Genomic DNA, 57671 nt, shown 5'->3' with positions numbered 1-57671 from the left:
TCTCGAAACTGATCGATGCCATGGGCGGCATCCGCGTCAAGGCCGGCGGCTGGGTGCCCATCAGTGGAAACCTCTTGCCAGGAAGCGACACGAGGCATGTGAAGCCGCAGGGATGGATCCCGGCCGGGGAACAGAAGCTCAACGGATTCCAGGCCCAGTGGTACAGCCGATCCCGTGAGAACGTGGACGACTACGCACGCATCCAGCGTCAGCAATGCGTACAGCAGGCCATGCTCAAGCAATTGGACCCGGGCACGCTGCTGTCGAAATTCGAGGGCATCGCGAATGCCGGCACCAAAGTTGTCGAATCGAACATTTCCTCTGCGCAGCTGGGCAGCTTCGTGGATCTTGCCATCAAGTCCAAGAGCCAACCCGTCTCCCGCTTGACTATCGGTCCGCCTGATTTCGACGCGACGTTTTCCACCACGCCTGACTTCAACGTGATCCACGATCGCGTGCAGCAATTACTCAAGCCCCAGGCCTCCCCGAAAGCGGCGGATACGGTGCTGGGCACCCGGCCGGCAACCGGCGTCGGGCTTCAAGCGGGCGGCCAGCAGGCTCCCGGGGTCCCGGCGGAGGCACAGCCTTCCCCCGCGGATTTCATGCCCGTCACTACCCGCCCAGACGGCCAGCCAATCACGGCGGAGTATCTCGATTCCCTCTATGATGCTCAGAACTACGCCATGCTGGATCAGCTTCTGGCCAGCAACGGGCAATGCAGACCGTTGTAGGCTGGCAAGCGCCCGAATGACCGACTTGCCCGAACGAACCGCTCCGTAATGACAAGGATCCCCTGCCGTGTACCAGCTTGAGAACGTCCTGCGACCGTATGCTTGGGGATCGACGACGGCGATCTCCACTCTGCTGGGAAGGCCCGCCTCGGGTGGCCCCGAGGCCGAGTTGTGGATCGGAGCGCACCCGGACTCGCCATCAATGGCCACGCGCCCCGATGGATCCTCCGTTGCGTTGGACGCCCTGATCAGCGGGGATCCCGCCCATTTCCTGGGCGAATCCAGCGTGGCCGAATTTGGTCCCCGCTTGCCGTTCCTCACCAAGCTTCTTGCGGCAGACAAGCCACTGTCCCTGCAAGTCCACCCAGGCCTGCAGCAAGCCCGGGAAGGCTTCGCGAAGGAAAACGCCGCCGGCGTGGCTGCGGACGCACCCGAGCGCAACTATCGGGACGACAACCACAAGCCCGAGATGATCTTCGCGCTGACCCCGTTCGAGGCCCTCTGCGGTTTCCGTCCCGCCGCCGATTCGCAGCGCGTCTTCGAGCACCTCGCGACCCTCCTGGACCTGGCCGCCGTCGACGTTCCGGCGGTCGTCACAGGGGTCATCGCCGACCTGTCCGGTTCCGATGAGTCCGCGGCCCTCAAGGCTGCGTTCACCCGGCTGATTACCGGCGGGGACGCCGTCTCCGCGGCCACCGAGCAGGCGGTCTCCGTCTTGAAGTCCGGCGCGCCGATGGGTCAGCACACGGCCGAGCTTTCTACTTTGGTGGGCATCAACAGTGAATTCCCGGGCGATCCCGGGGTCCTGATTTCCTTGCTACTGAATCTTGTCTTCCTGTCACCGGGCGAATCCGTGTATTTGCCGGGCGGAAACGTCCACGCCTATCTGAAGGGCCTCGGCGTGGAAGTGATGGCGGCCTCGGACAATGTGCTCCGCGGCGGCCTCACGCCCAAGCACATAGACGTTCCCGAACTCCTGAAGACCATCGAGTTCGCTTCCCTGGGCGTACCGCGCATCGAGCCTCGGACCTCCGGATTTGGCCAGGATCTCTATGTGCCGCCGTTCCGGGAATTCCAACTCCAGCGCATCGAGTTGGCTCCCGGAGCGGAACCGGTGCCGATGGCGCAAGCCGGTCCCGCCGTCGTCGTAGTCGTCTCCGGTTCCGTCGTACTCGACTCCCCCAAGAGCGAACTCGCTGTGACGCGGGGCGGAAGCGCGTTCATCCCGGCATCCGAAGAGCCCGTCATGGTGCACCCGGTCGCCGGGGCAACGGGAACCAGCGTTGCCTTCGCCGTCACGACGGGCTTGGGGAACTAAAAGGTGGAGTACTTCCTGCAGACGCCCGCCTGGGCGTCTTTCCAGCGTTCCCTCGGCCGTACCGTCCACGAGGAGTCCGGACCGGGGTGGCGTTTCCTCGCCGTGGAGGAGAAGAACCCCGCCGGCAAGGTGATCTACACGCCGTACGGACCCGTGGCCGATTCGGTGGAGGCCTTCGACGCGGCTGTGGCGGCGCTCGTGGACATCGCCCGCCGCAGCCGGGCCGTGTTTGTCCGGATGGAACCGGTCACCGCCGGGTTCGAAGCCGCCGACGCCGGTGCAATACTGCGGGCACGCGGGCTACAGCCCGCACCGTCCAACCAGCAGCCGGAACTGAGCTGGATTGTGGACTTGGACGGCGATTTCAAGGACGTCCTTGCGGGCATGAAACCCACCAACCGGAACCTCTACCGGAACATCCACAAGAAGGGTGTCACCTTCCGTTCTTCGCAGGATCCCGAAGAGATCTCGGTGCTGCTCAACTTCCTGCACATGACCGCGGCACGCAACGGGTTCAAGCCCCAAAGCGACGACTACCTGAGCTCGGTGGCCCGCTCGCTCATGCCTGCCGGTGCCGGCACCCTGTTCATCGCCGAACTCGAAGGCGAGCCCATTGCCGCCGCCCTGGCGTACGACTCAGCCGACACGCGTACCTACGCCCATGCGGCGCTCGACGACACCCACCGCAAGCTCAGCGCCGGCATCCCGCTGCTCGTGACGCTCATGGCCGATGCCAAGGACAAAGGACTCAAGCACGTCGACCTGTGGGGCGTGGCCCCGGACGACGAACCCGATCACAAATGGGCAGGATTCACGGCCTTCAAGAAGTCCTTCGGCGGCCGCGAAATCGCCTACCCCGGCACGTGGGACCTACCCGTCAACAAATTCCGTTACGGCGCATACCAACTCGCCCGGAAGCTGCGCGAAAAGCTCCGCTAACTCTCTTTCTGCGCGCCAACCTTCCCCCCAACTCACCCATGCGCGAACTGGCAGCAGATGCCCTCAAAATCCGATTTTGCGGGCATTTGCTGCCAAATCGCGGCCGGTAAACAGAGCCCGTCGAACCTTGTCCACTACTTCCGGCCGGGGCCCGAGCAGATCTTCGTGCTGGACCCTGACTTCGCGCCAACCCAGCCGTTCCGTCAACGCCTGGCGCTTGATGTCCCTTTGGTATTGCTCAACTTCCGCGTGATGCCGTCCGTCGTATTGAAGGGCGATCCGTTCCTTCACGTAGGCGGCATCGGGCCATACAGCGGGAGCGCCCCACTCGTTGAAGATCACGTGGTTCAGAATGGGTTCAGGCAAGCCTGCATGCAGCAATATGAGGCGCATTTGCGTTTCCTGGGGTGAATCCGCCCCGACTCGAACCAGGTCGAGGGCCAGCCTGGCCTTGCGGACGCCACGCATGCCTGGATGCGCTGCCACCATGGCTTTCAAATCGTCGACGGTTGCCAGCGCCTTGCGCGGCCTGGGATGGTCTTCGCCATGTTCGACGACGATCGAGTCCCCCGCCGCGACGATGTCGTCGATACTCATCATTTGGGCCAAGTCCAGCCACGTCCGCGCGAGCGAGGTGAGCCGGACGCCGTCGAGCCCTATCACCTCACCCGGTTTGAACGTCAGTTGGTGCCCAACAACATTGCGCCTCCGCGGTTTCCACTTCTCGCCCGAGCGGGCAAGGTGGATCCGCCAGTCAGCTTCAAGAGCTACGGACAAACTGATGCAGTGGATCCGTGCCGCGGAGCCATGGCTCAGGCAGCATTCGGGGTCGAGCTCGGTGTAGCCCAGCAAGTGCTCCGCCACCGTCCCCGTACTGTGCAGCGGCAAGCGCAGTCCCCGTGACAACGTGACAATGCCGTCGCGGCGCAGTTGCTTCTGGCTCAATCCGAGGGTCTCGGCGGCCGACGCCGGAAAGGAACCGTTTGGAAGCTGCGGGGGCATCGGTGTCCGGGACATGCCCAATTCTTGCCCGGCTTCGAGTCCTAAATTGAGTTATCCACAGGACGGGTTCACGGGTTAACGCGAACTGGCAGCAAATGCCTCCAAAATTCGATCTAGAGGGCATTTGCTGCCAGTTCGCGCAAAGCGGAGGGTGGGTCCTACTTGCGGGCGTAGCCCTCCCACTTGCTGGCCTGGTGCTCGCCTTCGACGAAACGGATGGTGCCGGACTTGGACCTCATCACGATCGACTGGGTCAGGACCTTGTCCTTGGAGTAGCGCACGCCCTTGAGGAGGTCGCCGTCGGTGATACCGGTGGCTGCGAAGTAGCAGTTATCGCTCGTCACAAGATCGTTCGTGGAGAGGACTCGCTCGAGGTCGTGGCCGGCGTCGATGGCTTTCTGCTTCTCGTCGTCGCTGGTGGGCCACAGGCGGCCTTGGATGACACCGCCGAGGGACTTGATGGCACACGCGGCAACGATGCCCTCAGGGGTGCCGCCGATGCCCATCAGGGCGTCGACGCCGGTGCCGGAACGTGCAGCGGCAATGGCGCCTGCGACGTCGCCGTCCATGATGAACTTGGTCCGGGCGCCGGCTTCGCGGATTTCCTCCACCAACGGGCGGTGACGGTCGCGGTCCAGGATCATGACGTTGAGCTGGTTGACCTTGACGCCCTTGGCCTTGGCGATCAGGTGCAGGTTCTGCTTCACCGGCAGACGCAGGTCCACCATGTCAGCGGCCTCAGGACCCGTAACCAGCTTCTCCATGTAGAACACTGCGGAGGGATCGAACATGGTGCCGCGTTCGGCCACTGCCAGTACGGCGAGGGCGTTGTTGATCCCCAGGGCAGTCAGGCGGGTTCCATCGATGGGGTCGACGGCGACGTCGCACTCCGGTCCGGTGCCGTCGCCGACGTGCTCGCCGTTGAAGAGCATGGGCGCTTCGTCCTTTTCACCCTCACCAATGACAACGACGCCGTTGAAATGGACGGTGTGGAGGAAGGAGCGCATGGCGTCAACGGCGGCGCCGTCGGCCTTGTTCTTGTCGCCGAACCCAACCCAGTGGCCGCCGGCAATGGCGGCAGCTTCGGTAACCCGGACAAGTTCGAGTGCCAGGTTGCGGTCCGGCTCATCGGTCCCGACGGCGAGCGCCGGCGAAATCGTGGAATACTTCTGGGACATTGGCGCTGGAGACACGTGAACCTCTTCTTCGATGATGCGATTCGTGGGACCAGGAACGGCCACGCTTGGCAGCCTGAATGATTCCTCTACAAGAGATCATAGTCGGGGCCGGGCAGCCCGGTCATGGGATGACCGTCTCTCGGAACGCCCCTTGCGTTGACCGCCCGATGTGTATTAGCCGCTTGGATAAGGGACTATTGAAGCGTGAGTGAAACGCAAGACAAAGCAACTGCCGCTTTCCCCTCGGATCATGGCGACACTGGCGCGGCTGGCACCGACGACGCCGGTCAACCGGCGTTCAAGCCCGTCATCGCGGCGAAAGCAGCCAAACGAGCCAACGCCTCGGTGATCGGCATGCTCATCGCGTTGCTCCTCTGCGTGGTGGCATTCCTGCCGATCGTGCTCATGAACCCGGCACCGAAGAGCAGCGGCTACCGGCCCAACGTCAATGTGGCCGCAAGCGCCGCCAACGCCAAAGATGTGGCGGGTTTCACACCTGTAGCACCCGATACCGGCGACACATTTAGTCCAAACTATGCCCGCTGGGTATCCGGGACCGGCGACGGCGTACCCACGTGGGAGGTCGGCTACCTCACTCCCAAGCAAGCGTTCATCGGAATTGTCCAGACCCGCAAGGCCAATCCCACCTGGATTTTCCAGCAAACTGGCAGCGCTCCGGTCACCGGCACACGCAACGCAGGTGGCCACGACTGGGAGCTCCATGACACGGCCAAGGGCAACCGCAGCATGGTCCTGAACTACCGCGGCACCACGATCATCCTGAGCGGTTCCGCAGGACTGGACGAGTTCTCCACCCTGGCCACAGCCGTGGTGAAGGCATTGGACCGGGCTCCGGCAGCTTCCCCGGACGCGAGCACGAAGCCGGGCGACACAGTTTCGCAGCCTGCCACCGCTAAGCCGTAAAGTAGCGCCGTGGCTACCTACCTGACTCCTGCTCTTGCATGGCGCCGTCTGCGCGAAGGAAACGAACGCTTTGTCGCCGGGGAGTCCCTGCACCCCAACCAGGACGCTTCCCGCCGGAACTCCCTCGTCGAGGACCAACATCCATTTGCCGTGATCTTCGGTTGCTCGGATTCCCGCCTGGCCGCGGAGATCATCTTCGACCTCGGCCTGGGCGATGCCTTCGTGGTACGCACGGCCGGACAGGTGATCGACGACGCCGTCCTCGGTTCCCTCGAGTACAGCATCACCGAACTTCATGTCCCGCTCATCGTGATCCTTGGCCACGACAGCTGCGGCGCCGTGACAGCCACCAAGAGCGCGGTGGAGACCGGTGAGATGCCTGCTGGCTTCATCCGTTCCCTGGTGGAGCGCATCACGCCGTCCGTCCTCACCGCGATGCGCAACGAGCAGACGGACGTCAACGAGATGGTGGTGGAGCACGTCAAGCAGACAGCACGCCGTCTGGCGGACAGTTCCCGTGTGATTTCCGCCGCGATCGACGACGGCCGGGCCGCCGTCGTCGGGCTTTCCTACAAACTGGACGAAGGCCGTGCGGCGCTGGTTTCCGGGATCGGCAAGCTCTAAACCGAAGTCCGGGACCGCCCGGAAGGGACGGCAACCGCTGGCCGTAGCTTTGCACCGCCGGTTTTCGGTCAAGCGGCCGCTCGCCATAAGCTAGCCCCATGACTTCCACTCAAGAATCCAACGCGGCCGAGTTCCGTATTGAACATGACACGATGGGCGAAGTTCGCGTCCCCGTGAACGCACTGTACCGCGCCCAGACGCAGCGCGCCGTGGAGAACTTCCCGATCTCCGGCAAGACGCTTGAGCGCGCACACATCGAGGCCCTGGCCCGCGTCAAGAAAGCCGCCGCCCTGGCAAACGCAGAACTGGGAGTGCTCGACGGCGAGCTCGCCGAGGCCATTGCCAATGCTGCCGATGAGGTTGCCGCCGGAAAGTACGACGGCGACTTCCCGATCGACGTCTTCCAGACCGGCTCGGGCACGTCTTCCAACATGAACACCAACGAGGTCATCGCAGAGCTGGCAACGCGCGCCCTCGCCTCCGCCGGGAGCGACAAAGTTGTCCACCCGAACGACCACGTCAACGCTTCCCAGTCCTCCAACGACGTCTTCCCGACATCCGTCCACGTCGCAGCAACGTCGGCCCTGATCAACGATTTGATCCCGGCCCTCGAATACCTGGCTGCTTCCCTGGACCGCAAGGCTGCGGAGTTCAAGGACGTCGTCAAGTCGGGCCGTACGCACCTCATGGATGCCACCCCGGTGACCTTGGGCCAGGAGTTCGGTGGCTATGCCGCGCAGGTCCGTTACGGCATCGAGCGCATCAACGCCGCACTCCCCCGGGTTGCCGAGGTCCCCCTGGGCGGCACCGCCGTCGGCACCGGCATCAACACCCCCGAAGGCTTCCCGGAGCGCGTCATCGAACTCCTTGCCGCGGACACTGGCCTGCCGCTGACCGAGGCGCGCGACCACTTCGAAGCACAGGCCAACCGCGACGGCCTCATCGAGGGTTCCAGCCAGCTGCGCAACATCGCGATCTCCTTCATGAAGATCAACAACGACCTCCGCTGGATGGGTTCCGGCCCCAACACCGGCCTCGGCGAAATCTCCATCCCGGACCTGCAGCCTGGCTCTTCGATCATGCCGGGCAAGGTCAACCCCGTCATCTGCGAAGCCTCGATCATGGTCTGCGCCCAGGTGATCGGCAACGACACCGCCATCGCCTGGTCCGGAACCAACGGCGCTTTCGAGCTCAACGTCGGCATCCCGGTCATGGCCGCCAACCTCCTGGAATCCATCCGGCTCCTGGCCAACACCAGCCGCGTCATGGCCGACAAGATGATCGACGGCATCACCGCCAACGTGGAGCGCGCCCGCTTCCTGGCCGAGGCTTCTCCGTCCATCGTGACGCCGCTGAACAAGTTCATCGGTTACGAAGCAGCGGCAAAGATCGCCAAGAAAGCCGTTGCCGAAGGCCTCACCATCCGCGAGGCCGTAGTCTCCCTCGGTTACCTCGAGCGCGGCGAACTGACGGAAGAGCAGCTCGACAAGGCCCTCGACGTCACCACCATGACCCGCCCGGCCCACAAGGCCTAGCCTCCACTTAGTTCAACAGCAGCGCCCGACGGCGGCCGGCACCTTCCCCACGGAAGGTGCTGGCCGCCGTCGTCGTTTCCGGAACAGTACGACGCGCAAACGGGCCTGCGACACGCAACAGGCTGACACACAGGGAATTCTGGTGTCGAGAATCCGTTTGCGTGTCCTCAGCCAACATCAGCATTTCTTGCACTTTCTTCTTAAGAGTGCAAAACTTTACTTTGTGGAAAATAGTGCAACTAAAGACGGCGGACTCCGGGAGCGCAAGCGGGCGCAGACCCGCGCCGCGATCTCCGCCGTCGCACGGTCCCTGACCGCCCGGCGCGGCCTCAACGGTTTCACCGTCGAGGAAGCCTGCGAACAAGCCGGAATATCGCGCCGGACGTTCTTCAACTACTTCCATACGAAGGAAGACGCGGTGATCGGCTCGTTCTCCGACGAACTTCCGGAAGATGCGTTGGCCGCCTTCAACCGCAACCCCGCCCCCTCCGCGGGCTCCATCTCCGACTCGCTGCTGTCCGCCCTGCTCCAGTTCACTCTGGCGGTCCTCGAGCGGTCCACCATCAACCCGTCCGAAATCCGCCAGCTCATCGCTGCCGTCACGGCCGAGCCCCAACTCCTGGGCCGGTTGACACGCGAAGGCGAAGTACGCGAGCGCCAGTTCGCCGAACTCATCGCCGCACGCGAAGGCCTCACAGCGGACCACCCCGAGATCATCATGGCCGCCGCAGTCTTCGGGGCAGTCACCAAGAAGACCAGCCAACAGTTCTTTTCGGAGGAAAACACCCGGCCTTACCGCGAACTGCTGGATCAGAACCTCAACGCGGCACGCGTGCTCTTCGCCCAACCGCTGGACACCAACCCCGTCGAACCCCAGAAGGACCAATTGTGAGTACCACGCTCAAGACCAAAGCGGCCGCACCGCTGCTCTTGACCCAGAGAAGGATCTGGATCATTTTCTCGGCGTTGATCGCCGGAATGCTGCTCTCCAGCCTGGACCAGACCATTGTGTCCACGGCCATGCCCACCATCGTCGGCAAGCTCGGCGGCGTGGAGAATCAGGCCTGGATCACCACCGCCTACCTGTTGGCCACCACCATCGTCATGCCGATCTACGGCAAGTTCGGTGACATCCTGGGCCGGCGGAACCTCTTCCTGATCGCCATCGGCTTGTTCACGGCTGCCTCCATCGGCTGTGCCTTCGCCACGGATTTCTGGGGCTTCGTGATCTTCCGTGCCATCCAGGGCTTGGGCGGCGGCGGTCTGATGATCCTGTCCCAGGCCATCATCGCCGATATCGTGCCGGCAAAGGAACGCGGCAAGTACATGGGTCCCCTGGGCGCGATCTTCGGCCTCTCCGCCGTTGCCGGTCCGCTCCTGGGCGGCTTCTTCGTGGACCATCTGACCTGGGAATGGGCCTTTTACATCAACATCCCCGTCGGCATCGCGGCGTTCACCATCGCCTGGTTCACGCTCACCCTGCCGAACAAGAGGGCCGAAAAGCGCATCGATATCCTGGGCGTGCTGCTGCTATCCGCCGCGACGGCCTGCCTGATCTTCTTCACCGACTTCGGCGGCAAGAAGGACCAGGGCTGGGACTCCCCGCTCACCTGGGCCTTCGGCGCCGGCATGGTGCTTGCTGCTTTCCTCTTCGTCCTCGTGGAGCGCAAGGCAGAAGACCCCATCATTCCGCTGAGCCTGTTCAAGAACCGGATTTTCATGAACGCAACGGCCATCGGCTTCACCTTGGGGCTCGGCATGTTCGCCGCCATCGCCTTCGTGCCGACGTTCCTGCAGATGTCCTCCGGCACCTCCGCCGCGGTCTCCGGTCTACTCATGCTGCCGATGATGGTGGGACTCATGGGTACCTCGATCTATTCCGGTATCCGCATCTCGAAAACCGGCAAATACAAGATGTTCCCGATCCTCGGAGCCAGCCTCACCATCATTGCCATGCTGTGGCTCACTACGCTCACCGCGGCAACTCCGATCTGGGTCATCTGCATCCAGCTGTTCATCTTCGGCGCTGGCCTGGGCTTGATCATGCAGGTCATCGTCCTGGTGGTGCAGAATGCGGTTCCAGCGGAACAGATCGGAACGGCCACGAGCACCAACAACTACTTCCGCGAAGTCGGGGCTTCGTTGGGCGTGGCTGTCTTCGGCTCAATCTTCACGACGAGGCTGGCTGAGTCCCTCACCAAGGCATTCACGGGGGCCGGCGCTTCCGCCGCACAGGCTGCGCAGTCCACCAGCAAGCTCGATCCCCAGACGCTGGCCCAACTGCCTGCTCAGATCAAGGACGCCATCATCAACGCCTATGCCGATTCGCTGGCACCGGTGTTCTGGTACCTGATCCCGTTCATCGCCGTCGCGCTCTTGCTCGCCATCACGCTCAAGCAAATCACGCTCTCCGATACCGCCGGAATGGTGGCCCGGGGCGAGGCCGTCGGGGGCGAGGAGGCAGAACGCCTTGAAGCCGAACGCCTCGGTGCGTCTGCAGAGGGATCTGCCGACGCTTCGGCTGAGGGGACCGTCGACAGCGTGGCGGACAACGACGGCGAGCTCGCCAGGCGCTGAAGCCAGGACATGCCCGGCTTTGGCTCGGACCAGTGGACATATGGGGAATATGCCCAGTGCTCGAATGCAAGGCTGGGCATGTCCACTTGGGCCGCCCGGCTGGCTGAGCCGCTGTCGGGCGCCGGGGCGCCGCAATCTTTGGGGGTTGCGGCGCCCCTGTGTCGTCTGGCTTAGGCTGGAACAATGAGTCCAGAGCCCGATGAATCAGCGAACATCAACCCGGCGGTCCGCTGGGGCCTGGGGGCCGTGCTTTTCGGCCTTCTGGCCGTCTCAATGGCCTTCGCCCGGGGAGAATGGTGGACCGTTGCCGGCGCCATTCTTTGCGGTGCGGCCGCATGTATCTTCGGCGCCCGGGCGATCCTCGCGGCTCGTCAATCGCGCTGATACGCGACGGCGGTGCCCGGTTCCAGCGCAAGCCGGATGGTTTCGCGGTGCCCGGCACTGATCTCAGGCAACTCGTCGAGGGCAAACCAGCCGACCGCGATTGATTCGTCGTCGTTGACGCGGGCGTCTCCGGATACGTAGCGGCATTTGAAGGCGATATCCAGGAAGTCGCAGACGTCCCCGTTGGGATAGGTGACCGGGCCGATCACCCCTACCGCCAGGATCCGCTCTGTTTCCGCCACAACGGCGGTCTCTTCGAAGATCTCCCGGATCAATCCGGGGGCAGGGTGCTCCCCTGGCTCGAGCATTCCCGTGATCAAGGTCCAACGGCGGTTATCCGCCCGTTGGCACAGAAGGACCCGGTTCTCGTCGTCCAACACCACGCCGCGCACGCCAGGCAGCCACAGCGGGTCGTTGCCGATCTTCTCGCGGATTTGCAGGATGAATTCCGGGACCGCCACTGCCTTAGCCCGCCTTCGTTGGAACAGTTAACACCAGCAAGAGCATTGCCTCCGCTTCCGGATCGGATCCGCCAGTAGGGCGAGTATCCCACCGGGGACGCCCGAATGACAGCAGCCGGGACTGTTCGGGCGGGTGCCTTCGCGCCGCCTGGGAGGCCGTCCTTAGGCGGGCAGGGCGAGCATCGCGGCCGCGGCACCGGCCAGCATGAAGGGCCCGAAAGGTATGGCTGATTTGAGCGTCCCGCGACGGGCCGCCAGGACTCCAAGACTCCACAGGCCGCCGAAGAGGAACGCCGCAAACGTTCCCGCGAAGACGTGCGCCCAGCCGAGATAGCCAAGGTACAGGCCCAGAACTCCGGCCAGTTTGACGTCGCCGAAGCCCATCCCCGGCGGATACACCAAACGCAGGACGAAGTAGAAAAGCCACAGCGCCACTCCCCCGGCCACGATTCCCAAGGCGGGAACCCCGAGGAAGGAAGCGCCGCCGTCGGGCACGTTCCCTGCCGCGCCGGAAAGGTTCCCGCCCGAAAGAGCGAAGGCGATCGCTGCGCCGAGCAACAACACTCCGGCGATGGCGTAGGAGGGGAACACGATCCGGTTGGGCAGCAGGTGGTGGCGGACGTCGATGACTGTGAGGCGGGCAGCCATGATCGCAAAGTACACGCATGCTGCGAGTAGCAGCCAGAAGGCCGGGAAACTGGTCCCCCATAATTCGCCAAGTCGTCGGATCACCCTCGGATGCTATCGGGTTTCTGAAACGCGCGCCGGTCGCACACCCTTAGACTGTGGATATGGGGCGCTACAGTGCAGAAATCCAAGGCAGTCCGGACGCCGACATGTCCTCCATCTTCCGAAACCTCTGCCGTTCCTCCCCGTGGAAATGGACCAGCCTGAGGTTCGAATACCTGGAGCTGCCGGGCAACGCAGGAGACACTGTGCGCGCCTGGCTGCGCCGGCCGGGAGCGCTTCGACTCGAAACCCTGGATGGCACACTTCTGCACAGCACCACTGGCATTAACGACTCCCGCGATGGGTTATACCTTGGTTCCAAGCGCAAATCTTGGCTCTTGCCGGCCCATTTGGTGACCCCAGTGTACGACTCCGGAGGTTTGGTCCGCCGGCGCCCCGAGGCGGCGTACGGTGAGCCGTCCTTCGGCAATGGACGGCTGGCTGCCGCCTTGGACCCCGTGGAACTCGCGGGAAACGCGCCGGTTCCCATGGAATTTCCCGAATCAAACCGCGTGGCCCTCGGTCCTATCCGGGAAGTCGACCACGAGGGACGTCCGGCACTGGAAACCATCGCGACGCCGGGACACAGTTACGTGGCGTCGGATGCGGCCAAGCCCCTCTGTTTTCCCGGACGCACGCTCTTGCGGGTGGACTCAGGAACGGGCGTGTGCGTTTCGAGTCAATCGCTCGACGGCGACACAACCAGTCAGGGGCATTGGATGCGGATCCTGGGGGTGGACGAATACATGCTGGACGATCTGTTCCTCGCCGAATCGATGAACCTCACGGATGTCAGGAAGCACATCAGCTGGGACATCGGCCCCCGCGCCTGAGAGAGGTCGCCGGGGATGGTCGCGCCTAAGGCGTCGGCAGGAACGCTCGCTCACCTATGTCGTCAAAATCCCGGACCCTCGCTCACATCATTTGCGCGTTGGAAACCCTATGAGTGAGCGAGCGGCGAAAACGCGACAAAAGTGATCGAGCGTCCGCCGGAACGCCGACGTATCTGAGCGAGCGCCCGCCGAAAACGCGACAAAAGTGATCGAGCGTCGGTGACAGACGCACACGCACGGATGGCATAGAGCCGTGGCTGGGCGAACCCGGCCACGGCCCTATGCGCGACGGTGGAGCCTAGATTTCCGCCCCTTCAAGCAGTTCCGTCACGAGGGCAGCGATCGGCGAGCGCTCGGAGCGGGTCAGGGTGATGTGGCCGAACAGCGGGTGGCCCTTGAGGGTCTCGACGACGGCGGCAACGCCGTCGTGCCGACCGACGCGCAAGTTGTCCCGCTGGGCGACGTCGTGGGTCAGGACGATCTTGGAGTTCTGGCCGATACGGCTCATCACGGTAAGGAGCACGTTCTTTTCAAGCGACTGGGCCTCGTCCACGATTACGAAGGCGTCGTGGAGTGAGCGTCCGCGGATATGGGTCAGCGGCATGACCTCGAGCATGCCCCGGTCCATGACTTCTTCCACGACTTCCTGGCTGACGAGTGCACCGAGGGTGTCGAAGACCGCCTGCGCCCAGGGGTTCATCTTCTCTGCCTCGGAACCAGGCAGGTAACCAAGTTCCTGCCCGCCAACCGCGTACAGCGGTCGGAAAACGATCACTTTGCGGTGTTCCCTGCGTTCCAGGACTGCCTCGAGTCCGGCACACAAGGCGAGGGCTGACTTTCCAGTGCCTGCCCGGCCGCCGATCGAGACGATTCCGACGCTGGGGTCCATGAGCAGATCAATGGCAAGCCGTTGCTCCGCTGAACGGCCGTGCAGTCCGAAGACATCACGGTCACCCTTGACCAGGCGTACCTGCTTGTCCGCGCCAACACGTCCCAAGGCCGAGCCCCGGTTCGAGAGCAGCACCAGGCCGGTGTTGACCGGCAGTTCGGCCGCGGCCGGAATGAAGACCGGTTCGTGGCCGTAGAGGGTGGTGATTTCGTCCTCGCTGGCCTCGATCTCTGCCATGCCGGTCCAGCCGGAGTCCTTGACGAGTTCGTTGCGGTATTCGTCCGCGAACAGCCCCATGGCAGAGGCCTTGACGCGCATGGGGAGGTCTTTGGAGACAACCGTGACGTTGTGGCCTTCGTTGGCGAGATTTTTCGCGACGGCCAGAATACGGCTGTCGTTGTCCGCGCCCCGGAATCCTGCAGGCAGGACTTCGGTGGAGACGTGGTTCATCTCGACTCGCAGTGTGCCGCCGTCGGATCCGATCGGGATGGGTTGATTCAACCCGCCATGCTCAATGCGCAGGTCGTCCAGGAGCCTGAGCGCTTTGCGGGCGAAGTAGCCCAACTCGGGATCGTGGCGTTTGCCCTCCAATTCGGTGATGACCACGATCGGGACAATGACTTCGTGCTCCGCGAAGCGCAACAGGGCGTGCGGATCGGAAAGCAATACGGAAGTGTCAATCACATAGCTTCGGCCAGTCAGGGTGTCGGGCTTCGCAGCCCGACCGTTTTTGGCCCGCTTGGTGCGAGAGGTAGCTGAACTTTCCCCGTCGGAAACGACTACGGGCAGTTGCTCAGAAATAGCCACATCGACTCCAGCCCCGGGCGAACCCGGCTTATTCGTGAGGCGGCTCGGCCGGAAGGCCGGGCGCGGCCCCCCCACGTAACTGGTGCGATGATTCGCTCCATCTACTGGCCTCCCCGATCAGCAGGCGGTTTGCCTACTGATGGGATTAACGTATTCCTGTGCCATTACATTTCCGGTGAGCGCAAACGGCGATTCGTGTAGACAAAATGTGAACTTCCCGTAAACGGGAGCTCACGGGCAAGACGCTGCGTCAAGAACCGAAGCGGCGCTGGCGGCCCGCATAGTCCCGCAGGGCCCGAAGGAAATCGATCTTGCGGAACGCAGGCCAGAGTGCCTCGCAAAAGTAGAACTCACTGTAGGCGCTTTGCCACATGAGGAAGCCGGACAAGCGCTGCTCACCTGATGTGCGGATCACCAGATCGGGGTCGGGCTGGCCTCGCGTGTAGAGGAACCGTGAGATGTCGTCCACTGATAGTTCATCGGCCAGCTCGCCTATATCGCGACCATGCGCGACCGCATCGTGCAGCAGTTCCCGGACGGCGTCGACGATCTCGCGCCGCCCGCCGTACCCGACGGCCACGTTAACGTGCAGCCGCTCGCGGATCGGAGTGCGGGCCGTGAGCTTGTTGAGCCGCTCGGCGAGATAGTCCGGCAGGAGCTCGGGGGCACCCATGGCGTGGACTGAGATGTCGGCGTCCTCGTCCAGTCGATCCAGGGTGTTGGCGATGATGCCCATCAATAGTTCGAGCTCTTCGCCGGAGCGGCTCATGTTGTCCGTCGATAGCATGTACAACGTGACGACTTTGACTCCAAGTTCCTGGCACCACCCCAGGAACTCGTGGATCTTGTCCGCCCCTGCTTGGTGGCCTTCGCTGGTGGGCGCGTTGAATTGTCGCGCCCAGCGGCGATTGCCATCCACCATCACGCCGATGTGCCGGGGAATCTTGTCCTGCTCGAGCGATCGGAGCAGCTTGCGCTCGTAGAAGCCGTAGAGGAAGCCGGGCCACTCCATCCGGACACTCACCTGACTTCCTTTGAACGGCAACTGAAAGCGACACGACGACGACGGCGGCTGGCCGGGCGGCCGCCCTCAGTCAAACAACCATCACCACCTCCGGGGCGCGGCCGAAGGTGCACCACCAAGGCTACCTTCCCAAGCTAGGCCACCGGCACACCGGGGTCTTGAAACTCGATTGAACAACTCATTACTCGGCAGTAACTTTTCAGGACGCGGGTTACGCTTAAACGATGTCGGAGCTGCTCACAATCAAGCCAAGGTGGCGCGGCTGGATACATGCTGTGGCCACGCCGTTCGCCGTCGCGGCAGGGATCGCCCTGGTCACGCTGGCACCTACGGCAGACCGGAAGATCGCTTCGGCCATCTACGCTTTCACGGGCGTACTGCTCTTCGGCGTGTCCGCGGTCTACCATCGCGGCGACTGGGAGCCGAAGACCAGAATGGTCCTCAAGCGACTAGACCACACCAACATCATGTTGGTAATCGCAGGCAGCTATACGCCTTTGGCGTGGTCGCTGCTGGAGCGCCCCAAGGCGGTGCTCCTGCTGTGGGTCATTTGGTCCGGGGCGCTGCTAGGAGTGTTGTTCCGGGTCCTCTGGACTGGCGCTCCCCGTTGGCTCTACGTGCCCATCTACGTGGCACTAGGCTGTGGCGCGTTGTTCTATTTGCCTGAGTTTTTCGCGGCAAATGCCCCGGCCGCGGTCCTGATCTGCGTGGGCGGAGCCCTTTACATCGCCGGCGCGGTTTTCTACGGAATCAAGAAGCCAAACTTCAGCCCCAAGAACTTCGGCTTCCATGAACTCTTCCACGCCCTCACGGTGCTGGCGTTCGCGGCGCATTTTGCCGCCATCATGATCGCGGTGCGCAGCTAGCTGTACCGCCCAGGGCGCCCCGAAACCAGTCAGTTCTCCGTCATCGCCACAAGACGCTGCTCGAGTTCCTCGACCAAGCCAAGCGGCAAGTCACAGACCATCCCCCGGCATAGGTACACCTGGGGCGAGCCGTCCGCAGTGGCCGTTCGGGCCTCCAGCAGTGGCACCTCCGGTTCCATGACCCCGATCTCCGGCAGCGCGCCGTCGTCGGCTCCTTCTTTGACGGGCCCCTCTTCTTCGGATTCCTCGCCCTGCACGGCCACCACCATCCCGGGGCTCGGAGAGGCCAGCAGGGCACGGTGGAGTTCCCGTTGGATCGGACCAGCGGGGCCGGATACGGCGGCCTCTATGGGGCCGGCCACGGCCGCTTGGGCGGTCGCAAGCAGCCAGCCCGCCACCCTCGGTGCCCGGCCCGCTATCGGAGGCAGGAGGGACAGGATGTTGCTTGCCATGACCCTGTGCTCGTGGGAACCCGAATACGCAGCGTAGCTCAGCAGCACCCCGGCAAAGGCAGCCGCCCCGCTGGGCGCCGCATTGTCGAAGGGGTCCAACCCCGGGTGCTGCCCCTGTGCGTTGAAGACCTGGGCCGACTCTCCCACGGAATCCGACAACCTGCCGTCCACCACGAAGCGGGCGCAGGCTCCGCGAATCAATTCCTCCGCGAACCCGTACCAGCGCCGGTGGCCGGTCACCGCGTAGAGAGCCAGGAAGCCTTCGGCGCAAAACGCATAATCTTCCAAGAGGCCGCTGATCCCTCGCGCAACGCCATCGTGCGAGACCCTGATCAGCACCTGCGCACCGGAACTAGGCGCACCGGGTTTGGACGCACCGGGCCCGGTCGCCGGGCGCCAATGCACCCGCACCAAGTACGCGGCCACGCTTTCCGCCGCAGCGATCAGTTCCGGTCTGTCCAGGACGGCGCCGGCTTCGGCGAGCGCTGCGATGGCCAGGCCGTTCCAGCCTGCCACTACTTTGTCGTCCCGGGCCGGCTGGGGGCGCGCGGAGCGTGCGGCACGCAGGTCGGGCCGGACGCGGTTCCACAACCGCGATTCCGCCCCGGTCAGTTGGCGCCCGGGATGCAACGGAGAGCCAAGCGCCGAGACCGTGCCCGATGCCCCGATATTCATCAGCCTTGCCACGGCCGCGGCGTCCCCTGGACCCAGCACGGCGTCGAGGCTTTCAGGAGTCCACAGGTAGGACGCCCCTTCGTGATGCACTCCGTCCACCACGGTATCGGCGTCAAGCGAGGACGCGAGCCCGTCCGGCGCTGTGGAATCCCCCATGCCGAGCGAATCCAGCATCCAGTCCGCCGCCCGCGAAGCTACCAGCGCCGCCTCGCCTGCCGGCAGGACCCAGTCGCCGCGCAGCCTGACCCAATGGACGTAGGCGCGCAGAAGCTGGGCATTGTCATAGAGCATTTTCTCGAAATGCGGCACGGACCAATCGGCGGTCACCGAGTACCGGGCGAAGCCGCCGTCGAGCTGGTCGCACAGAGCGGAACGCGCCATCGCGGCGAGCGTACGCCCAGCCATGTCCCGGGCGGCGTCGGACGTGTCAGACGGCACCGCAGCGTGCCGGATCAAGAACTCAAGAACCGCCGACGGCGGGAACTTGGGAGCGCCGCCGAAGCCGCCGCCGTCGGGGTCCTCCGAACGGGCGAGAACGCGCACTGCTTCCGACAGCATGCTTCTGTCGATGACTTCAGGTGGCCGATCGAGGGACACTGCTGTGGCGAGTTGGGCATCGGCCATGCCGGCGGCGAGCCCGCGGGCATTCTGCTCGACGGCGTCGCGGCGTTCCAGCCACGCCTCGTGGACCGCCTCAAGCACCTGCCGGAAGGACGGCCGCCCAGGCTGGGGGGACGGCGGGAAATAGGTGCCCGCATGGAAGGCCAAACCCTCGGGTGTCAGGAAGACGGACATCGGCCAACCGCCCTCGCCGCTGATCGCTTGGGTGGCTGCCATATAGATCGAATCCACGTCCGGGCGTTCCTCGCGGTCCACCTTGATGGCCACGAAGTGGGCGTTCAGGTAGTCCGCGGTGTCCTGGTCTTCGAAGGACTCGTGGGCCATGACGTGGCACCAATGGCACGCGGCATAGCCAATGGAAAGAAAGACGGGAACATCCCGGGCGGCCGCGAAGGCAAAGGCCTCGTCGCCAAAGGGCCGCCAGTGCACGGGATTGTGCGCGTGTTGGCGCAGATAAGCGGACGGTTCGGAGCCGAGGGCATTGGATGCCCCCGGCCATTCCCGGGTGATGCCCGGGTCAGCGGGCTCCGGAGCCGGCATCGCCGTCGGAATCTTCCGCGCTCGGCTTGCCCGAGACGACGCCGCCGTCGGCGCTTCCGTCATTGGCGGCCAGCTGGGCTTCTTCAACCTGGGCACGGTAGCGGACCCGACGGATCCGGCGGACCATGTCCACGATCAGGAAGGTCGTAAGCACCACGATGAAGGCAGTCAGGACGAAGCCCCAGGTTCCAGGCGTCACCTGGTCTTCCGACAGGCCAGGGCGCAGCGACGGGGTCGGGGTAGGCGACGGAGTCGTGGCCAGGGCGATGAGAAAGTAGTGCACGGTTCAAACCTTCTATGGGAGTTTCCAGCCGGTTGGCGACTTCTACGCGTGATAGAAATCGCCGGCGATCCTATCTTAGCCCCGCGAACAGGTCCTTTTCCGGCAGTTCGGCCGGGATCCTGGAGTCGACCAACGTGTAGTCTTCCCACGGCCAGGCCCTGCGCTGCATCTCCGGGGAGACAGCGAAAAAGAAGCCGAGCGGATCGACCTGGGTCCGGTGCGCCCGGAGGGCATCGTCACGGGCTTCGAAATAGTCCCCGCAATCCACCTGCGTGGTGGTCTGGTGGATAGGCCTCGGCGGAGTATGGCCTTCCGCATCGGCTTCGAGCCAGGCAGCCAATCGCTCCGCGTAGGGCGATTGCAGGCCGGCCTCTTCGAGGGCGAAATGCAAGGCACGGAAACGGTCAGGGCTGAAGGCGCGATCGTAATACAGCTTGCTGGGCTCCCAGCTTTCGCCTGTCCCTGGGTAGCGCGTCGGGTCTCCGGCAGCGTGGAAGGCTTCGACGGCAACCTTGTGGGCCATGATGTGGTCCGGATGGGGGTAGCCCCCGTTTTCGTCGTAGCTCACCACGACGTGCGGCTTGAAATCACGGACCAGCCGGACCAGCGGTGCCGCTGCCCGCTCCAGAGGCTGAAGCGCGAAGCAGCCCTCAGGCAGGGCCGGCAAGGGGTCGCCCTCGGGCAGCCCGGAATCCACGAAACCCAACCACCGCTGTTTGATTCCCAGAACGGCGGCCGCCTTGTTCATTTCAAGCCGACGCGCGCCCGCCATATCCCGCTTCGGGTGCGGAGCGGACTCCATGGCAGGATTCTGGATGTCGCCCCGAGAACCGTCAGTGCACGTGGCCACCATGACCTCGACGCCGGAAGCCGCGTACATCGCCATGGTTGCCGCGCCCTTGCTTGACTCGTCGTCCGGATGCGCGTGGACGGCGAGCAGCCGGAGCTGCGTGTCGGGGCTGCTGGATGTGCTCATCCGGTACGGTTCCTCTTTCCGGGTAATGCTCTTCTGGGGCTTGCTGATGGCTGGTTGCTGCTCAGGCGTTTCCGCTGTGTGCAGCGAGGTGCCGGAAGCCCACTAAACTAGGTGGGTGACTTCGGAGGACCCATCGGGCACGGCGCTGCCGGCAACTACCAGCCTAGCCAATCGCTACGGCAGCCAAAAGCACGCCTTCGGCGGGAAAACCAAACGCAACATCGTGATCGCCGCACTCATCCTCGGTATCGGGTTCCTGGCATGGGTCACCACGTCTTCCTCGCAATCGTCAGTGTCCTACAAGGACCTCGGCTACAGCGCCACCGACGCCACTCAGTCCGAGGTCGATTTCCAGGTCACCAAGAACCCTGATGCCACGGCAAAATGCGCCGTCAAGGCCATGGACTCCAAGTTCGCGGTGGTCGGCTGGAAAGTCGTTCAAATCGGTCCGAATGCCCCCAAAGACGGCGCCGACGGCGGCCAGACAACTGTCCAAAGGACTATCCTGCACACCGAGTCCGCGGCCGTGTCTGCCGTCGTGGACAACTGCTGGATTGTGGACGCCGGCAAATAACAGAGGTGTGACCCGCGACTCAGCGAGCTTGGGTTTGTCCACAGGATTGACTACACTAGATCAATACCTTAACCCCGCTGAGTTGGTTGCTGAGTTCCACGAGTGGCCTGCACCGGCGGGGTCTTTGCTTGTCAGATCCATAAGGAGAAGTCCGTGTCGACCACCAACAGCGCGCCTGCAGCTTGGCTTACCCAGGACGCATTTGACCGCTTGAAGGCAGAGCTGGACCACCTTTCCGGCCCTGGCCGTGCGGAGATCGTACAGAAGATCGAAGCCGCCCGTCAGGAAGGCGACCTCAAGGAAAACGGCGGCTACCACGCCGCCAAGGAAGAGCAGGGCAAGATCGAGGCCCGCATCCGCCAGCTGACCGTGCTCCTGCGCGACGCCCAGGTCGGCGAAGCTCCGGCCGATGACGGAATCGTCGAGCCCGGCATGCTCGTCGTCGCACGCATCGCCGGTGACGAAGAAACCTTCCTGCTCGGATCCCGTGAAATCGCCGGCGATTCCGATCTCAACGTCTTCAGCGAAAAGTCTCCGCTGGGCGTGGCGATCATGGGCCACAAGGAGGGCGACAAGATCAGCTACGTCGCCCCCAACGGCAAGGAAATCCCGGTGGAGATTGTTTCCGCCAAGCCGTTCGCTGGCTAACAGTCCTGCAAAGAACGACGCCGGCCCTCGCCTCGCGGGAGGGCCGGCGTCGTTGTTTCCCCCCCAACTGACTCGCAGTTGTTGTCGTTAACACGCCTCTTAACGACACCTAATGCGAGTCAGTTGGGCTGCTGCGAGTCAGTTGGGCTGCGCCAGGGCACGCGGGCGCGGGCGCAGCAGTACCGCGGCCACCACTCCCCCGATGGCCCCGCCGAGGTGCGCTTGCCACGAGACGAAACCCATCATGGTGGGCAGCACGCCGAACAAGATGCTGCCATAGGCCAGGAATAACACCACGGAGAGCAGGATCTGCCACCAGCTGCGGTTGAAGAATCCGCGCACCAGGAGGAAGGCGAAAAGCCCGAAGACCAGTCCCGAGGCGCCCACGGTCACGCCTCCCCCGCCGATCAGCCACACCGCGAGGCCTGAACCCAGCCAGCTGAACGCCAATGCCGTGAGGAACACCCGGAGACCGGAGAGAAACACTAGGAAACCGAAGATGACCAGCGGCAGCGCATTGGACAGGAGGTGGCCGAAGTTGGCGTGGAGCAGGGGAAACGTCAGGATGTCGAAAACCCCGTCGATGTTCCGCGGACGCAGCCCGAACGTGCTGTTGAGGCTATGCGACATCAACGCGTTGACCACCTCGATCACCGCCAACAGCACCACGAAGCCACCCATGAACAGCAACCCGCCCCGGGCTCGAGTGGCCAGGGAGTCCTTTGCCGGTGTCGGCCCGTCTCCGTTGGTGTAGAGCGCCATGATTAGCTGCCCGTCAGTGCACCACGATCGGGTGGAAGCCTTCGGCCCGAAGGGCAGCGAGGACCTGTTCGCTGTGCTCGTGGCCTTTGGTTTCCAAGTTGACGGTGATGGAGACGTCGCCCATGCTGATCGCGCCGCCCACCCGTGTGTGGTCCAAGCCGGTCACGTTGGCATCGTTCTCGGCGATGATACGGGCGATCGTGGCCAAGGAACCCGGCCGGTCATCCAGCATCATCCGGACGGTCATGTAGCGTCCGGCCGCCGAGAGGCCGCGCTGGATCACCTTGAGCATCAGCATGGGGTCGATGTTGCCGCCGGAGAGGATGACTGCAGTGGTTCCCGGGTTTTCGATCTTGCCATCCATGAGCGCAGCGACGCCCACCGCGCCGGCCGGCTCAACCACCATCTTGGCCCGCTCCAGCAGGAAGATGAGTGCCCGCGCCAAGGAGTCCTCGCTGACGGTGACGACGTCGTCCACGAGTTCGCGGATGATGCTGAACGGCAGCTGGCCAGGGCGTCCGACGGCGATGCCGTCCGCCATGGTGGAAACCTTCTTGAGCGGCACCAAGGCATCGGCAGCCAGCGACGGCGGGTAGGCGGCGGCATTCTCAGCCTGCACGCCGATGATCCGGATTTCCCGGCCCAGCTCCTTGGCCCTTGCCTTGACGGCCACTGCCACACCGGCGAGCAGGCCGCCGCCGCCCACTCCCATGAGGATGGTGTCGACGTTGGGGACCTGGTCCAGGATTTCGAGCCCGACTGTGCCTTGGCCAGCCACGACATCAACGTTGTCGAACGGGTGGACGAAGACGGCGCCGGTCTCATTCGCGTAGCGCTGCGCTTCGGCGAGGGCCTCGTCCACGTTGTGTCCGTGGAGGACCACTTCGGCTCCATGGCTGCGGGTCGCGGCGAGCTTCGGAAGCGCGACGCCGAGCGGCATGTAGATGCGCGCCTTGATTCCCAGGCTTTTCGCCGCAACCGCAACTCCTTGAGCGTGGTTGCCTGCCGAAGCCGCGACGACGCCGCGCTTTTTTTCCTCGGGAGACAGACGGGCCATCCGAACGTAAGCTCCGCGGACCTTGAAGGAACCAGCCCGTTGGAGGTTCTCGCATTTGAAGAAGACCTCGCCGCCTACCATCGCTCCCAGAGCCCGCGAGGACTCGATGGGCGTCTTGGTAATAATGCCCTCGAGCAGCTCCCGCGCCTTAAGGACATCGTCCAGCGTGACGGGCAGTGTATCGAGGGTATTCACGGGTTATTCTCCTTTGTTGGGGTGGTCTGCGGCATCCTTGGGGGATGTCCGTTCCGCAGCCGCGTTCTGGCTGGCGGCACCTTTGCCGCTCTTGGACCGCGCGCCGGTCATAGCTGCGGGAAGGTGGATTTCCTTGATGGTGGGATCCCCATCGGAGTCCCGTGTTGCGGTCCCCGCGCCAGCGTACGCCGTCGTCAGTCCTTCATCATGTTCCCACGTCCGGGCGGCAATATAGCGAATCGCCGTATTTGCTACGGCAAGGAGTGGAACGGCAAAGAGCGCTCCCGGGATTCCAGCAAGGTAGGAACCAGCGGCGACAGACAGGATCACGGCTACCGGGTGCAGGGATACGGCCTTGCCCATGACAAGCGGCTGGAGGATGTGGCTTTCGAGCTGCTGCACCAAAAGCACGATGCCCAGCATGATGAGGGCGTTGACCGGGCCGTTGGCCACCAGGGCCAGAAGCACTGCGATGGCTCCCGTCACGAGCGCGCCCACCACGGGGATGAATGAGCCGATGAACACCAGGACAGCCAGGGGCAAGGCGAGGGGAACCTGGATGATCGCAGCACCGACGCCGATGCCGAAGGCGTCCACGAACGCCACGAACATCTGGATACGCACGTAACTGACCATGGACGACCAACCGCGCCGGCCCGCGCCGTCGGCGGCCGCACGGGCGGTCCGGGGCAGGAGCCCGACGATGAACCGCCAGATCCTGGATCCCTCCAGAAGGAAAAAGATGAGGATGAAGAGGGCAAGGACCATGCCTGCGGCAAAATGTCCGGCGGTGCTGCCAAACGACAGGGCCCCGCTGAGAATACTGCTGCTGTTGTTCTGCAGGGCCGAAGTGGCGTCCTGGATGTACTTGTCGATCTGGTCCGCGGTCAGATGCAGCGGCCCTTCGGCAAGCCAGGTCTGTATTTGCTGGATGCCGGCGAGCGCTTCCTGCCACAGCTCGCCGAATCCCTCGGCCAGTTGCCTGCCCACCAGGGCCAAGGCACCCGCAATGACTCCAAGGAACCCCACTACCGTGATGGCGACAGCCGCACCTTGCGGCATCTTGAGCTTCCTGAGCCACGCGGTGACGGGGTAGAGCAAGCCCGAAAGAAGGGAGGCGACCATGAGCGGGATGATCAGGAAACTGACCTTCCCCAACAACCAGATCAGGGCCCCCGCGACCAACATGATCAGTCCCACCCGCCATGCCCAGGCGGCGGCAATCCGGACCCCGTAGGGGATGTCCTGTGCGATGTGGCGCTCCGAGAGCGGTCTGAGCCCAGCTGAAACGGGGGCAGTTCCTGGCGTGGCGTCCTGTGCTGGCGTCATGCCCCCATAATTCCCCAGGGCGTGCCGGATGGGAAACCCAACTACAGCGCGCCCACAATTCCCCACTTCATGGTGAAGGCCTCCCCTGGTTCAAGCCAACGGAGGCCCTCACCGGAGTTGAAGGCGTTCGCCGGACCCGTCATGGGTTCGATCGCCACCGCTTTCGAACGCCCGGGAAAGGTATCAGTGACGAAAACATGGACGTACGCGCAGTTCTCGTCCTGTTCCAAGGTGACGCTCCGCCCGTCAGGCGCTGACAGCGTGTGGCGGGCAACGCCGCCGTCGAACTCCAGGTCCTTGAACGCGACATCGATATCCAGGCTACCCACAGTCCTGCCGCCACCGAGATCAAAATCACGGTCGACCGGCGCCGAGCTGCGCGGGATGAGCCGTTGGTCAGCAACGAGCCGCGTACCCGCGTGAACCGTCAGCACCGTTTCTTCCGGGGGAACGTCTCCAACACGCAGATAAGGGTGCGCCCCCAGCACGAACGGTGCGGGAGCCGCCGAATCATTGATGAGCGTTTGGGATACCCTCAGCGCGAGCCCGGCATCAATCCCGTACCGGACCTGGTGGCGGGCCAGGAACGGGTAGCCGTGCTGCGGGAAGATCATTGCTTCGAGGGTCACGGAGAATTCGTCCTCCGCCACGAGGGCGTACGACGAGTTGCGCAGGAGCCCGTGGCTGGCGTTGTTGCGGGACACCTCCGTGATGTCCAGCTGCTGTTTCTTCCCATCGAGGTACCAGACCCCATCCTCGACCCGATTAGCCCACGGCGCCAAGGTGATTCCGGTGGCGCCGGGCGGGAGTTGATCGTCACCGTAGCTTTCCGTGAACTGGACGCCGTCGCGGCTGAACAGGCGCAAGCCGGCAGCGAGCTCGGTGACGACGGCGAGCGCGTCGCCGCGGCGGATTTCGAATTGGCGGCCGCTGGCAAATCGCCGGGATACGGTCTCTTCGCCCGGTGCGGAAAACGGTGTTGTGGGAGGCATGGCACCACCGTACTGCATCCCGGGCGACGCTTGACCCCGTCGCTTAATGTTCAATTTTGTTAGATATTTTGCCTTTTTGAGCACCTTGTGCCACCATAAATCCATGACTCGTCTTACCAGTACACGCCTCGCCGACGGTCGGGAGCTGATCTATTTCGACGACGCCGGCTCACCGGAGCGTGAACCCGGGTCGCTGACGGATCACCGAGACCTCCCTCCACGCGCTGATCCAGGCGAGTTGCGTTATGACGCGCTGAGCGGCGAATGGGTCGCTGTCGCGGCGCACCGCCAAAGCCGCACGCATCTGCCGCCTGCAGACCAATGCCCCATCTGCCCCACCACCCCCGCGAACCCGTCGGAAATCCCCGCACCGGACTACGACGTCGTGGTTTTCGAAAACCGCTTCCCCTCACTGGGTCCGGCTGTCGGCACCATCCCCGGCACACCCTCCTGGGGAACGTCGGGTCCGGCCTATGGCCGCTGCGAAGTCGTCTCGTTCACCCCCAGCCACACCGGATCCTTCGCCGAACTTGGCGAAACCAGGGCACGCACCGTGATCGAGGCCTGGGCGCACCGGACCGAGGCCCTCAGCGCCCTTCCGGGAATCCAGCAGGTTTTTCCGTTCGAGAACCGCGGCGCCGACATCGGCGTAACGCTCCACCACCCGCACGGGCAGATCTACGCCTACCCTTACGTCACCCCCCGGGCGGCAAGCCTTGGCGGCGCCGCCGTCCGGCACTTCGACCAGGCCAAGGGCCGGGAATCGCTGACGTCCTCGATCCTCAAAGCGGAACGGCAGGACGGCAGCCGGATGGTGCTCGAAGCCGAGCACTTCAGTGCCTACGTACCGTTCGCCGCACGCTGGCCGCTAGAGGTGCACCTCGTCCCGCATCGGCAAGTCCCGGACCTCGCCGCCTTGAGTGGCGAAGAACGCGACGAACTCGCCCATGTCTACCTCGAGTTGCTCAAACGCTTGGACGCCCTGTACCCAACACCTACGCCGTACATTTCCGCGTGGCACCAGGCACCCCTGGATGCCGCCTTGCGCCCGTCCGGCCACCTGCACCTGCAGCTCACCTCCCCGCGCCGTGCCGCCGACAAACTCAAGTACCTTGCCGGTTCCGAGGCCGCCATGGGAGCCTTCATCAACGACACCACGCCCGAATCGGTGGCCGAACGGCTGCGCGCCGTCGGAAGCGATTCCCCGATTCGTGGCCGAACACCTACCACCATTCCGGAAGGGGCCACAGCATGACCTCCACTCCCGACGCCCCCACGCTGAGCGCCCTGTTCGGCCGCTTCGAGTCGATTTTCGGTTCAGAGCCCGACGGCGTGTGGCAGGCACCGGGACGCGTGAACCTGATTGGGGAGCACACCGACTACAACGAGGGCTTCGTGCTGCCTTTCGCGATCGACAAGACCGCGAAGGTTGCGGTCCGGATCCGCGACGATTCACGCGTCCGGCTGCTCTCCACGTTCGGCGAGCAGGGCCTGGTCGAAGCTGACATCACCGCTCTGGCCCCTGGATCCGCGAAGGGCTGGACGAAGTATCCCCTCGGCGTGGCCTGGGCCTTGCAACAGCGCGGGATCCAGGTTCCGGGCTTCGATCTGCTCATGGACTCCGACGTCCCCCTTGGCGCGGGACTGTCCTCCTCACACGCCATCGAATGCGCCGTTATCTCGGCACTCAACGATCTCACCGGCGCGGGACTCGGCGCCGAAGACATGGTGCTCGCAACTCAGAAGGCCGAAAACGAGTTCGTCGGCGCCCCGACCGGAATCATGGACCAGTCTGCGTCGTTGCGCGGATCCTCGGGCCACGCCGTCTTCCTGGATTGCCGCGACCAAAGTGTGCAGCTGGTCCCCTTCGACGCGCGGGAAGCCGGGCTCGTCCTGCTGGTCATCGACACCAAGGTCTCCCATTCGCATGCGGATGGCGGTTACGCCTCCCGCCGGGCTTCCTGCGAATTGGGCGCCGAGGTCCTGGGAGTCACAGCTCTTCGCGATGTCGGCATCGGCGATCTGGAGGAAGCCAGCGGGCTTCTGGACAGCACGACGTTCCGGCGGGTGCGGCACATCGTCACGGAGAACGACCGCGTGTTGCAGACCGTGGAGCGCCTCATCACGGACGGGCCCGCCCACATCGGCCCGCTGCTGGATGCGAGCCATGTTTCCATGCGCGATGACTTCGAGATCTCCTGTCCGGAACTCGATCTTGCGGTGGAAACGTCCCGCGCCCACGGGGCCATCGGCGCCCGCATGACGGGCGGCGGATTCGGCGGATCAGCCATCGCACTCACCCCGGTGGGCCACGAGCACGAGGTGCGCGACGCCGTCGTACGCGCCTTCGCGGCGGCCGGTTTCACGACGCCGGAGATCTTCACCGTAACCCCGGCTGCGGGGGCCACGCGCCTCGCCTGACATCGGCGCTTCCACCCGCATTCGGCTGGCGCACCCCGGCGTAAGCTGGGGACATGACTGAGGCTGTCATCGTTTCCACTGCCAGAAGCCCCATCGGACGGGCCTTCAAAGGGTCCCTGAAAGACGAACGTCCGGATGACCTCGCGGCGGCAATGGTGACTGCTGCCTTGGCAAAAATTCCGGCCTTTGATCCGGGCCCACTTGATGGCCGCGGCCTCGATGACCTCTACCTTGGCTGCGCGGAACCCAGTGGCGAGGCAGGTTCGAACATGGCCCGCGTGGTAACGGTCCTTGCCGGCCTGGACACCGTTCCCGCGGCCACGATCAACCGCTTCTGTGCCTCCAGCCTGCAGACCCTCCGGATGGCCTTCCACGCCATCACCTCCGGAGAAGGCCATGCTTTTGTCTCTGCTGGGGTCGAGTCCGTGTCGCGCTACCAGAACTGGGTGGGCGCCGGGGAAACGGACACGAGCCTGCATAACCCCCTGTTTGAAACGGCGCGTGCCCGCACGGCCGCGCGTGCCGCGTCCAACACCCCCTGGACGGATCCGCGCATGGGCGGACGGATGCCGGACGTGTATATCGCGATGGGACAGACGGCCGAAAACGTCGCCACAAGCCACGGAATCAGCCGGGAGGAGCAGGATCTGTGGGCAGTCCAGAGCCAGAACCGTACCGAGGCGGCTATCGCCTCCGGTTTCTACGCCCGGGAGATCACGCCATACACGCGCAAGGACGGCACCGTGGTAGACCGCGACGATTCGCCCCGCGCCGGAGTCACCCTTGAAGGTGTCAGCGCCTTGGAGCCGGTTTTCCGGAAGGAAGGGACGGTGACCGCAGGGAACGCGTGCCCGCTCAACGACGGCGCTGCCGCCGTCGTTGTCATGAGTGATTTCAGGGCCCGGGAGCTTGGCCTCGAACCGCTGGCACGCATCGTCTCCACCGGCGTCAGCGCCCTTTCCCCGGAACTCATGGGCATGGGACCGGTGGAGTCCTCACGCCGGGCCCTCGCGTTGGCCGGGCTGAGCATGGCGGACATTGACCTCGTGGAGCTCAACGAAGCCTTCGCGGTCCAGGTAGTGGCGAGCGCCCGCGAACTCGGCATAGACCCGGAGAAACTCAACGTGCATGGCGGCGCAATCGCCCTCGGCCACCCCTTCGGCATGACGGGTGCCCGCATGACCACCACCTTGCTCAACGGCCTCCGCGAACGGGATGGCACCTTGGGATTGGCAACCCTCTGCGTCGGTGGCGGGCAGGGCATGGCGGTGGTCTTCGAGCGGCTGTCCTAAGCCGCCAAGAGGGAGCTAGTCGTCGCCGCGCAGGATCGCGAGCAGGCGGATGATCTCCACATAGAGCCAGACGAGCGTGACGGTCAGGCCGAAGGCTGCCGTCCAGGAGTACCTCTGCGGAGCGCCTTGCCGAACACCCTGCTCAATGCTCGTGAAGTCCATGACCAGCGAGAAAGCGGCCAGGCCAATCGCCAGGACTCCGATGAAAACGCCCAGCGGGATGCCGAAGATGTGCACGCTGGTGCTCAGGCCGAATGGGGAGTGGACGACGCCGGTCCACACCATGACCATGTTGATCACGGCGAAGACGAGGTAGCCGAGGGTGGCGATCATGAAGAATCGCACTGCCTTGGGAGTGGCCCGCACTTTTCCGCTCTTGAAAAGAGCCAGCGTCACACCGAACACGGCAAGCGTACCGATGACTGCCTGCAGGCCGACGCCCGGGTACAAACCGTCCAGGAGCCGCGTCAGGCCGCCGAGGAACAAGCCCTCAAGACCGGCGTAGGTGAGGATCAGCGCCGGAGACGGCTGCTTCTTGAAGGTGTTGACCATGGCCAGCACGAAGCCGCCCAACGCACCGACCACCATCAGGAGACTGGCCGTGCCAGGAGCCACGAACAAGGTGATCGCCGCACCAATCAACAGCACGGCGAGGCAAGCGGCAGTCTTGACGATGACGTCGTCGAAGGTCATGCGGCCGGTTTCGGCCGGACCGGCCGCAGGCTGGTTGTACATCTGCTGCAGCTGGTCGCTGCTCATCTGCGGCTGTGCCGCCCAGGAGGGCTGGCCGTACTGGTTCTGGCCGTGCGAGTAGCTGGGAACAGGCGGCGCCTGTGTGGCTCCACGGAAATTCTTTCCGTTGAAGATCGGGTTGCCTCCGAGTGCCATGGTGGATGTCCTTCTTGGTAAGGGGGCGAAGTGATAGTTCACGCTACCAATTCCCACGCTTGGTCCGCAGCGAAAGTTCCACATGTTCACAGACTCTTTAGATGCACCCGGAATCAACAAAGGTTTACTTTAGCCGGACTAATCAAATAGTTGCCTGCAGCTTCACAGTTGTTATCTGATCGCGACGTCCCGGGCCCTTCGGGGGGCATTTTTTGTGCCGTGTGAGCGGTAGCATAAGCGGACATGGGTGACGAATGTCACAGAGGCGGTGTCAATGCAGTGAGATGCTGCCGCGGAGCCCATGACCGTTCGCACCGGCCGCAATGGCGCAGCCGGGACCACCCCCAATGTGGAAGGTTTTCCATCTTGAGAAGCACAACCAGAGATCGGTCCAAGAGACCGTCCATGGGACTGCAGAAAGCCATGGGGGCGCTATTCGCCGTCCTCCTGGCGGCACTGCTCACAGCCCCGGCGGCACAGGCAGCTACCCCATCGCCGTCGCCGTCCCCGGAACAGTTCCAGAACAGCATCAGCGGCTTTCTCCGTGACGATGCCCGCGCCCCCATCCCGGGAGTCAAGATCACTGCAACCGGCAACGGCTTCGAGGGATCAGCGACGTCAGGTGCCAATGGAGCCTGGGAGATCGGAGTGCCCGTGCAGGGTACCTACGAGGTCAAGCTGGACACCTCCACCTTGCCCAATGGCATCAAACTTGCCGAAGGCCAGGAGAATCCACGCAAAGTCACTTTTAGCCAGACCTCAAATCTTTCGGTGATCTTCGCCTTCGGTAAAGGCATCGTGGTCACGCAGCAGGACTTCGGCCAGAATCTGCTCAATCGGCTGGTTGCGGGCTTGAGCTTCGGACTGCTGCTCGCACTTGCCGCCGTCGGCCTGTCCTTGATCTTCGGCACCACAGGCCTGACGAACTTTGCACATGGCGAAATGGTGACGCTCGGCGCCGTATTGGTCTTTACGTTCAATGCGATGAACCTGCCGTTTTGGCTGGCTATCGTGCTTGCTTTGCTTGGCGGTGGACTCTTCGGCTACGTTCAAGACGCCGGACTCTGGCGCCCGCTGCGACGCCGCGGAACCAGCCTGGTGCCCATGATGATCGTCAGCATCGGCCTCGCCTTGGCGATCCGCTACGTCATTCAGTTCTTCTTCGGTGGCGCCACACAGCAGCTGCCATACGCCCAGAGCTCGGAAATCCAGATCGGGCCAGTGTCCATCTCGCCCAATAACCTCTGGTCCCTGGTCATCAGTGCCGTGGTCATTGCCCTGATCGGCATCGTCTTGCTCAAGACGAGGCTCGGCAAGGCAACACGCGCCGTGGCGGACAACCCCGCCCTCGCGGCCGCTTCCGGCATCGACGTCGACTCCGTCATTCGCATCGTATGGATCGTCGGCGGCATGCTCGCCGCCCTCGGCGGCATCCTCTGGGCGTACTACCGGCCAGGCGTCACCTTCGACATGGGTTCGCAAATCCTGCTGCTCATCTTCGCCGGAGTGACCTTGGGCGGTCTTGGAACCGTCTTCGGCGCACTGATCGGTTCGATCGTCGTCGGAATCTTCGTAGAGCTGACCACGGTGTTCGGCCTCGCCGCCGACCTCAAATACGTCGGCGCCTTGTTCATCATGATTGTTGTCCTCTTGTTCCGACCGCAGGGTATCCTCGGCCGGCGTGAGCGTGTGGGTTAGGAGACGGCCATGGACTTTGGATTTATTTTCTCCAGCGCCGCGGGCGAAATGATCAGCCCGACGACGGCGGCATACGCCCTTGCAGCGCTCGGCCTCGCCGTGCACTTCGGCTACTCGGGCCTGCTGAACTTCGGCCAAGCAGGATTCATGGCGGTCGGCGCGTACGGCTTCGCCATATCGACACTGACCTTCAAGGTTCCGTTCTTTGTCGGTTTGCTCATCGCGGTCATCTGTTCGGTGGCATTTGCGTTCATCCTGGGCATTCCCACACTGCGGCTTCGCGCAGACTACCTCGCCATCGTGACCATCGCCTCCGCCGAAATCCTGCGGTACATCGTCACCACCAACCAGCTGACCGGCTTTACGGGTTCGGCAAACGGCCTGGCGGCCTTCGAAGGCGACTTCTTTTCGATGAATCCGTTCCCACCGGGTACATACCTGGGCATGAACAACCGCGACTTCTTCATCAGGATTGTCGGCTGGGGCCTGGTCATCATCTGCTGCGTTTTGGTGTGGCTCCTCATGCGCAGCCCGTGGGGGCGCGTCCTGAAAGGCATCCGCGAGGACGAGAACGCCGTCCGTTCGCTCGGCAAAAACGTCTACTCCTACAAGATGCAAGCCCTGATGATCGGCGGCGTGCTCGGCGCCCTGTCAGGCATGATCTTCACCCTCCCCCGAGGCGCCGTCCAGCCATCCAATTACGGTACGGAGTTGACCTTCTTCCTGTGGACCTGCCTGCTTTTGGGCGGAATGGCCACGGTCCTTGGCCCTGTCATCGGCGCCATGATCTTCTGGGTTGTCTTGTCCCTGACCCAGAGCATCCTGTATGGCCTGATCGAGTCCGGCGCGGTGACGTGGCTCACCACGGTCCAGGCCGGCCAGCTGCGCTACATCCTGGTGGGCGTGGCCCTCATGCTCCTGATGATCTTCCGCCCGCAGGGCGTCTTCGGCAACAAGAAGGAGCTCGCATTCGCATGACTGAGCCTCGCGATGATTCGCATGACGTGAAAACAGAAGAAGTCAACTACATGACCGATTCCCGGCCGATCGCCATCGGCGAGAACGTACCGGGCTGCAAGAAGAGGGACCCGATCGTGGTGGCCGAAAACGTCACCCGCAGCTTTGGCGGCATCAACGCCGTCGACGTCGAGTTCCTCGAGATCCCCCGGCACAAGATCACGGCACTCATCGGCCCCAACGGCGCCGGCAAAACCACTTTGTTCAACCTGCTGACCGGTTTTGACACGCCCAATTCCGGCGAGTGGAAGTTCGAAGGAAGCAACATTGCCGGAGTGTCCTCGTACAAGGTGGCGCGCATGGGCATGGTCCGCACTTTCCAGCTGACAAAAGTCATGGGCAAGCTGACGGTCATGGAAAACATGCGGCTCGGTGCCGCAAACCAGCCAGGCGAGCGTCTCTCGAATGCCCTCTTCAAAGGCATCTGGGGCGGCCGGGAAAAGGAAATCACGGCCCAGGCAAACATCCTGCTGGAGAAGTTCAAGCTGGACGCCAAGAAAGACGACTACGCAGCATCGCTCTCCGGTGGCCAGCGCAAGCTCCTGGAGATGGCCCGTTCGCTCATGGTCCGGCCGAAGCTCGTCATGCTCGACGAGCCCATGGCAGGCGTCAACCCGGCGCTGACCCAGTCCCTCCTTGACCACATCAAGAACCTCAAGGCCGAAGGCATGACAGTGCTCTTCGTCGAGCACGATATGAACATGGTCCGTCACATCGCCGACTGGGTGGTGGTCATGGCCGAGGGACGGATCGTCGCCGAAGGCCCACCAGGGGAAGTCATGAAGAACCCGGCCGTGATCGATGCCTACCTTGGCGCCCACCACGACGTCGATCTTGGGGATGCAGAGGGCATCAAGGAACTCGAAGCCGAACTCGAGGCAGACGAGGAATCGATCGTGGGCACGGAAAATGCAGGCATCATCGCCCCCGAGGTCGTCGTCGCCAACCTGGAAGAGGAGGATGGCAAATGAGTGCGACCAGCGCAATGCCGGCAGCCAGCAGCACACCGGCCGACGGGGCCGTAGTGAGCGTCACCAACCTGGTGGCCGGGTACCTGCCCGGCGTCAACATCCTCAACGGCTGCAGCATCGAAGCCCGCAAGGGCGAACTGATCGGCATCATCGGGCCCAACGGAGCAGGTAAATCCACCCTCCTGAAGGCGATGTTCGGGCTAGTGAAGGTCCACTCCGGCTCCGTAGTGGTGCGAGGGCAGGACCTAACCGGTTTGAAAGCCAACAAGCTGGTGACCCAGGGCGTGGGTTTCGTCCCGCAGAACAACAATGTGTTTGCCACGCTGACCATCGAAGAGAACCTCCAGATGGGCATGTTTCAGAAGCCCAAGGCTTTTGCCGAGCGCTTCGACTTCGTGACCGGACTCTTCCCGGAACTGGGCAAGCGCCGCGCCCAGCGTGCGGGCTCGCTCTCCGGCGGTGAACGCCAGATGGTGGCCATGGGACGCGCCCTCATGATGGATCCGGCCGTGCTATTGCTGGACGAGCCGTCAGCGGGTCTCTCCCCCGTCAAGCAGGATGAGACGTTCCTGCGCGTCCACGAGATCAACCGGGCCGGTGTCTCGGTGATCATGGTGGAGCAGAACGCCCGCCGCTGCCTGCAGATCTGCGACCGCGGTTACGTCCTGGACCAGGGCAAGGACGCGTACACCGGCACGGGCAGGGAGCTCATGAAGGACCCCAAGGTCATCCAGCTCTACCTTGGCACCCTGGCCGACACCGTGGAGGGCGAGGGACACTAAGCTCAAAGCCCGACACTGATGTGCCGGGCTTTTTGCTGCCCACTTGCCTGCCCGCTTTGTGTCTGCCACTTTGGCGTGCACGCCGGCGGAGAAGGGCAAAGCAAGGACCCCCGGGAGTTTTTCTCCGGGGGTCCTGCTTACTTCGCTTCGTTTTGGTTCAGTCTTGTACAGCCTCCGGCTTAGAGCTTGCCGAATTCTTCGCGGATCGGCTTGTAGGTGTTGTCGTCGGAGTACTGGTAGATACCGATGTAGGCCTCGCTCGGATCACCGTTCTTGTCAAAGGTCACCGGACCGGACTTGCCGTCGTAGTCGATGTCCTTGCCCTGGCGCAGTAGCGTCACGCAGCTTGGGAAGTCGAAGCATTTCTGACCACCCTGGGAAACATCCTGGAGATGGCTAGCGATATCCGCACCCTTCGTGCTCTTCGCTTCTTCCGTTGCGAGGGCGATCAGGTTGACTGCGTCCCAGGATTCACCCGCGTAGCTGTAGTCCTTAAGGCTCGGATCGATCGCCAGGAGCTGCTTCTTGAAGTCGTCCTTCGCGAAGGTGCCGGGGATGGTGCCCTGGGCTCCTGTGAGGGTTCCTGACTTGAAGTCCTTGCTGTAATCGGAAGTGTTTCCGTCAACCATGAACAACTGGGTCGGCTTGACGCCCTTGCCAGTCAGCAGCGGCACGATGCTCTTGGCCTGGTCGAAGGAAATCAGTGCAATCGCGTCAGGCTTGGCTGCAATCACTTTGTCCACCTGGCTGCTGAATTGCGAGTCGCCCTCATTGAAGAGCTCCTCCGCAACAACCTTTCCACCTGCCGCTTCGAACGCCGACTTCACGTTCTTCTGCAGGCCCGTGCCGTAGGCGTCGTTCAGGACGATCATGCCCAAGGTCTGGGCGCCGCAGGATGCCATGTAGTTTCCGAGAACCTTGCCCTGCAGGACGTCAGAGGGGGCGGTGCGCCAGTAGAGGCCCTTGTCGTCCCAAGTGCTGAAGTCCGGAGAGGTATTTGCCGGGGAGAACTGGATGACGCCGGCGCCGGTGATCTGGTTGATCACGGTCTTCGAAACGCCCGAAGACGCTGCACCGACGATGGCACTGACTCCCTGGCCGAGGAGGGCCGTGGTTGATTGGGTGGCGATATCCGTCTTCGTATCACCGGAATCACGATGGATCACCTCGACCGGGTGGCCGAGGACACCGCCTGCGTCATTGATCTGCTTGATGGCAAGGTTCACACCAGCGATTTCGGGCGGGCCGAGGAAGGCCAGCGAACCCGTCGTAGGCAGAAGCGAACCGATCTTCAAAGGCGCGGCGGAAGTGGTGGTCGAGGGAGGCACGGGACCGGTAGTTGGTGCAGCCTGGCTTGCGCCAGCGCCTGCTCCCGAGCTGGGTGCGGGACAAGCGACCCCCGCAGAGGCGGCGGAACTGCTTCCAGTGGAGCTCGGTGTGGATGATCCACCACAGGCCGTGGCTAGAAGTGCGACGCCGATGCCAAGCGCGGTGAGCTTGGCCGCACGGGGCGCCGCTTGGGAAAGATCAAACATGAATTGTCTCCTCGATCGAGAGAGGTGCGATCTGCCTTTGATGCGATTGATCAGGTGTTCCTGAATAAGACTCAAACTAATGCAATTGGACCGCGAACATAAGTGATTCAGGTCACAGCCCTATAACACTCGTTGCATGGGGGGAATCTTATGGTCAGCTGGGAGTATCCTCGGACCTTTGCGGCGAATTCGCGTCTACCGAGGGGCGGCAAGGATCGCAAGCGTGCCCCAGCCGGGACTCGAACCCGGACTGAGCGGATTTTAAGTCCGCTGCCTCTGCCGATTGGGCTACTGGGGCGCCCGGATAATGGTAACCCAGCCCGAGGCCTGGAATGCGTCAAAGGCAAGGAGTCTTGCGCCCCTAGAGCGTTTGGAACGGGGCGGCATAGCGGAAGGTGCCGCTGACGCCGTCGGGCCAGGTTTTGAGGGGCAACAGCTGGAAATGGTCTCCCCACGCGGGGTCGGGGGCAGTGACGCCCAGCTTGCTTGCGGGAAGAAATCCGAAGCGCGGATAGTACTCAGTGCTCCCCAACAAGGCGATGCCCGGTTCGCCCGCGTCCTCCGCCCGTCGAGCGGTTTCACGCAGGAGGGCTGATCCGATGCCACGCCGCTGCAGGTGCGGCTGGACGCTGATGGGGCCCAATCCCAAAACGTCGAGATTTCCAATCCAGGCGCGGGTGCTGATGATGTGCCCAACGATCTCCCCGCCGATCTCGGCCACGACGCTGAACTCCGGAAGATACTGGTCGCAGTCGAACAGTTCCCGCAACAGCTTCACTTCCGCCGGGATTCCTTCGACCGGCAGCCCGGTGACCGGGTTGATCGAGAACGCGCTGGCGGTCAGATCCAGGACCTCCTCGCGATCGGCCGGCTTCTCCGTCCGTAACACCAACCCTTGTGACAGACGCTCCAGCACGTCCATGGCATGCCCGCGATCGGCGGACGGAACCAGCAGATGGTCGTGGTGGAACCCCGCCATGACGTTGCAGCTGATACCGGCAGCGGTCAGGGCGGAGCTGACGGCTGCCGTCAGGCCTACCGCTTCCAGCGCGGAGTGGATCTGAAGGGTGATCCACGCCGCGACGAAATCGTAGGACAGTCCCAAACGTTCGGCTTCTTCGCGGAGCAGGACCACGGTGAGGCCCTCGGCCTCCCGCACAGCGGCTTCAACGTGGCCCTCAAGCGGTTTGCCGTGCGGCCACAACGCGTACACATAGTCACCGTCGCGAACCACGGGGCGCATGGATGTCAGGAGGGTTGTCAGATCGCTTTCGCCAGCCATGTTGACAAGTCTAGGACCCGCCGTCGCGGACGGGACCGACCCGCCGTCGCTGTCTGGACTGTGAGTTAAACGTCGACGGCGGCCGACTCCCGCGTGGGAGACGGCCGCCGTCGTCGGGACTGCTTGTGTGCCGCTACTTGGCGTCGGCCGTCACCGGGGCCTTGGCCTCGGCGGGTTCGGCAACCGGAGCGGGGGCCGGTGCAGCAGCCGGCTTGGGGGCCGGAGTCGCTGCGGCCACGAACGCTCCGCGCGGGTTGTCCAGGTCCAAGAGCTGGGTAGTGTCGCGGCCCATGATCATGCCCAGGAGCCAGTTGAAGATCACACGGACCTTGCGCTCACCGGTGGGGATGGCCAAACCGTGGTAGCCGCGGTGGGCCAGCCAGGCGAGGCCGCCCTTGAGGCCGATCCGGCCAAGAAGGTTGATGTTCGCAACGCCCTTCCATTCGCCGAAGCCGGCAACCGCACCGAGGTTCTTGTGCTTGTAGTCCCCCATCGGCTTGTCCCAACGGGAGGCCCACAGGTTCTTGGCAAGGCGCTTGGCCTGGCGGAGTGCGTGCTGCGCGTTCGGAACGCAGGTACCGTCCGGCAGGCCGCTGCCGGTGAGGTCCGGGACAGCGGCGATGTCGCCGGCGGCCCAGGCGTTGTCGATGATGCCTTCGTCGCCTGCGATGCGGAGGTCCGGAAGGACACGGACACGTCCGCGGGGCTCCAGCGGGAAGTCGGTGGAGCGGATCATCGGGTTGGCCTGCACGCCTGCCGTCCACACGAGGGTGTCGGCTTCGAATTCCTGCGCGGGAGTCTTGTCCGGCAGGTTGATGAGCTTGAGGCTGCCCTCGGCGTTGTCGAGGGAGGTGTTGAGCAGGACCTCGATGCCGCGGCTGCGCAGGTGTTCAACAACCCACTCGGCCTGGGCTGCGGTGACCTCGGGCATGATGCGGCCCATGGCTTCGACGAGGACGAAGCGAACTTCTTCCTGGCGGATGCGCGCGTTGTTCTTCACGGCGGCGCGCGCAAGGTCTTCCATCTCGGTGATGCATTCAATACCGGCGAATCCGCCACCCACGACCACGAAGGTCAGGGCCTTGGCGCGCTCAGCGGGGTCCGTCATGGTGGAGGCGACCTCGATGCGCTCAAGGACCTTGTTGCGCAGGGCGACCGCTTCTTCGATGGTCTTCAGGCCAATGCCCTCATCGGCGAGGCCCTTGATCGGGAAGGTGCGCGTGATGGCGCCGGCGGCAACCACGACGTCGAAGTAAGGAATCTCGAAAGGCTCGCCACCGTCAGCGGGGGCAACAACTGCGGTGCGGTTCTGGTGGTCAATGCTGGTGACACGGCCCTGGATGAGTTCCGTCTGCTTGAGGTGCTGGCGGTGCGAGACCACGGCGTGGCGGGCCTCGATGTTGCCGCCGGCCACTTCGGGAAGGAAGGGCTGGTAGGTCATGTAGGGAAGCGGATCAACGACGGTAACGATTCCGCCGGCATTCGCGATCTTCTTCTGCAGCTTGAGTGCTACGTACAGGCCGACGTATCCGCCGCCGACAACGAGAACACGGGGACGGTCAATGAGCTCAGGGGTGGTTGCCATAAGAATAGAGTACAGCACCTTGTGAAAATCTTCACTAACTATTTCCCTAGGCTGCCATACAGGCACTGCGGGCTACTTCGGGGTACTCGGATCCACCACGTCCGCCACACCAGTGACTGGTTCTTCGGGCCGTTCCGGGGAGCTCCGGTAAGCACGCCTCAACTGGATCGAGGCGCCAGCAACGATGGCCACGAAAAGCGAACCAAAGCCGATGACCACCGCTGCCGGAACGGCTGTGTCGGCCTGCGAGGGCGCCTTCGCCCCGGGAACTGAGGGATCCGCCAAGGTGGCTGCGGGGCTGCTCGGCTTGGACGTCGGTTCAGGTGTGGGGCTGCTGAGGTTCCCCCGCCGGTGGACCCGGATCCAGTCCGCGATGGACCCCAGTGGATTGCTCTTAGTCTCGGGCACATCGGCTTTCAGTGCCGCTTCAGCGTTGAGGATGCCGTAGCCATAGATGGGGTCCTTTCCGGGCGCCCCTGCGTCCTCGGCCGTGGAGACGATCCTGTTGATGACCTGCTTGGCGCTCATGTCCGGCCATTTCGAACGGATCAGTGCTGCGACGCCGGAGACGATCGGCGCGGAGCCGGAGGTACCCGCCCAATCTTCGTAACTCCCCCCGGGCAGGCCGCCAACCAGCTTTTCCGCGGGTGCGGAGACGCCGATGCTGATCCCCTGCGAAGAAGCATCGACGCTGGCCGTGCGGTTCCGGTCAAGACCGGCAACGGTCAGTACGCCCGGAATGGTGGCAGGCGCGCCCACCTGGACGTTCCCGCCAATGCGGTTGCCCGCCGCGGCCACGATCACCACGTCTTTCTGTTCTGCGTAGAGGAACGCCGCATCCCAGCTCTGGGGCCAATCGGGCGAGGTGCTGCCAAGGGAAATATTGATGACTTTGGCGCCGTTGTCCACCGCCCACCGAACAGCTTCGGGAATCTGCTCCTGGTCGGTCTTGCCCGCAGGGTTCGGCGAACCAAGCCAAGCGGAGACGGACAGGATCTCGGCTTCAGGCGCCACGCCGACGATTCCGTCCGGTCCAACGGAGCCGGAGGAGGACGCCGGCGATGGAGACGCCGAAGGGCTGGCCGAAGCGTGTCCACGCCCGGCCAAGAGAGTAGCGACGAGGGTTCCATGCTCGGGTTTGGCGCCGATGCTTTTCTGTCCGTTCGGATCGCCCGAGCCGGAAGCGTCAGCTCCGCCCGCAACCGCTCCCTTGAGATCGGGGTGTTGTCCGTCCACCCCGCTGTCGATGATGGCCACCTTAACACCCGCGCCCTTGGATAACTGCCAAGCGGCAGAGATGCCGTATTCGTTGAGCCAGTATTCCTTGTCGCGCCAGGAGTCGGCGAACGCCGCAGGCGCAGTGAACAAGGCCCCTGCCAGGCTTCCCCCGGCCAGCATCGCGGCCAGCGCGGCCGATCCGGTTCGGCGACGCCAACGGTGTGGCAGCATCATCAGCGAATACCCACCCTTAACGAATACTCAGAATACTCAGCGCGATGCCGTCAAGGATGTCATGCTCGCTGGAGGTGGCCACGCTGATGGAGCCGCCTCCGATCTCGGCCAGACGCTGAAGTATGCGGCGCCATACCAGGGCTCCGGCTCCTATGACGTCGACGCGCCCGGGGTGCATGTAGGGCAGCCGGGCGCGCTCTTCGCGGCTCATTTCCAGCAGGCTCGTGGCGGCATCGCTGATGGTCCCCAGATCCAGGCTGGCCCCGTGGATCAGTGCGGGGTCGTACTCGCTCAGGCCCAGTGCATGTGCCGTGATGGTGGTGATGGAACCCGCAACGCCCACGACGGCGGTGGCCCGGCCTAACGGGACAGTGCGGGCTGCGAGGTCAATGGCCGCGTCGACGTCGGCTTCAGCGGCGGCGATCTGCTCCGGCGTCGGAGGGTCGTTGCGGAGGTGCCGTTCGGTCAGGCGCACGCAGCCGATGTCAACGGATTTGGCGGCAATGACGCCGTCGGAGTCTCCGAGGACGAACTCGGTGCTTCCGCCCCCGAGATCCACCACGAGAACCGGGTCCGTGCCGCGCGAAGGAAGCACGCTGCTTGCCCCGGCGAAGGACAGGGCGGCCTCTTCGTCGCCGGAGATGACTTCGGGTTCGACACCCAGCAGATCACGGATCCCGTCGACGAAGACGTCCCGGTTACGCGCATCGCGGCTCGCGGACGTGGCCACGAAGCGGACACTCCCGGCGCCATGATGGCGGATCAGTTCGGCGTAATCGCCCGTTGCCGCGAAGGTGCGTTCGAGCGCCTCCGGGGCGAGTTCCCCGGTGGAATCCACTCCTTGGCCGAGGCGGACCACGCGCATCTCACGGACAACATCGCGCAGGACAGACCCTGTATTGTCGCCGCTGGCGTCCGCGATGAGGAGGCGAATCGAGTTGGTGCCACAATCGATGGCGGCTACGCGGCTCATGCGTCGTGCTCCCCTGAATGCGGTCCGCCGGAGGACGCATCGGCCGTCTTGGGTTTGCGAACAGGTGCAGGACGGCCCACGATGTCCGGAAGACCCTGCGGTCCGTGGCGGCTGAGGTCCTTGGTCGGGGCCTCCCCCGCGCTGTCCCAAGCGCCGTCGCAGTAGCAGCGGTCCGCGGTCCACCATTCGCTGATCGCTTCAATGGCCTCGTCGCCGAGCGGATTGACTCCAGGCCCGGCCGCCAGGGAGTGGCCAACCAAGACGTGGAGGCACTTGACACGCGTGGGCATGCCACCGGCCGAGACCCCCGCGATCTCGGGAACTTCTCCGGTACCGGCGCGTCCGGCGATTTCGTCACGCGCCTGGAGATAGGCCTCGTGGGCGCTCCGATATGCTGCCGCCAAGGGCTCGTCGGCCGTGAGCCGTTCGTTCATCTCATTCATGAGCCCGCCGGCTTCCAGCCGCGACACGGCGGCGGTAATGACCGGATGCGTCAGGTAGAACGTCGTGGGAAACGGGGTCCCATTGCTCAGGCGCGGAGCGGTCGCGGCGACCAGGGGGTTGCCGCACACGCAGCGTGCGGGGATTTCGACGACGTCGCGGACGGGCCGGCCGAGCTGGCGGCTGAGGATCTCTAAATCATGTGCTGATGGCTTGCGGGACTCCTGCGATGCAGGTGCCAAGTTGTCTTCCACTGGCGCTGCCATCCTTCCTGCCCTGTTTGGCCATGCCTATGAGGGCACGACGGCGGCGGGCGCCGCGTCTAGTCTGTTGCCGAGCGTCTGATGGATTCCCACAGCCCATCCACCCACGGCAGATTGGTAGGGCTTCCGGAAGCTCCTGAGCCGGTGCGTCCGGCCGGAGTGCCGGCGGGGACGTCGCCACCGAACACCCAGTAGCCTGCTTCACCCGGCATAACCATGTTAATGCGGTCGCGGGCTTGTTGTTTCACGTAGTTGGGGTCCTGCCAGCGGGTGATCTGCTTCTTGAGGCCCATTTGCTCCGCCTGCTTGCTCGCGATGTCTGCCTCCAGGGCGGAGATTTCCGCTCGTTTCTCGAGGAAGATCTTGACCGTGGGCGCAAGCATGATCGTGATCGCGACCATCACCACGGCGAGTGCCAGCATGCGCCCGGAGAACGCCTTGGCGGGCACGGGGCCGGCCGCTTTGTCCTTGCCGGCGTGGGCGGAGTCCGCACCGGATGCCTTGGTGGACGCCGTGCCGGTGTTTCCAGCCCGGCCCTGCGCCGGACGTCCTGACTTCGTCGCCGCAGAAGCAGATTTCGAGGCAGACGCGGCCTTGCTTTGGGCGCCGCCTTCGGGCCTGGCGGTGGACGACGTCTTTGGCCCTGCGTGGGCTTGGGTCTCCTGCTGTGCAGGCGTTGCCTTGCGGGACTCGCCGAAGTCGGCACGGATGACGTGGCCGCCGTCGGGGTTCTTTTGGGGCGACCGCCCCAGGGCGTCTGCCCGGGGGACCTTGGGACGGCGGGTGGCCATGACACTCCTGTAATGCCTGGTATTTGCCTGGCGGGTTGCTGCGCTTCGTGTGCCTCACGAAGCCTGCGGTCCTGCCGAAGTGCGCTCGCATTTCGAAACGCCGGAATTTCGTTAAACAGAACCGGTGGCTACGGTCTTTCCACCATAGCCACCGGTCAGCAGTTTCAGCGGATACTAGCCCTTGAAACGCGGGAAAGCGCTGCGGCCGGCGTAGCGTGCGGCGTCGTCGAGTTCTTCTTCGATGCGCAGCAGCTGGTTGTACTTGGCGACGCGCTCTGAGCGGGCCGGGGCACCGGTCTTGATCTGGCCCGCGTTGGTGGCAACGGCGATGTCAGCAATGGTGGTGTCCTCGGTTTCACCGGAGCGGTGCGAGGTGATGGTGGTGTAGCCGGAGCGCTGGGCCAGGGAAACGGCGTCCAGTGTTTCGGTCAGGGAACCGATCTGGTTGACCTTGACGAGCAGGGAGTTGGCCGTAGCGGCGTCGATGCCCTGCTGCAGGCGGATCGGGTTGGTGACGAAGAGGTCGTCGCCAACCAGCTGGACCTTGTCGCCGATGGCGTCGGTGAGGGTCTTCCAGCCTTCCCAGTCGTTTTCGTCCAGCGGATCCTCGATGGAGACCAGCGGGTAGTCTGCAACGAGTTCGGCGTAGTAGGCGCTCATCTCGGTGGCTGAGAGTGCCTTGCCTTCGAACTGGTAGGCGCCGTCCTTGTAGAACTCGGAGGAGGCGACGTCCAGTGCGAGGGCGATGTCCTTGCCCGGGGTGTAACCGGCGTTCTTGATGGCTTCCTGGATCAGGTCCAGTGCGGCGCGGTTGGACGGGAGGTTCGGAGCGAAGCCGCCTTCGTCGCCGAGGCCGGTGGAGAGACCCTTGGCCTGCAGGACCGACTTGAGGTTGTGGTAGACCTCAACGCCCCAGCGCAGGCCTTCGGAAAAGGTCTCGGCGCCGATCGGGGCGATCATGAATTCCTGGATGTCGACGTCAGAGTCGGCGTGGGAGCCACCGTTGAGGATGTTCATGAGCGGGACGGGAAGGACGTGGGCGTTCGGGCCGCCCAGGTACTTGTACAGGGGCAGGTCCGCGGAAGCGGCGGCTGCGTTGGCCACGGCGAGGGAAACGCCGAGGATGGCGTTCGCGCCGAGCTTCCCCTTGTTCGGGGTGCCGTCGAGGTCGATCATGGCCTGGTCGATGCTGCGCTGGTCCGTCGCGTCGAAGCCGATGAGGGCCGGAGCGATTTCGTCGATGACCGCGTCAACGGCCTTCTGGACGCCCTTGCCGAGGTAACGGCCCTTGTCGCCGTCGCGCAGTTCAACGGCTTCGTGCTCGCCGGTGGAAGCACCGGAGGGAACTGCCGCGCGGCCGATCTGGCCATCGGAAAGCAGAACTTCAACTTCTACTGTCGGGTTTCCGCGGGAATCAAGGATCTCGCGGGCGTGGATGGCATCGATAAGCGCCATGGACTGCTCCTTATGGTGAAGCGATTTACTGGGAATCTAGAGGGAAATTCTCGACGTCCTCGTCGCCACTAGCCTAGTCGAGACCAGCCAACGTTACGGAACGGCGTCGGACCACTCACGTTATGTGGCTTCGCCGTCGCGTCCCTGGTACCGGCGGACAGCCGCGCGCAAGGCCCGTTCGGCGTCGAAACCCTTCTCCTTCGAACCTGCGACGACGGCAAGCAGCAAGTCTCCAAGTGCGGCTTCGGAGTCGGGAACCTCCGCTGCCGCAATGGCGCGGCCAACGCTTTCGGGGCTGCCCGAACGCGCCGCGCGTTCGGCACGGTCAAGGGATTTCTGCGCCAAGGCGAGGGCAGGAAGATGGGGTGGGATGCCTTCGAAAGGATCCGAGCGCGCAGGCTTTTCCGCCTTCTTCACGGCATCCCACTTTTCGACGATCTCCTCCACTGTGGCCGGGAAGGAGTCCTGCAAGGAACCGTCAGGCTTGAAGACGTGCGGATTGCGCCGCACCATTTTCTCGGTGATGGTGCGGGCGACGTCGTCGAACGTGAACCGTCCTTGCTCCTCGGCGAGCCGGGCGTGCAGCACCACTTGGAGCAGCACATCGCCCAGCTCGCCGCGGAGTTCGTCGGAAGTATCGGAACCGGACACACCGGCTTCGATCGAGTCGACCACCTCGTACGCTTCCTCGATCAGGTACTCGACCAAGGATTCGTGGGTCAGCGCCCCCATCCACGGACAGTGCTCGCGCAAAGAAGCAATCTTTTGCACGAGCACCGCCACCGGATTTCCGGCACCGCCAGGAGTCTCGTTAGGCAAGGTTGGCGTAGGCGTCGTTGATGTACTCCACCAACGCTTCTTTTTCGTCCAACGGCAGGAACGACGACTCGGCCGCGTTGAGGGTCAGTTCCAGGAGATCGTCGAGATCGTAGTCGAAGGTCTCCACGAGAAGCTCGAACTCGTCGGTCAGCGTGACACCGCTCATGAGCCGGTTATCAGTGTTGATGGTGACGTTGAAGCCCAACTGGTAGAGCATGTCCAACGGGTGGTTCTCGATCCCTTCGCCGAAGTTCGCAATCGCTCCGGTCTGCAGGTTGGACGAAGGACAGATCTCCAGCGCAATCCCGCGGTCGCGGACCCAGCCAGCCACCTCACCCAAGGTGACCATGCCAACGGTGTCCTCGACGTCGTCGTCGGCTTCCTCGCTCTCGGCATCCTCGTATTCAACGGTGATGTCCTCTGCGATGCGTACGCCGTGGCCCAAGCGCAGGGCGCGTCCGTCCACCAGGGCGGACTGGATGCTCTCCAGGCCTGCTGCTTCGCCGGCGTGCACGGTAGCCGGGAAGTTGTGCTCGGCCAAGTAGGTGAAGGCGTCCTTGAAACGGGAAGGCAGGAAGCCGTCTTCGGCCCCGGCGATGTCGAAACCGACAGCGCCGTTGTAGCGGTGGCGCACGGCGAGCTCGGCGATTTCCTGGCCGCGGTCAGCGTGGCGCATCGCCGTGATGAGCTGGCCCACCTGGATCTGGCGGCCGGACTCCTCAACAGCGTCCACGCCGGCGTCGAGCCCTTCCTGGACGGCGTCCACAACCTCGTCCAAAGTGAGGCCCTTTTGGAGGTGTTGCTCAGGTGCCCAACGGATCTCGCCGTACACGACGCCGTCGTCGGCCAGGTCCTCAACGAACTCCTTGGCGACGCGCGCCAGGCCTTCCTTGGTCTGCATGACCGCAATCGTGTGGTCGAAGGTTTCCAGATAACGGACCAGCGAACCGGAGTCGGCAGACTCACGGAACCACTGGCCGAGCGCTACGGGATCCGTGGAAGGCAAGGTGTGGCCAACGGCCTCCGCCAGCTCGATGATGGTGGCCGGGCGCAGTCCCCCGTCCAAATGGTCGTGAAGGGAAACCTTCGGGAGGCTCTTCAGGTCGAAGTCAAGGGCAGGGGCAGCATCAACAATGGGCTCAGTCACGTCTCCAACTCTAGGGGGACGGAAGAAGCTTAGCCAGCAGGGTGTGAGCGCTCGACGCCGGCAGTCGCGTTAACTGCGGTGCCTGCATCTGCCGCGGCTGCTTCCGCGGAAGCAGCTTCCTTCTTCTCTGCGTCCTTCTTCTCAAGGTGCTTGTGCCACCAACGCAGGGTGTGGTCCACAATGACCCCGAGCACCACCGCGAATGCCACGGCAATCCCCACGCCGAGGAGCGGGTTGTCGTGCACCCAGTGGCCCGCCAGCGATCCAATCCCAATCGAATAACCTACCCAGGTGAAGCAGGCGAACGCATCCAGCCAGAAGAAGGTCTTGTGGCGGAACCCGGTTTGTCCAGCGACGTAGTTCACCGCCACACGGCCCCACGGGATATACCGGGCGGTGAAGATGAGCACGGCACCGCGCTTGTCCAGTTCGTAGTGCGCCCAGGCGAACATCTTCTGGACCTTCGGCTTGCGCATCCACTTCCAGCGGTCCAAACCGATCTTGCGGCCCAGCATGTAGGCCATGTTGTCGCCGGCCATGGCCCCGATGAGGGCGGTAGAGCCAAGAAGCCACAGATTGGGTTCACCGCGGTGCATTGCCAAGGCCGAGAGCCCTACAATGGCGGTTTCACTCGGAAGGATCGTGGCAAAGCCGTCGATGAAAAAGAAAACCAGGAGCACCGGGTAGATCCACGGCTGCCCGGCGGCATGCTCGAGCATGTGGTTCATGAATTCCACGCAGGCATTGCTCCTCAAGGAAAGTCACACGGTCGCGTGACATAGATCGCTATCCAGTGTCCCACGGCCGAAGTGTCGTTCGCTACGCCCGGCCGGAGAAGAACACAAGTTAAGGCTAACCTGCAAGTCACAAGGAAGCATCCGCCCACAGGGGGATCTTCCGGTGCCGAGCGCAAGCACCCAGGAAGGAGGCGACGCGATCCTGACGGGGGTCGTGGCCAAGCAATCCCGGCTAAGGAACGGGTTCCTCTTCCGCCTCTCCGGCATCTTCGGCCGCTTCGCGCCTTTCGATCGCTTCCGCCGCATCCGGCGGAACGGAGCCGCGGATTTTGCTGATGACCCGGTCCACGATGATTCCGAGGATGACTGCCGCGACGATCGCGATGATCGCCCCAAGCAAATGGTTGTGTTCGAACCACTGGCCGAAGAACAAGCCGATGGCCACCGAATAGCCGGCCCACAGAACGGCGGACATGGCCGTGAGTGCCACGAACATCCCGTGCGAGAAGTGTGTGGCTCCGGCAGTGAGGTTCACTGCCACACGGCCGATGGGGATGAACCGGGCCACCATGATCAGCGACGCGGCCCGGCGTCGAAGTTCCCGTCCAGCCCAACGGAAGGCGCCTTGCATCCTTTGGGAACGCATCCACCGCCAGCGGCGAACACCTATTCGGCGGCCGATCAAGTAGGCGATGTTGTCGCCCGTGAAAGCCCCCAGCGCACCCACCAAAATCAGGAGCCATGCATTGGGCACTCCCGCAGTCGCGGAGACGGCCGCGAGTCCAACCACCACCGATTCACTGGGAATGGGTGGAAAGAAGCCGTCGATCACGCAGCAAGCAAAGACCAGAAGCAATACCCAGGGCTGCCCGGCTGCGGCGAGGATGAAGTCGTTGATTGCCTGCACGGTCTTCCTAACGAATGGCCGGGAGGATAGTCTCCCGGGCGTCCGAAACGGCCCGGGAGACCAGCCTAGGAGATCCGGTCGATGATGAGCCGCTGCGCCGGCCGCGAGCCCTCGGGGGCGATGAGCACGGCCCCCTCCAGGGCTTCCTTCGCCCTTTCGAATTTCTCAGGGGTATCAGTCAGCAGGGTCATCAGCGGCTCCCCCGCACGTACCAAGGCACCCGGTTTGGCGTGCATGCGCACCCCTGCACCGGCCTGGACGATGTCTTCCTTCCGGGCACGTCCGGCGCCGAGGCGCCAGGCAGCCACACCCACTGACAATGCGTCGAGCTCCACGAGGACGCCGTCGGCCGGGGCCGGGATGACCTCCGATTCCTTGGCTACTGGCAAGGCCGCACGCGGATCGCCCCCTTGGGCCTCGATCATGCGGTTCCAGACGTCCATCGCCCGGCCGTCCTTGAGGGCCGCCCGGGGGTCGGCGTCGTGGACTCCGGCACAGGCCAACATCTCCTCAGCGAGCCTGACGGTCAGTTCGACGACGTCTTCCGGACCGCCGCCTGCAAGCACCTCCACCGATTCCTCCACCTCGATGGCATTTCCCGCGGTCAAGCCCAGTGGAGTACCCATGTTGGTCAGGAGGGCCACGGTGTTGACGCCGGCATCCTTGCCCAGTGCCACCATGGTTTCGGCCAGCTCGCGGGCGCGGGCCTCGTCCTTCATGAACGCCCCCGAGCCCACCTTCACGTCAAGCACCAGGGAACCCGTGCCCTCGGCGATCTTCTTGCTCATAATGGACGAGGCAATCAGCGGGATGGCTTCCACCGTGCCCGTCACGTCCCGGAGGGCGTAGAGCTTCTTGTCTGCCGGAGCCAATCCGGTGCCGGCTGCGCAAATGACCGCTCCAACGTCCTGCAATTGGGCCAGGATTTCCGCATTGCTCAGGTTCGCCCGCCAGCCGGGAATCGCTTCGAGCTTGTCCAGGGTCCCGCCGGTGTGGCCCAGCCCCCTGCCGGAAAGCTGGGGAACCGCCACTCCGAAGACCGCCACCAATGGCGCCAGGGGAAGGGTGATCTTATCCCCGACTCCCCCGGTGGAGTGCTTGTCCGTGGTGGCCTTCATGCCGCCGTCGCGACGCCGAAGGCTGGAAAAGTCCATTCGCTCGCCCGAGGCGATCATCGCCTCGGTCCAGCGCGAGATCTCGGCACGGTCCATTCCATTGAGCAGGATGGCCATGTTCAGGGCCGCCATCTGCTCGTCGGCGATGACACCGCGGGTGTAAGCATCGATGGTCCAGTCGATCTGTTCCGGGCTCAGGGTGCCCTTGTCCCGCTTGATGCTGATGATCTGAACGGCGTCAAACGCTTCAGTCTGTGTCACCGGTTCTCCTCCAGGTTGTCGGGACCGAAGGCATCGGGCAGCACTTGGTCCATGGTCTTGATGCCCTGTGTTGTCATGAGCTGCATGCCGGGTGCCCGGAATTCATACAGCAATTGTCTGCAGCGGCCGCACGGCATGAGGATGTTCCCCTTCGCGTCCACGCAGTAGAATGCCCGCAGTCTGCCGCCTCCACCCATGTGGAGGTCACCCACGAGGGCGCACTCAGCACACAGTGTGAGGCCGTAGCTGGCGTTCTCCACGTTGCAGCCGCTGACGATCCGTCCGTCCTCGGTGAGGGCGGCAGCCCCCACCGGGAACTTCGAATACGGAGCGTAAGCCTTACCCATGGCGGTGACCGCAGCGGCTTCGAGGGCCGCCCAGTCCACCCCTCCGGTATCCGTGGCCGCCACGGTCAACCCTTGACGTACGGTATGCCGCTTGCCGCCGGCGGCCGGGACCTGCCCACCAACCCAGCGACGGCGAAGACCGTCAAGGCATACGGAAGCATGGCCATGAACTGGCTCGGCACGGGCGATCCGATGATGGTGATGACGCTCTGAAGGTTGTCCGCGAAACCGAACAACAATGCGGCCAGGAACGCGCCGATCGGGTTCCAACGTCCGAAGATCAACGCCGCCAACGCGATGTACCCGCGGCCTCCGGACATGTCCTTGCTGAACGCATCCACGGAAACCAGCGTGAAGAATGAGCCGCCAATACCCGCGATAGCGCCGCCCATGAGCACATTCCAAAAACGGGTCCGGTTGACGTTGATGCCCACGGTGTCGGCCGCCTGCGGGTGCTCGCCGACGGCCCTCACACGGAGCCCCCACTTCGTGTGGAAAAGGCCGAGGTAAACCACGATCACGGCGATGTACATCAAATAGCCCACCAGGGACTGGTGGAACAGGATGGGGCCGATGATGGGGATATCGGACAGGAAGGGGATATCCACCGGAGGCAGGCGGCCGGGCTTGTTGAGGCCCTCCGGGTCCGCCGTCAGCAGGGTCGAGAACAGGAAGCTCGTCAATCCACTGATGAGGACGTTGAGGACGACGCCCACGATGATCTGGTTGACGAGGTACTTGATGCTGACCACAGCCAGGACCAGGGAAACAAGCGACCCGGCCACTGCCGCAGCGACCAGTCCGGCGTAGACGTTGTGCGTCACCGTAGCAACAACGGCCGCTGAAAACGCTCCCAAAAGGAGCTGGCCTTCAATGGCGATGTTGACCACACCGACGCGTTCGCACAGGACCCCGGACAGGGAACCGAAAACCAGCGGCACGGCCAAAGTGACGGATCCTGCGATCAGTCCGGCGAGGGAGATGGAAGGCTCATCGCCATTTCCGCCAGCCACGATCCAGACCATGAACCCGATAAGGAATACTGCGGCAAAGGTACCACCCACCCAGCGGGGCGTGGCCTTCTTCGCCTGGGTGAGGTACACCGTGTAGCCAGCCAGGCCAAGGAGAATCACCGCCGCGATCCAGCCGATGGCCGCCGATGGAAGCGTGATCTTGGAAACCTTTGCCACCCCGAGCGCGGCCAAGCCGAGCACCACAACCGCGGCGACGGTGGCTGGGGGCAGCCAGCCCGGTACTTGGCCCGAACCCGATGCGGGGCCCGAACGACGGCGGACGAACCACAGGTATCCGAGCCAGGCCGAAAGAAGAAGTGCCAGGACCAAAGTGACCCATGCAGCCACGTTGGAGGCCGCTTCATTCGCCGCCTCGGCGATGCCGAAGCCTGCCGATTTCGAATTGGACATGAATCCGAACAGCACGGTTCCGAGGATTGCTAGCAGGGACAGCCCGATTCCGGCTTTCCAGCTCACCAGTTCGCTGACGCCCGGCTTTCCGGAGCGATCAGGAGCGTTGCCGGCGGGCGTGCCACTACCGGGCTGCGTTGTTGTGGTGCTCATGCTGTTGCCGCTCCGCTCTCGATTTTTCCGGAGGGGATCGTTCCGGAGCCGGGCCCTCCCGGGGCCTTCTTCTTTTTCCGGGGATTCAGTCCGAAGATCGCGCGCACCAGTGGAGGTGCCGCAATGAAGAGGACGATCAGGGACTGGATGACCAAGACGATGTCGATCGGGGTCTGGGTCTGTGCCTGCATCGCGACGCCCCCTGCCCGGAACGCACCGAACAGGAGACCGGCGAAGAAGGTTCCCCACGGCGTCGAACGGCCCAACAGCGCGACGGTGATGGCATCGAATCCGATGGAAGCCGCGACGCCTCCCGAAAGGTACTTCTCCGTCCCTGATACCTGCGCGATGCCAGCGAGGCCTGCAAGGGCACCCGCAATCGCCATGACCAGGATCACGGCCCGCGGAACGTTGATTCCAGCGGTGCGTGCCGCGCTCTGGTTGGCGCCCACGGCCCGGAATTCAAAGCCAAGCGTGGAGCGGTTCAGGAGCCACCAGACAAAGACGGTCGCCACCACGGCCAGGAGGAAGCCGGCGTGGAGCCTGAACTGCGGTCCGAGCAACTCCGGAAACAGCGCCGACTGGTCCAGGAAGGGCGAGATCGGGTTGGTCGAGCCCTTGCGCTGGAAAGCCGGGGTGGTCAGGAGGAAAAGGAGCAGGAAATTGGCGATGTAGTTCAGCATGATGGTCACGATGACCTCATGCGCGCCGGTCCTCGCCTTGAGGAGACCGACGACGGCGCCCCACACCGCGCCGCCGACGAGTCCGGCAACGATGACCACCAGGAGGTGGACCAAGAACGGCAAGTGCCACGTGAAGCCAACGTAGGCGCCGAACAGGGCACCAAAGATGATTTGGCCTTGCGCGCCGATGTTGAACAGTCCCGCACGGAAGGCCAATGCCACGCCGAGCCCTGCGCAAATCAGGGGCGTGGACACCGTCAGGGTTTCAGTGATCGGGTACAGCTGGGCTGCGGCGTCGGCCCCGGCCCAGTTGAAGAGCGAGCCCTGGACCAGTGCGACGTACGGCCTGAAGACCTCGGTGAGCATGTCCCCCGGCTGCGCGAAGAAATATCCTGCCGTTTCTGCCACTTTGGGGTTGGTCACGGCCATCAGGATTCCGCCGAGCACAATCGCGAGGAGCACTGACAACACCGATACCATGGCGTTTCCGGTCACGATCTGCCGGAAGACTGAACCACCGGCGGCGTGCGGGATCTGTCCGCCTTGGCTGGTAGCCGGAACTGCTGACGGGGCCATCGCACCGTCGGCAGTGTCCAGCGCGACATCCAGGACGACCTCGTCAGCCAGAGTTGCCGGGCGCTCTGGCTCGACGTCGTTTTCATGTCGAGGGGTGTTGGACTCAGACATGTGTTCCTCCCTCGAGGGTTTTGTTCGCAGTCAGTTCTGCCTCATGTTCCGGAACGCCTGCCATCATCAAGCCCAACACATCGCGGGAGGTACCGGCGGGAACAATCCCTACGAGCCTCCCGCGGTAGAGAACGGCAATCCTGTCAGCGAGCTCAAGCACTTCATCGAGCTCCGTGGAGACGATCATCACCGGGGTTCCGTTGTCCCGTTCGGCAATGACCCGTTTGTGCACGAACTCGATGGAGCCGACGTCGAGGCCTCGGGTGGGCTGTGATGCGATGAAGAGCCTCAATGGCCTGGACAACTCCCTCGCCAGCACCACCTTTTGCTGGTTTCCGCCGGAGAGCGTACCCACGGCGACGTTGATCGACGGCGTCCGCACATCGAACTCTTCGACCTTTTTCTCCGCGTGGGAAGCAATCAAGGCCGGTTTCATGCCGATGCCTTGGGCGAAGGGCGGCTTGTCGTAAAGGTCCAGGATCATGTTCTCGGAAATGGAGAACGTTCCAACCAGACCGTCGATCTTGCGGTCTTCGGGGACGAACCCGACGCCGGCGGAAAGGACCTGCTTGACGCTCCTGCCGAGCAGCTCGACGTCGTCAAGGGTGATGGACCCGGTGACGTGGGGCTGGACACCGAGGATGGCTTCCGTGAGCTCGGTCTGGCCGTTGCCTTGGACACCGGCGATGGCAAGCACTTCGCCCTTGGCGATGTCGAAACTCAGCCCGTCCACGACGTGCTGGCCATTGTGGTCAACAACGGTGAGGTCCCGGACCTTGAAGGTCGTCTCCCCCGGCTGGGCGGGCTTCTTTTCCAGGGTCAAGCTGACTGCCCGGCCCACCATCGCCGAAGCGAGTTCCGTTGGTGACGCCGAGGGGTCAGCCGAACCGACCACTTTCCCCCGCCGGATAACGGTGATGATGTCCGAAATTTCCTTGACCTCGCGCAGCTTGTGCGAAATAAAGACAATAGATTTTCCGGCAGCCTTGAGCTGTCTGATGATGTCAAGGAGCTCATCGGTTTCCTGCGGAGTAAGAACGGCAGTCGGTTCATCGAGAATCAGCACTTCGGCGTCGCGCACCAACGCCTTGATGATCTCGACCCGCTGCTGCACTCCCACGGGAAGGTCTTCCACGAGGGCATCGGGGTCGACGTGGAATCCATATTGCTTGGAAATCTCGGAGATCTTGCGGCGGGTTTCATCCAGGTTCAGAAACCCTGCGGCTTTGGTGGCTTCGTTTCCCAGCGCCACATTTTCGGCCACCGTGAAAACCGGAATCAGCATGAAGTGCTGGTGGACCATGCCGATACCTGCCGCCATGGCGTCGCCCGGACCCTTGAAGACGACCGGCGTGCCGTCAACCAGGATTTCGCCCTCGCTGGGATCGTAGAGTCCGTAAAGGACATTCATCAGGGTGGATTTGCCGGCACCGTTTTCGCCCAAAAGGCAATGGACTTGGCCGGGTTCAACCACGAGATCGATGTGGTCATTGGCTACGAGGGATCCGAAGCGCTTCGTGATCCCTTTCAGTTCGAGTTTCAAAACTCCAACCCATCTATAAAAGGATGGCTCCTCGTCATCACCGTGCTCCCAGCATAGTGCTCGGCCAGGGAGTGTCGAAGAGCAAAATTGAAGGCAACGCAGAACGCGCTGCCCTTCTGCCAAAACTCGGCTGAAGGGCAGCGCGACGCGGTTTAGCCCGGAATATTACTTGGGGCTGGACTTTGATTCGACCTTCACTGCGCCGGAGATGATGTCCTTCTTCAGCTGGTCAAGATCGCTCTTCATGTCAGCCGGCACTGCGGAGTCGAGATCGTGGAACGGGGCAAGCGCCACGCCCCCGTTGTCGAGCGTGCCAACGTAGGGGCTGGGGTCGAACTTGCCGTCCTTGTCGGCCTTGATGACCGTTTCGACAGCCGTGGCCATGGTCTTCTGGACCGAGGTCAGGATGACCGACTTGTAGGCGGGTGCGGTGAGGTAGCCGTCCGAGTCGACCCAGATCAGCTTGGCGTCCGTGCCTTTTGCCTTGGCGTCAAGGATCGCGCTGCCTGCGCCCGCGCCAACCGGACCAGCGACAGGAAGGACGACGTCGGCGCCCTGGTCCAGGAATCCCTGGGTGAGGACCTTGCCCTTGTCGACCTGCTTGAAGTCGCCGACGAACGTGCCGTCCTGCTTGTCCTTGTCCCAGCCAAGCAGCTGGACGGACTTGCCCTTCTTCTGGTTGTAGTACTTCACGCCGTCAGAGAAGCCGTCCATGAAGATGCTCACGGTGGGGATGTTGAGGCCACCGAAGGTTGCCACCTTGCCTGTCTTGGAGGTACCTGCGGCCAGGTAGCCGGCGAGGAATGCGGCTTGGGCCGTGTCATAGACAATCGGCTTGACGTTCTTCGGGAAGGTGGGGTCCGAGTAGTCGATGATGGCGAAGTGGCTGTTCGGGTTTGCCGTGGCAATGTTCTTCGTGGCATCGCCCAACAGGAAGCCGACTGTGACCGTCAGCTTGCAGCCCTGTTGGACCATGGAACGGAGGTTGGGGTCGTAGTCCGTGTCGGCCTTGGACTGGACATGCTTCTCCTGGATGGCAAGATCCTTGGCTGCCGCCTGAAGCCCCTCATAGCCTGACTGGTTGAACGACTTGTCGTCGAAACCACCGGAGTCGGACACCATGCATGCGGTGTAGTCGGACTTCGTGGCGCTGCCCGAGCTCGACGCAGACGGTGCGCTACCGCAGCCTGCCAGCAAAAGAGCAGCGGCGCCCGCAGTTGCGACGCCTGCAAATGAACCGCGCTTTAGGGTGGCACGCAGTGATTGCTTCAATTTTCCTCCAGGAAGAAAGTGATTGATGCTACGACAGTTGGTCAATGAGTGTCCGTTTCGAAAACTCGAGGCTGAAATTCTGTTTTCACTGATGCTTCGCAGCACTGCGCCTAGGGCGCACTGATGGCACAACTTTAGTGGGATGGAACACACCCCGGTAACACAAAAGCCCAACAACCCGAAGATTGTTGAGCTTTTGTTACCAAGCAGTAGTGGAACTCCCAGCGAACGGTCCTAGGATGCCTGCCCGCCGCGGCCGGTACTCAGCGCGGGAGGTATCCAGTGCAGAGGTACTCAGTTCAGGCGGACCAGCATCTTGCCGGTGTTCGCCCCATCGAGGAGATCAATGAAGGCCTGCGGCGCGTTTTCCAGCCCGTCGACGATCGTCTCGTCGTAGCGGACCGTCCCATCGGCCAGCCATCCGGCCATCTTCCCGGCGAACTCGGCGGCGTGCTGACGCTGCCCGCCTACCAGGAAGCCGCGGAGGGTCAATTGCTTTCCAATGGCGACGGCCAGGTTGCGCGGAGCAGCTGTGGGCTCCGTGGAGTTGTACTGCGAGATGGCGCCGCACATCGCCACGCGCCCGCCCACCGTGAGGACCGAGAGGGCGGCCTCAAGGTGTTCGCCGCCCACGTTGTCAAAGTAGACGTCGATGCCACGCTCCCCCGCTGCCTCACGGAGTTGCTTCACCACCGGACCGTCGTGGTAATCGAAGGCGGCGTCGAAGCCGAGTTCGAGCAGGCGCGCCACCTTCTCGGGGGAACCTGCGCTGCCAATCACCTTGGAGGCCCCCATAGCCTTGGCGACCTGGCCCACGATCGAGCCGACGGCGCCCGCGGCACCGGAAACGAAGACGACGTCTCCGGCCTTGAACTCGGCCACCTTGAGCAGCCCGGCATATGCCGTCAGGCCTGTCATGCCGAGCGCACCGAGGAACGCCGACGACGGCGCCAACCCGGCCGGGACCGGTGTCGTCCGTGCGGCGTCTACCACGGAGAACTCGCGCCACCCGAGCTGGTGCACGACGACGTCGCCCACCTTGTGCGCGTCGGAACGGGACGCGATCACCTCACCCACCGCACCGCCGTCGAGCGCTGCATCGAGACGGAAAGGTGCCGAATAGGACTTCGCGTCGTTCATGCGGCCGCGCATGTAGGGGTCAACGGACATGAACTCGTTGCGGACCAGGATTTGGCCGTCCTGCAGCTCGGGCAGATCAGTCTCCGCCAAGCGAAAATTCTCCTGGACCGGGCGCCCCTGCGGGCGGGACGCCAGCTGGATTTCGCGCGTGCGCTTGGGAAGTGCGGCGCTCATGCGGCCACCTCCACAAGCTTGATGTCGACGGCGATGTTGCCGCGGGTCGCGTTGGAGTACGGGCAGATCTGGTGGGCCTTGGCCACGAGCTGCTCGGCGGTCTCCCGATCGAGGGCCGGCAGGGCGATCTCGAGCTCGGCGGCGAGTCCATATCCCTCGCGGCCCTCGAGGGCGCCGAAGTGGATCTTGGCGGCGACCGCGGAATCGCTGAGATCCACCCGGGCCTTGCGTCCCACCAGCCTGAGTGCCGAGTGGAAGCACGCCGCGTAACCGGCGGCGAAAAGCTGCTCGGGGTTGGTTCCCTGGCCGTTTCCGCCCAGTTCCACCGGGCTGGCGAGTGCTACGTCCAGCTTGCCGTCGTTGGTGCGTGCGTTGCCGTCACGGCCTTCACCGGAGGCAAGCGCCTCGGCTGTGTACAAAGTCTTCACTGTGGTTCCTTTTCCTTCGGAGATGTGGTCTAGATGGCTGAATGGAGGGCAGCGGTAAGCCGG

55 protein-coding genes and 1 tRNA gene (2 of these 56 cut by a window edge) are annotated in these 57671 nt (G+C 63.7%); 20 read left to right on the top strand and 36 right to left on the bottom strand.

Annotated features, from left to right (window positions below; all coding sequences use genetic code 11):
- The 3 genes from AC1DLO_RS13640 to AC1DLO_RS13630 form a co-directional block, all read left to right on the top strand.
- Positions 1-731, top strand: the final stretch of a protein-coding gene (locus tag AC1DLO_RS13640) for an LCP family protein (RefSeq protein WP_476890361.1). 850 nt of this gene lie to the left of the window's left edge; the window shows 731 of its 1581 coding nt (coding positions 851-1581); its start codon lies beyond the left edge, outside the window; its stop codon occupies positions 729-731.
- Positions 732-798: 67 nt separating this feature from the next.
- The gene (manA, locus tag AC1DLO_RS13635) at positions 799-2049 is read left to right on the top strand and encodes a mannose-6-phosphate isomerase, class I (RefSeq protein ID WP_476890301.1); all 1251 of its coding nucleotides are present in this window, start codon (positions 799-801) and stop codon (positions 2047-2049) included.
- A 3-nt stretch (positions 2050-2052) separates the two neighbouring features.
- Positions 2053-2988 (top strand): lipid II:glycine glycyltransferase FemX, encoded by a 936-nt coding sequence (locus AC1DLO_RS13630; protein WP_476890300.1) that lies wholly within the window; start codon positions 2053-2055, stop codon positions 2986-2988.
- A 63-nt stretch (positions 2989-3051) separates the two neighbouring features.
- On the opposite strand, the gene AC1DLO_RS13625 is transcribed toward AC1DLO_RS13630, so the two are convergent.
- Positions 3052-4005, bottom strand: coding sequence for an endonuclease domain-containing protein (locus AC1DLO_RS13625; protein ID WP_476890299.1), 954 nt, complete (start codon positions 4003-4005; stop codon positions 3052-3054).
- A gap of 143 nt (positions 4006-4148) precedes the next feature.
- Positions 4149-5168 (bottom strand): class II fructose-bisphosphatase, encoded by a 1020-nt coding sequence (gene glpX, locus AC1DLO_RS13620; RefSeq protein ID WP_184736742.1) that lies wholly within the window; start codon positions 5166-5168, stop codon positions 4149-4151.
- Between the two features lie 204 nt (positions 5169-5372).
- Between glpX and AC1DLO_RS13615 the strand changes: the two genes are divergently transcribed.
- The 6 genes from AC1DLO_RS13615 (at position 5373) to AC1DLO_RS13590 (ending at position 11212) form a co-directional block, all read left to right on the top strand.
- The gene (locus AC1DLO_RS13615; protein WP_476890298.1) at positions 5373-6092 is read left to right on the top strand and encodes a DUF4245 domain-containing protein; all 720 of its coding nucleotides are present in this window, start codon (positions 5373-5375) and stop codon (positions 6090-6092) included.
- 9 nt (positions 6093-6101) lie between these two features.
- Entirely contained in the window at positions 6102-6716 is a 615-nt protein-coding gene (locus AC1DLO_RS13610) for a carbonic anhydrase (protein ID WP_476890297.1), read from the top strand.
- A 98-nt stretch (positions 6717-6814) separates the two neighbouring features.
- Positions 6815-8251 carry a class II fumarate hydratase gene (locus AC1DLO_RS13605; RefSeq protein WP_476890296.1) on the top strand — a complete coding sequence of 479 codons (1437 nt, stop codon included), beginning with the start codon at positions 6815-6817 and terminating at the stop codon, positions 8249-8251.
- A gap of 223 nt (positions 8252-8474) precedes the next feature.
- A complete protein-coding gene (locus AC1DLO_RS13600) occupies positions 8475-9143 on the top strand; it encodes a TetR/AcrR family transcriptional regulator (RefSeq protein WP_476914496.1) in 669 nt (222 codons plus the stop codon).
- Positions 9140-10828, top strand: a complete 1689-nt coding sequence (locus tag AC1DLO_RS13595; RefSeq protein WP_476890294.1) for an MDR family MFS transporter — start codon at positions 9140-9142, stop codon at positions 10826-10828. The genes AC1DLO_RS13600 and AC1DLO_RS13595 overlap by 4 nt, the downstream gene beginning before the upstream one ends.
- 183 nt (positions 10829-11011) lie before the next feature.
- On the top strand, positions 11012-11212 hold the full coding sequence (locus AC1DLO_RS13590) for a hypothetical protein (RefSeq protein ID WP_476890293.1): 201 nt from the start codon (positions 11012-11014) through the stop codon (positions 11210-11212).
- Here the strand turns inward: AC1DLO_RS13590 and AC1DLO_RS13585 are convergent.
- Both AC1DLO_RS13585 and AC1DLO_RS13580 read right to left on the bottom strand, forming a co-directional pair.
- A complete protein-coding gene (locus tag AC1DLO_RS13585; RefSeq protein ID WP_184736418.1) occupies positions 11200-11673 on the bottom strand; it encodes an NUDIX hydrolase in 474 nt (157 codons plus the stop codon). The two genes, AC1DLO_RS13590 and AC1DLO_RS13585, sit on opposite strands and share 13 nt — an antisense overlap.
- Positions 11674-11835: 162 nt before the next feature.
- Positions 11836-12405 (bottom strand): prepilin peptidase, encoded by a 570-nt coding sequence (locus AC1DLO_RS13580; protein ID WP_476890292.1) that lies wholly within the window; start codon positions 12403-12405, stop codon positions 11836-11838.
- A gap of 59 nt (positions 12406-12464) precedes the next feature.
- Between AC1DLO_RS13580 and AC1DLO_RS13575 the strand changes: the two genes are divergently transcribed.
- On the top strand, positions 12465-13235 hold the full coding sequence (locus AC1DLO_RS13575) for a hypothetical protein (protein ID WP_476890291.1): 771 nt from the start codon (positions 12465-12467) through the stop codon (positions 13233-13235).
- A gap of 298 nt (positions 13236-13533) precedes the next feature.
- Here the strand turns inward: AC1DLO_RS13575 and AC1DLO_RS13570 are convergent, their stop codons facing one another.
- The gene (locus AC1DLO_RS13570) at positions 13534-14826 is read right to left on the bottom strand and encodes a PhoH family protein (RefSeq protein WP_476890360.1); all 1293 of its coding nucleotides are present in this window, start codon (positions 14824-14826) and stop codon (positions 13534-13536) included.
- A gap of 355 nt (positions 14827-15181) precedes the next feature.
- The gene (locus AC1DLO_RS13565) at positions 15182-15943 is read right to left on the bottom strand and encodes an isoprenyl transferase (protein WP_184736744.1); all 762 of its coding nucleotides are present in this window, start codon (positions 15941-15943) and stop codon (positions 15182-15184) included.
- 236 nt (positions 15944-16179) lie between these two features.
- Between AC1DLO_RS13565 and trhA the strand changes: the two genes are divergently transcribed.
- A complete protein-coding gene (gene trhA / locus AC1DLO_RS13560; protein WP_476890290.1) occupies positions 16180-16821 on the top strand; it encodes a PAQR family membrane homeostasis protein TrhA in 642 nt (213 codons plus the stop codon).
- Positions 16822-16850: 29 nt separating this feature from the next.
- Here trhA and AC1DLO_RS13555 read toward each other — a convergent pair whose 3' ends face one another.
- From AC1DLO_RS13555 to mca, 3 genes are all read right to left on the bottom strand, one after another.
- The gene (locus AC1DLO_RS13555; RefSeq protein WP_476914495.1) at positions 16851-19109 is read right to left on the bottom strand and encodes a thioredoxin domain-containing protein; all 2259 of its coding nucleotides are present in this window, start codon (positions 19107-19109) and stop codon (positions 16851-16853) included.
- On the bottom strand, positions 19087-19392 hold the full coding sequence (locus tag AC1DLO_RS13550) for a hypothetical protein (RefSeq protein ID WP_476890288.1): 306 nt from the start codon (positions 19390-19392) through the stop codon (positions 19087-19089). Before AC1DLO_RS13550 ends, AC1DLO_RS13555 begins: the two co-directional genes overlap by 23 nt.
- 70 nt (positions 19393-19462) lie before the next feature.
- Positions 19463-20368 carry a mycothiol conjugate amidase Mca gene (gene mca, locus AC1DLO_RS13545; RefSeq protein WP_476890287.1) on the bottom strand — a complete coding sequence of 302 codons (906 nt, stop codon included), beginning with the start codon at positions 20366-20368 and terminating at the stop codon, positions 19463-19465.
- A 115-nt stretch (positions 20369-20483) separates the two neighbouring features.
- Here mca and AC1DLO_RS13540 point away from each other — a divergent pair, with 115 nt between their 5' ends.
- Together AC1DLO_RS13540 and greA are read left to right on the top strand one after the other, a co-directional pair.
- Positions 20484-20942, top strand: coding sequence for a DUF4307 domain-containing protein (locus tag AC1DLO_RS13540; protein ID WP_476890286.1), 459 nt, complete (start codon positions 20484-20486; stop codon positions 20940-20942).
- Positions 20943-21095: 153 nt separating this feature from the next.
- Positions 21096-21590 (top strand): transcription elongation factor GreA, encoded by a 495-nt coding sequence (gene greA / locus AC1DLO_RS13535; protein ID WP_184736437.1) that lies wholly within the window; start codon positions 21096-21098, stop codon positions 21588-21590.
- Positions 21591-21728: 138 nt separating this feature from the next.
- Here greA and AC1DLO_RS13530 read toward each other — a convergent pair whose 3' ends face one another.
- Genes AC1DLO_RS13530 through AC1DLO_RS13515 form a run of 4 tightly spaced genes read right to left on the bottom strand, consistent with a single transcriptional unit; the run spans position 21729 to position 25925 of the window.
- On the bottom strand, positions 21729-22352 hold the full coding sequence (locus AC1DLO_RS13530) for a rhomboid family intramembrane serine protease (protein WP_184736439.1): 624 nt from the start codon (positions 22350-22352) through the stop codon (positions 21729-21731).
- Positions 22353-22365: 13 nt separating this feature from the next.
- Positions 22366-23604 (bottom strand): threonine ammonia-lyase, encoded by a 1239-nt coding sequence (ilvA, locus tag AC1DLO_RS13525; RefSeq protein ID WP_184736441.1) that lies wholly within the window; start codon positions 23602-23604, stop codon positions 22366-22368.
- 3 nt (positions 23605-23607) lie between these two features.
- Positions 23608-24933, bottom strand: coding sequence for an AI-2E family transporter (locus AC1DLO_RS13520; protein WP_476890285.1), 1326 nt, complete (start codon positions 24931-24933; stop codon positions 23608-23610).
- Between the two features lie 41 nt (positions 24934-24974).
- Positions 24975-25925, bottom strand: coding sequence for an aldose 1-epimerase family protein (locus AC1DLO_RS13515; protein ID WP_476890284.1), 951 nt, complete (start codon positions 25923-25925; stop codon positions 24975-24977).
- 103 nt (positions 25926-26028) lie between these two features.
- On the opposite strand from AC1DLO_RS13515, the gene galT reads away from it, so the two are divergent.
- From galT to AC1DLO_RS13500, 3 genes are read left to right on the top strand one after another with little or no spacing between them, the layout of a single operon-like run.
- On the top strand, positions 26029-27180 hold the full coding sequence (gene galT, locus AC1DLO_RS13510) for a galactose-1-phosphate uridylyltransferase (RefSeq protein WP_476890283.1): 1152 nt from the start codon (positions 26029-26031) through the stop codon (positions 27178-27180).
- On the top strand, positions 27177-28346 hold the full coding sequence (gene galK, locus AC1DLO_RS13505; protein ID WP_476890282.1) for a galactokinase: 1170 nt from the start codon (positions 27177-27179) through the stop codon (positions 28344-28346). Before galT ends, galK begins: the two co-directional genes overlap by 4 nt.
- A 53-nt stretch (positions 28347-28399) precedes the next feature.
- On the top strand, positions 28400-29638 hold the full coding sequence (locus AC1DLO_RS13500; protein WP_476890281.1) for an acetyl-CoA C-acetyltransferase: 1239 nt from the start codon (positions 28400-28402) through the stop codon (positions 29636-29638).
- A gap of 15 nt (positions 29639-29653) precedes the next feature.
- Here AC1DLO_RS13500 and AC1DLO_RS13495 read toward each other — a convergent pair whose 3' ends face one another.
- Positions 29654-30526 carry a Bax inhibitor-1/YccA family protein gene (locus AC1DLO_RS13495; RefSeq protein WP_476890280.1) on the bottom strand — a complete coding sequence of 291 codons (873 nt, stop codon included), beginning with the start codon at positions 30524-30526 and terminating at the stop codon, positions 29654-29656.
- Positions 30527-30949: 423 nt separating this feature from the next.
- Here AC1DLO_RS13495 and AC1DLO_RS13490 point away from each other — a divergent pair, with 423 nt between their 5' ends.
- The 4 genes from AC1DLO_RS13490 to AC1DLO_RS13475 are packed head-to-tail and all read left to right on the top strand — an operon-like array spanning position 30950 to position 34994.
- Positions 30950-32224 carry a branched-chain amino acid ABC transporter permease gene (locus tag AC1DLO_RS13490; RefSeq protein ID WP_184736746.1) on the top strand — a complete coding sequence of 425 codons (1275 nt, stop codon included), beginning with the start codon at positions 30950-30952 and terminating at the stop codon, positions 32222-32224.
- A 9-nt stretch (positions 32225-32233) separates the two neighbouring features.
- On the top strand, positions 32234-33202 hold the full coding sequence (locus tag AC1DLO_RS13485; RefSeq protein WP_476890279.1) for a branched-chain amino acid ABC transporter permease: 969 nt from the start codon (positions 32234-32236) through the stop codon (positions 33200-33202).
- The gene (locus AC1DLO_RS13480) at positions 33199-34212 is read left to right on the top strand and encodes an ABC transporter ATP-binding protein (protein ID WP_476890278.1); all 1014 of its coding nucleotides are present in this window, start codon (positions 33199-33201) and stop codon (positions 34210-34212) included. Before AC1DLO_RS13485 ends, AC1DLO_RS13480 begins: the two co-directional genes overlap by 4 nt.
- On the top strand, positions 34209-34994 hold the full coding sequence (locus AC1DLO_RS13475; protein ID WP_184736460.1) for an ABC transporter ATP-binding protein: 786 nt from the start codon (positions 34209-34211) through the stop codon (positions 34992-34994). The genes AC1DLO_RS13480 and AC1DLO_RS13475 overlap by 4 nt, the downstream gene beginning before the upstream one ends.
- A 179-nt stretch (positions 34995-35173) precedes the next feature.
- On the opposite strand, the gene AC1DLO_RS13470 is transcribed toward AC1DLO_RS13475, so the two are convergent.
- The 22 genes from AC1DLO_RS13470 to AC1DLO_RS13365 form a co-directional block, all read right to left on the bottom strand.
- Positions 35174-36529, bottom strand: a complete 1356-nt coding sequence (locus AC1DLO_RS13470; RefSeq protein WP_476890277.1) for an ABC transporter substrate-binding protein — start codon at positions 36527-36529, stop codon at positions 35174-35176.
- 224 nt (positions 36530-36753) lie between these two features.
- Positions 36754-36827 (bottom strand) — tRNA-Leu (locus AC1DLO_RS13465).
- A 63-nt stretch (positions 36828-36890) separates the two neighbouring features.
- On the bottom strand, positions 36891-37811 hold the full coding sequence (locus tag AC1DLO_RS13460; protein ID WP_476890276.1) for an N-acetyltransferase: 921 nt from the start codon (positions 37809-37811) through the stop codon (positions 36891-36893).
- A gap of 133 nt (positions 37812-37944) precedes the next feature.
- On the bottom strand, positions 37945-39396 hold the full coding sequence (locus AC1DLO_RS13455) for an NAD(P)/FAD-dependent oxidoreductase (protein ID WP_476890275.1): 1452 nt from the start codon (positions 39394-39396) through the stop codon (positions 37945-37947).
- Positions 39397-39468: 72 nt separating this feature from the next.
- Positions 39469-40848 (bottom strand): S8 family serine peptidase, encoded by a 1380-nt coding sequence (locus AC1DLO_RS13450; RefSeq protein ID WP_476890274.1) that lies wholly within the window; start codon positions 40846-40848, stop codon positions 39469-39471.
- A gap of 16 nt (positions 40849-40864) precedes the next feature.
- Positions 40865-41821, bottom strand: coding sequence for a Ppx/GppA phosphatase family protein (locus AC1DLO_RS13445; protein ID WP_476890273.1), 957 nt, complete (start codon positions 41819-41821; stop codon positions 40865-40867).
- Positions 41818-42528 (bottom strand): DUF501 domain-containing protein, encoded by a 711-nt coding sequence (locus AC1DLO_RS13440; protein WP_476890272.1) that lies wholly within the window; start codon positions 42526-42528, stop codon positions 41818-41820. Before AC1DLO_RS13440 ends, AC1DLO_RS13445 begins: the two co-directional genes overlap by 4 nt.
- A gap of 56 nt (positions 42529-42584) precedes the next feature.
- On the bottom strand, positions 42585-43316 hold the full coding sequence (locus AC1DLO_RS13435; RefSeq protein ID WP_476890271.1) for an FtsB family cell division protein: 732 nt from the start codon (positions 43314-43316) through the stop codon (positions 42585-42587).
- Between the two features lie 174 nt (positions 43317-43490).
- Positions 43491-44771 carry a phosphopyruvate hydratase gene (eno, locus tag AC1DLO_RS13430; protein WP_184736476.1) on the bottom strand — a complete coding sequence of 427 codons (1281 nt, stop codon included), beginning with the start codon at positions 44769-44771 and terminating at the stop codon, positions 43491-43493.
- Positions 44772-44891: 120 nt separating this feature from the next.
- Positions 44892-45503: a MazG nucleotide pyrophosphohydrolase domain-containing protein gene (locus AC1DLO_RS13425; protein WP_476890270.1), complete on the bottom strand. Its 612-nt coding sequence runs from the start codon at positions 45501-45503 to the stop codon at positions 44892-44894.
- 79 nt (positions 45504-45582) lie between these two features.
- A complete protein-coding gene (locus AC1DLO_RS13420) occupies positions 45583-46737 on the bottom strand; it encodes an adenosine deaminase (RefSeq protein ID WP_184736480.1) in 1155 nt (384 codons plus the stop codon).
- Between the two features lie 29 nt (positions 46738-46766).
- Entirely contained in the window at positions 46767-47456 is a 690-nt protein-coding gene (locus AC1DLO_RS13415; protein WP_476890359.1) for a DedA family protein, read from the bottom strand.
- Between the two features lie 250 nt (positions 47457-47706).
- Positions 47707-48381 (bottom strand): DedA family protein, encoded by a 675-nt coding sequence (locus AC1DLO_RS13410; RefSeq protein WP_476890269.1) that lies wholly within the window; start codon positions 48379-48381, stop codon positions 47707-47709.
- 65 nt (positions 48382-48446) lie between these two features.
- A complete protein-coding gene (locus tag AC1DLO_RS13405) occupies positions 48447-49757 on the bottom strand; it encodes a thymidine phosphorylase (protein ID WP_476890268.1) in 1311 nt (436 codons plus the stop codon).
- Positions 49754-50167, bottom strand: coding sequence for a cytidine deaminase (locus AC1DLO_RS13400; protein WP_395893780.1), 414 nt, complete (start codon positions 50165-50167; stop codon positions 49754-49756). The genes AC1DLO_RS13405 and AC1DLO_RS13400 overlap by 4 nt, the downstream gene beginning before the upstream one ends.
- A 2-nt stretch (positions 50168-50169) precedes the next feature.
- On the bottom strand, positions 50170-51681 hold the full coding sequence (locus tag AC1DLO_RS13395) for an ABC transporter permease (protein ID WP_476890267.1): 1512 nt from the start codon (positions 51679-51681) through the stop codon (positions 50170-50172).
- Positions 51678-53051: an ABC transporter permease gene (locus tag AC1DLO_RS13390; protein WP_476890266.1), complete on the bottom strand. Its 1374-nt coding sequence runs from the start codon at positions 53049-53051 to the stop codon at positions 51678-51680. Before AC1DLO_RS13390 ends, AC1DLO_RS13395 begins: the two co-directional genes overlap by 4 nt.
- Complete coding sequence (locus AC1DLO_RS13385; protein WP_476890265.1) at positions 53044-54594, bottom strand: ABC transporter ATP-binding protein; 1551 nt, start codon at positions 54592-54594, stop codon at positions 53044-53046. The genes AC1DLO_RS13390 and AC1DLO_RS13385 overlap by 8 nt, the downstream gene beginning before the upstream one ends.
- A 165-nt stretch (positions 54595-54759) precedes the next feature.
- Complete coding sequence (locus tag AC1DLO_RS13380; RefSeq protein WP_476890264.1) at positions 54760-55866, bottom strand: BMP family lipoprotein; 1107 nt, start codon at positions 55864-55866, stop codon at positions 54760-54762.
- A 294-nt stretch (positions 55867-56160) separates the two neighbouring features.
- Positions 56161-57180 (bottom strand): NADP-dependent oxidoreductase, encoded by a 1020-nt coding sequence (locus AC1DLO_RS13375; RefSeq protein WP_476890263.1) that lies wholly within the window; start codon positions 57178-57180, stop codon positions 56161-56163.
- Positions 57177-57608, bottom strand: a complete 432-nt coding sequence (locus AC1DLO_RS13370; RefSeq protein ID WP_461835845.1) for an organic hydroperoxide resistance protein — start codon at positions 57606-57608, stop codon at positions 57177-57179. The genes AC1DLO_RS13375 and AC1DLO_RS13370 overlap by 4 nt, the downstream gene beginning before the upstream one ends.
- 29 nt (positions 57609-57637) lie before the next feature.
- A protein-coding gene (locus tag AC1DLO_RS13365) for a MarR family winged helix-turn-helix transcriptional regulator (protein WP_184736496.1) crosses the window boundary here: on the bottom strand, positions 57638-57671 show its 3' end. The gene runs 401 nt beyond the window's last position; 34 of the gene's 435 nt are visible here — the last part of the coding sequence; the start codon falls outside the window, past its right edge — the gene reads right to left on this strand; the stop codon is at positions 57638-57640.

This window comes from Arthrobacter sp. 01T419, from assembly GCF_056398865.1.
The sequence above is the reverse complement of the archived record's forward strand: the minus strand, read 5'-3'. Positions and strand labels throughout refer to the sequence as shown.

Excerpts from the sequence above, each read along its gene's own strand:
- AC1DLO_RS13625 (WP_476890299.1), bottom strand. The coding sequence starts at position 4,005 with ATGTCCCGGACACCGATGCCCCCGCAGCTTCCAAACGGTTCCTTTCCG.
- glpX (WP_184736742.1), bottom strand. The coding sequence starts at position 5,168 with ATGTCCCAGAAGTATTCCACGATTTCGCCGGCGCTCGCCGTCGGGACC.
- AC1DLO_RS13605 (WP_476890296.1), top strand. The coding sequence starts at position 6,815 with ATGACTTCCACTCAAGAATCCAACGCGGCCGAGTTCCGTATTGAACAT.
- AC1DLO_RS13590 (WP_476890293.1), top strand. The coding sequence starts at position 11,012 with ATGAGTCCAGAGCCCGATGAATCAGCGAACATCAACCCGGCGGTCCGC.
- AC1DLO_RS13575 (WP_476890291.1), top strand. The coding sequence starts at position 12,465 with ATGGGGCGCTACAGTGCAGAAATCCAAGGCAGTCCGGACGCCGACATG.
- AC1DLO_RS13565 (WP_184736744.1), bottom strand. The coding sequence starts at position 15,943 with ATGGAGTGGCCCGGCTTCCTCTACGGCTTCTACGAGCGCAAGCTGCTC.
- trhA (WP_476890290.1), top strand. The coding sequence starts at position 16,180 with ATGTCGGAGCTGCTCACAATCAAGCCAAGGTGGCGCGGCTGGATACAT.
- AC1DLO_RS13555 (WP_476914495.1), bottom strand. The coding sequence starts at position 19,109 with ATGCCGGCTCCGGAGCCCGCTGACCCGGGCATCACCCGGGAATGGCCG.
- mca (WP_476890287.1), bottom strand. The coding sequence starts at position 20,368 with ATGAGCACATCCAGCAGCCCCGACACGCAGCTCCGGCTGCTCGCCGTC.
- AC1DLO_RS13530 (WP_184736439.1), bottom strand. The coding sequence starts at position 22,352 with ATGGCGCTCTACACCAACGGAGACGGGCCGACACCGGCAAAGGACTCC.
- AC1DLO_RS13520 (WP_476890285.1), bottom strand. The coding sequence starts at position 24,933 with ATGACGCCAGCACAGGACGCCACGCCAGGAACTGCCCCCGTTTCAGCT.
- AC1DLO_RS13515 (WP_476890284.1), bottom strand. The coding sequence starts at position 25,925 with ATGCCTCCCACAACACCGTTTTCCGCACCGGGCGAAGAGACCGTATCC.
- galT (WP_476890283.1), top strand. The coding sequence starts at position 26,029 with ATGACTCGTCTTACCAGTACACGCCTCGCCGACGGTCGGGAGCTGATC.
- galK (WP_476890282.1), top strand. The coding sequence starts at position 27,177 with ATGACCTCCACTCCCGACGCCCCCACGCTGAGCGCCCTGTTCGGCCGC.
- AC1DLO_RS13500 (WP_476890281.1), top strand. The coding sequence starts at position 28,400 with ATGACTGAGGCTGTCATCGTTTCCACTGCCAGAAGCCCCATCGGACGG.
- AC1DLO_RS13495 (WP_476890280.1), bottom strand. The coding sequence starts at position 30,526 with ATGGCACTCGGAGGCAACCCGATCTTCAACGGAAAGAATTTCCGTGGA.
- AC1DLO_RS13490 (WP_184736746.1), top strand. The coding sequence starts at position 30,950 with ATGGGGGCGCTATTCGCCGTCCTCCTGGCGGCACTGCTCACAGCCCCG.
- AC1DLO_RS13485 (WP_476890279.1), top strand. The coding sequence starts at position 32,234 with ATGGACTTTGGATTTATTTTCTCCAGCGCCGCGGGCGAAATGATCAGC.
- AC1DLO_RS13480 (WP_476890278.1), top strand. The coding sequence starts at position 33,199 with ATGACTGAGCCTCGCGATGATTCGCATGACGTGAAAACAGAAGAAGTC.
- AC1DLO_RS13475 (WP_184736460.1), top strand. The coding sequence starts at position 34,209 with ATGAGTGCGACCAGCGCAATGCCGGCAGCCAGCAGCACACCGGCCGAC.
- AC1DLO_RS13470 (WP_476890277.1), bottom strand. The coding sequence starts at position 36,529 with ATGTTTGATCTTTCCCAAGCGGCGCCCCGTGCGGCCAAGCTCACCGCG.
- AC1DLO_RS13460 (WP_476890276.1), bottom strand. The coding sequence starts at position 37,811 with ATGGCTGGCGAAAGCGATCTGACAACCCTCCTGACATCCATGCGCCCC.
- AC1DLO_RS13455 (WP_476890275.1), bottom strand. The coding sequence starts at position 39,396 with ATGGCAACCACCCCTGAGCTCATTGACCGTCCCCGTGTTCTCGTTGTC.
- AC1DLO_RS13450 (WP_476890274.1), bottom strand. The coding sequence starts at position 40,848 with ATGATGCTGCCACACCGTTGGCGTCGCCGAACCGGATCGGCCGCGCTG.
- AC1DLO_RS13445 (WP_476890273.1), bottom strand. The coding sequence starts at position 41,821 with ATGAGCCGCGTAGCCGCCATCGATTGTGGCACCAACTCGATTCGCCTC.
- AC1DLO_RS13440 (WP_476890272.1), bottom strand. The coding sequence starts at position 42,528 with ATGGCAGCGCCAGTGGAAGACAACTTGGCACCTGCATCGCAGGAGTCC.
- AC1DLO_RS13435 (WP_476890271.1), bottom strand. The coding sequence starts at position 43,316 with ATGGCCACCCGCCGTCCCAAGGTCCCCCGGGCAGACGCCCTGGGGCGG.
- eno (WP_184736476.1), bottom strand. The coding sequence starts at position 44,771 with ATGGCGCTTATCGATGCCATCCACGCCCGCGAGATCCTTGATTCCCGC.
- AC1DLO_RS13425 (WP_476890270.1), bottom strand. The coding sequence starts at position 45,503 with ATGGGGGCGCTGACCCACGAATCCTTGGTCGAGTACCTGATCGAGGAA.
- AC1DLO_RS13415 (WP_476890359.1), bottom strand. The coding sequence starts at position 47,456 with ATGCTCGAGCATGCCGCCGGGCAGCCGTGGATCTACCCGGTGCTCCTG.
- AC1DLO_RS13395 (WP_476890267.1), bottom strand. The coding sequence starts at position 51,681 with ATGAGCACCACAACAACGCAGCCCGGTAGTGGCACGCCCGCCGGCAAC.
- AC1DLO_RS13390 (WP_476890266.1), bottom strand. The coding sequence starts at position 53,051 with ATGTCTGAGTCCAACACCCCTCGACATGAAAACGACGTCGAGCCAGAG.
- AC1DLO_RS13375 (WP_476890263.1), bottom strand. The coding sequence starts at position 57,180 with ATGAGCGCCGCACTTCCCAAGCGCACGCGCGAAATCCAGCTGGCGTCC.